This is a genomic window from Paenibacillus sp. P3E (genome assembly GCF_001909045.1).
Classification (GTDB): domain Bacteria; phylum Bacillota; class Bacilli; order Paenibacillales; family Paenibacillaceae; genus Paenibacillus_AQ; species Paenibacillus_AQ helianthi.
In genome coordinates this window covers 1-57,671 of record NZ_LVWH01000081.1, presented here as the reverse complement: position 1 = coordinate 57,671, position 57,671 = coordinate 1, and the positions used below count along the sequence as shown (strand labels likewise).

51 protein-coding genes (1 of these 51 running past the window's edge) are annotated in these 57,671 nt (G+C 49.0%); 5 read left to right on the top strand and 46 right to left on the bottom strand.

Features of this window, described 5'->3' with window-relative positions:
- The 8 genes from spoIIIAG to A3842_RS08530 all read right to left on the bottom strand — a co-directional run.
- A protein-coding gene (gene spoIIIAG, locus A3842_RS08565; protein WP_074085291.1) for a stage III sporulation protein AG crosses the window boundary here: on the bottom strand, window positions 1–328 show its 5' portion. 317 nt of this gene lie to the left of the window's left edge; the window shows 328 of its 645 coding nt (coding positions 1–328); its start codon is at window positions 326–328; the stop codon falls past the left edge of the window.
- Window positions 329–364: 36 nt separating this feature from the next.
- Window positions 365–1,156 (bottom strand): stage III sporulation protein AF, encoded by a 792-nt coding sequence (gene spoIIIAF / locus A3842_RS08560; protein ID WP_074101081.1) that lies wholly within the window; start codon window positions 1,154–1,156, stop codon window positions 365–367.
- A 26-nt stretch (window positions 1,157–1,182) separates the two neighbouring features.
- Entirely contained in the window at window positions 1,183–2,436 is a 1,254-nt protein-coding gene (gene spoIIIAE / locus A3842_RS08555; protein ID WP_074085293.1) for a stage III sporulation protein AE, read from the bottom strand.
- A 50-nt stretch (window positions 2,437–2,486) separates the two neighbouring features.
- Window positions 2,487–2,876, bottom strand: coding sequence for a stage III sporulation protein AD (spoIIIAD, locus tag A3842_RS08550; protein WP_039875230.1), 390 nt, complete (start codon window positions 2,874–2,876; stop codon window positions 2,487–2,489).
- Between the two features lie 9 nt (window positions 2,877–2,885).
- On the bottom strand, window positions 2,886–3,089 hold the full coding sequence (gene spoIIIAC, locus A3842_RS08545; RefSeq protein WP_020426549.1) for a stage III sporulation protein AC: 204 nt from the start codon (window positions 3,087–3,089) through the stop codon (window positions 2,886–2,888).
- Between the two features lie 13 nt (window positions 3,090–3,102).
- Window positions 3,103–3,621, bottom strand: a complete 519-nt coding sequence (gene spoIIIAB, locus A3842_RS08540; RefSeq protein WP_074085294.1) for a stage III sporulation protein SpoIIIAB — start codon at window positions 3,619–3,621, stop codon at window positions 3,103–3,105.
- Window positions 3,614–4,618: a stage III sporulation protein AA gene (gene spoIIIAA / locus A3842_RS08535; protein WP_074085295.1), complete on the bottom strand. Its 1,005-nt coding sequence runs from the start codon at window positions 4,616–4,618 to the stop codon at window positions 3,614–3,616. The genes spoIIIAB and spoIIIAA overlap by 8 nt, the downstream gene beginning before the upstream one ends.
- Window positions 4,619–4,701: 83 nt before the next feature.
- Entirely contained in the window at window positions 4,702–4,965 is a 264-nt protein-coding gene (locus A3842_RS08530) for a YqhV family protein (RefSeq protein ID WP_371915991.1), read from the bottom strand.
- A 276-nt stretch (window positions 4,966–5,241) separates the two neighbouring features.
- On the opposite strand from A3842_RS08530, the gene A3842_RS08525 reads away from it, so the two are divergent.
- Window positions 5,242–6,108: a YitT family protein gene (locus A3842_RS08525; RefSeq protein ID WP_074085296.1), complete on the top strand. Its 867-nt coding sequence runs from the start codon at window positions 5,242–5,244 to the stop codon at window positions 6,106–6,108.
- 54 nt (window positions 6,109–6,162) lie between these two features.
- On the opposite strand, the gene A3842_RS08520 is transcribed toward A3842_RS08525, so the two are convergent.
- From A3842_RS08520 to A3842_RS08505, 4 genes are all read right to left on the bottom strand, one after another.
- Window positions 6,163–7,416, bottom strand: a complete 1,254-nt coding sequence (locus A3842_RS08520) for an aspartate kinase (protein ID WP_074085297.1) — start codon at window positions 7,414–7,416, stop codon at window positions 6,163–6,165.
- 216 nt (window positions 7,417–7,632) lie between these two features.
- On the bottom strand, window positions 7,633–8,190 hold the full coding sequence (gene efp / locus A3842_RS08515; RefSeq protein WP_074085298.1) for an elongation factor P: 558 nt from the start codon (window positions 8,188–8,190) through the stop codon (window positions 7,633–7,635).
- Between the two features lie 45 nt (window positions 8,191–8,235).
- Window positions 8,236–9,303, bottom strand: a complete 1,068-nt coding sequence (locus tag A3842_RS08510; protein ID WP_074085299.1) for a M24 family metallopeptidase — start codon at window positions 9,301–9,303, stop codon at window positions 8,236–8,238.
- Between the two features lie 74 nt (window positions 9,304–9,377).
- Complete coding sequence (locus tag A3842_RS08505) at window positions 9,378–9,869, bottom strand: YqhR family membrane protein (RefSeq protein WP_074101080.1); 492 nt, start codon at window positions 9,867–9,869, stop codon at window positions 9,378–9,380.
- A gap of 207 nt (window positions 9,870–10,076) precedes the next feature.
- Here A3842_RS08505 and A3842_RS08500 point away from each other — a divergent pair, with 207 nt between their 5' ends.
- On the top strand, window positions 10,077–11,024 hold the full coding sequence (locus tag A3842_RS08500) for a DUF1385 domain-containing protein (RefSeq protein WP_143186213.1): 948 nt from the start codon (window positions 10,077–10,079) through the stop codon (window positions 11,022–11,024).
- Window positions 11,025–11,130: 106 nt separating this feature from the next.
- Entirely contained in the window at window positions 11,131–11,373 is a 243-nt protein-coding gene (locus A3842_RS08495) for a hypothetical protein (protein WP_256701596.1), read from the top strand.
- Window positions 11,374–11,464: 91 nt separating this feature from the next.
- Here A3842_RS08495 and A3842_RS08490 read toward each other — a convergent pair whose 3' ends face one another.
- The 3 genes from A3842_RS08490 to mntR all read right to left on the bottom strand — a co-directional run bounded on the left by A3842_RS08490 (window position 11,465) and on the right by mntR (window position 14,747).
- Window positions 11,465–12,412 (bottom strand): patatin-like phospholipase family protein, encoded by a 948-nt coding sequence (locus A3842_RS08490; RefSeq protein ID WP_074085303.1) that lies wholly within the window; start codon window positions 12,410–12,412, stop codon window positions 11,465–11,467.
- 58 nt (window positions 12,413–12,470) lie between these two features.
- On the bottom strand, window positions 12,471–14,138 hold the full coding sequence (locus A3842_RS08485; RefSeq protein ID WP_074101079.1) for a family 10 glycosylhydrolase: 1,668 nt from the start codon (window positions 14,136–14,138) through the stop codon (window positions 12,471–12,473).
- Between the two features lie 183 nt (window positions 14,139–14,321).
- Entirely contained in the window at window positions 14,322–14,747 is a 426-nt protein-coding gene (mntR, locus tag A3842_RS08480; RefSeq protein WP_019909637.1) for a transcriptional regulator MntR, read from the bottom strand.
- A 192-nt stretch (window positions 14,748–14,939) separates the two neighbouring features.
- Between mntR and splB the strand changes: the two genes are divergently transcribed.
- Window positions 14,940–16,016: a spore photoproduct lyase gene (gene splB, locus A3842_RS08475; RefSeq protein ID WP_074101078.1), complete on the top strand. Its 1,077-nt coding sequence runs from the start codon at window positions 14,940–14,942 to the stop codon at window positions 16,014–16,016.
- On the opposite strand, the gene A3842_RS08470 is transcribed toward splB, so the two are convergent.
- From A3842_RS08470 to A3842_RS08350, 25 genes are all read right to left on the bottom strand, one after another.
- A complete protein-coding gene (locus A3842_RS08470; RefSeq protein WP_074085306.1) occupies window positions 16,013–16,726 on the bottom strand; it encodes a cytochrome c biogenesis CcdA family protein in 714 nt (237 codons plus the stop codon). The two genes, splB and A3842_RS08470, sit on opposite strands and share 4 nt — an antisense overlap.
- 63 nt (window positions 16,727–16,789) lie before the next feature.
- Complete coding sequence (locus A3842_RS08465) at window positions 16,790–17,593, bottom strand: metal ABC transporter permease (RefSeq protein ID WP_074101077.1); 804 nt, start codon at window positions 17,591–17,593, stop codon at window positions 16,790–16,792.
- A gap of 393 nt (window positions 17,594–17,986) precedes the next feature.
- The gene (locus A3842_RS08460) at window positions 17,987–18,736 is read right to left on the bottom strand and encodes a metal ABC transporter ATP-binding protein (RefSeq protein WP_074101076.1); all 750 of its coding nucleotides are present in this window, start codon (window positions 18,734–18,736) and stop codon (window positions 17,987–17,989) included.
- A gap of 32 nt (window positions 18,737–18,768) precedes the next feature.
- Window positions 18,769–19,743, bottom strand: a complete 975-nt coding sequence (locus A3842_RS08455) for a metal ABC transporter solute-binding protein, Zn/Mn family (protein ID WP_074101075.1) — start codon at window positions 19,741–19,743, stop codon at window positions 18,769–18,771.
- Window positions 19,744–19,915: 172 nt separating this feature from the next.
- Window positions 19,916–21,940, bottom strand: a complete 2,025-nt coding sequence (gene metG / locus A3842_RS08450; protein WP_074101074.1) for a methionine--tRNA ligase — start codon at window positions 21,938–21,940, stop codon at window positions 19,916–19,918.
- A 440-nt stretch (window positions 21,941–22,380) separates the two neighbouring features.
- Window positions 22,381–22,650, bottom strand: coding sequence for a membrane protein insertion efficiency factor YidD (gene yidD, locus A3842_RS08445; protein WP_074101073.1), 270 nt, complete (start codon window positions 22,648–22,650; stop codon window positions 22,381–22,383).
- A gap of 1 nt (window position 22,651) precedes the next feature.
- A complete protein-coding gene (locus A3842_RS08440) occupies window positions 22,652–23,113 on the bottom strand; it encodes a Fur family transcriptional regulator (RefSeq protein ID WP_074101108.1) in 462 nt (153 codons plus the stop codon).
- 158 nt (window positions 23,114–23,271) lie between these two features.
- Window positions 23,272–25,536 (bottom strand): stalk domain-containing protein, encoded by a 2,265-nt coding sequence (locus A3842_RS08435; RefSeq protein ID WP_074101072.1) that lies wholly within the window; start codon window positions 25,534–25,536, stop codon window positions 23,272–23,274.
- A gap of 319 nt (window positions 25,537–25,855) precedes the next feature.
- Window positions 25,856–26,647: a response regulator transcription factor gene (locus A3842_RS08430; RefSeq protein ID WP_074101071.1), complete on the bottom strand. Its 792-nt coding sequence runs from the start codon at window positions 26,645–26,647 to the stop codon at window positions 25,856–25,858.
- Window positions 26,625–28,487, bottom strand: a complete 1,863-nt coding sequence (locus tag A3842_RS08425; protein ID WP_074101070.1) for a cache domain-containing sensor histidine kinase — start codon at window positions 28,485–28,487, stop codon at window positions 26,625–26,627. The genes A3842_RS08430 and A3842_RS08425 overlap by 23 nt, the downstream gene beginning before the upstream one ends.
- A 28-nt stretch (window positions 28,488–28,515) precedes the next feature.
- The gene (locus tag A3842_RS08420; protein WP_074085315.1) at window positions 28,516–29,346 is read right to left on the bottom strand and encodes a carbohydrate ABC transporter permease; all 831 of its coding nucleotides are present in this window, start codon (window positions 29,344–29,346) and stop codon (window positions 28,516–28,518) included.
- The gene (locus tag A3842_RS08415) at window positions 29,346–30,230 is read right to left on the bottom strand and encodes a carbohydrate ABC transporter permease (RefSeq protein WP_074085316.1); all 885 of its coding nucleotides are present in this window, start codon (window positions 30,228–30,230) and stop codon (window positions 29,346–29,348) included. Before A3842_RS08415 ends, A3842_RS08420 begins: the two co-directional genes overlap by 1 nt.
- A gap of 102 nt (window positions 30,231–30,332) precedes the next feature.
- Window positions 30,333–31,736, bottom strand: coding sequence for an extracellular solute-binding protein (locus A3842_RS08410; RefSeq protein ID WP_178382316.1), 1,404 nt, complete (start codon window positions 31,734–31,736; stop codon window positions 30,333–30,335).
- Window positions 31,737–31,985: 249 nt separating this feature from the next.
- Window positions 31,986–32,723, bottom strand: coding sequence for a pyruvate formate-lyase-activating protein (gene pflA, locus A3842_RS08405; RefSeq protein ID WP_074085318.1), 738 nt, complete (start codon window positions 32,721–32,723; stop codon window positions 31,986–31,988).
- A 130-nt stretch (window positions 32,724–32,853) separates the two neighbouring features.
- Window positions 32,854–35,115 (bottom strand): formate C-acetyltransferase, encoded by a 2,262-nt coding sequence (pflB, locus tag A3842_RS08400; protein WP_074085319.1) that lies wholly within the window; start codon window positions 35,113–35,115, stop codon window positions 32,854–32,856.
- A gap of 263 nt (window positions 35,116–35,378) precedes the next feature.
- The gene (adhE, locus tag A3842_RS08395) at window positions 35,379–38,000 is read right to left on the bottom strand and encodes a bifunctional acetaldehyde-CoA/alcohol dehydrogenase (RefSeq protein ID WP_074085320.1); all 2,622 of its coding nucleotides are present in this window, start codon (window positions 37,998–38,000) and stop codon (window positions 35,379–35,381) included.
- A gap of 345 nt (window positions 38,001–38,345) precedes the next feature.
- The gene (locus tag A3842_RS08390) at window positions 38,346–39,812 is read right to left on the bottom strand and encodes an ABC transporter substrate-binding protein (RefSeq protein WP_074101068.1); all 1,467 of its coding nucleotides are present in this window, start codon (window positions 39,810–39,812) and stop codon (window positions 38,346–38,348) included.
- A gap of 131 nt (window positions 39,813–39,943) precedes the next feature.
- Window positions 39,944–40,816: a carbohydrate ABC transporter permease gene (locus A3842_RS08385; RefSeq protein ID WP_074085322.1), complete on the bottom strand. Its 873-nt coding sequence runs from the start codon at window positions 40,814–40,816 to the stop codon at window positions 39,944–39,946.
- Between the two features lies 1 nt (window position 40,817).
- Window positions 40,818–41,741 (bottom strand): carbohydrate ABC transporter permease, encoded by a 924-nt coding sequence (locus A3842_RS08380; RefSeq protein WP_074101067.1) that lies wholly within the window; start codon window positions 41,739–41,741, stop codon window positions 40,818–40,820.
- Window positions 41,742–41,855: 114 nt separating this feature from the next.
- Window positions 41,856–43,184: a response regulator gene (locus A3842_RS08375; protein WP_074101066.1), complete on the bottom strand. Its 1,329-nt coding sequence runs from the start codon at window positions 43,182–43,184 to the stop codon at window positions 41,856–41,858.
- 15 nt (window positions 43,185–43,199) lie between these two features.
- Complete coding sequence (locus A3842_RS08370; RefSeq protein ID WP_074101065.1) at window positions 43,200–44,993, bottom strand: cache domain-containing sensor histidine kinase; 1,794 nt, start codon at window positions 44,991–44,993, stop codon at window positions 43,200–43,202.
- A gap of 164 nt (window positions 44,994–45,157) precedes the next feature.
- Window positions 45,158–45,343: a hypothetical protein gene (locus A3842_RS08365; RefSeq protein WP_074101064.1), complete on the bottom strand. Its 186-nt coding sequence runs from the start codon at window positions 45,341–45,343 to the stop codon at window positions 45,158–45,160.
- A gap of 148 nt (window positions 45,344–45,491) precedes the next feature.
- Entirely contained in the window at window positions 45,492–46,016 is a 525-nt protein-coding gene (locus tag A3842_RS08360; RefSeq protein ID WP_074101063.1) for an accessory gene regulator ArgB-like protein, read from the bottom strand.
- Window positions 46,017–46,257: 241 nt separating this feature from the next.
- Window positions 46,258–47,055 carry an alpha/beta hydrolase gene (locus A3842_RS08355; protein WP_074101107.1) on the bottom strand — a complete coding sequence of 266 codons (798 nt, stop codon included), beginning with the start codon at window positions 47,053–47,055 and terminating at the stop codon, window positions 46,258–46,260.
- A gap of 181 nt (window positions 47,056–47,236) precedes the next feature.
- A complete protein-coding gene (locus A3842_RS08350) occupies window positions 47,237–49,540 on the bottom strand; it encodes a glycoside hydrolase family 65 protein (RefSeq protein ID WP_074101062.1) in 2,304 nt (767 codons plus the stop codon).
- 449 nt (window positions 49,541–49,989) lie between these two features.
- On the opposite strand from A3842_RS08350, the gene A3842_RS08345 reads away from it, so the two are divergent.
- Window positions 49,990–50,709 carry a Crp/Fnr family transcriptional regulator gene (locus tag A3842_RS08345; RefSeq protein WP_371915990.1) on the top strand — a complete coding sequence of 240 codons (720 nt, stop codon included), beginning with the start codon at window positions 49,990–49,992 and terminating at the stop codon, window positions 50,707–50,709.
- A gap of 107 nt (window positions 50,710–50,816) precedes the next feature.
- On the opposite strand, the gene A3842_RS08340 is transcribed toward A3842_RS08345, so the two are convergent.
- The 6 genes from A3842_RS08340 to ric form a co-directional block, all read right to left on the bottom strand.
- Entirely contained in the window at window positions 50,817–51,308 is a 492-nt protein-coding gene (locus A3842_RS08340) for an NUDIX hydrolase (protein ID WP_074085328.1), read from the bottom strand.
- Window positions 51,309–51,985: 677 nt separating this feature from the next.
- On the bottom strand, window positions 51,986–52,804 hold the full coding sequence (locus tag A3842_RS08330; RefSeq protein WP_074085330.1) for a formate/nitrite transporter family protein: 819 nt from the start codon (window positions 52,802–52,804) through the stop codon (window positions 51,986–51,988).
- A gap of 49 nt (window positions 52,805–52,853) precedes the next feature.
- Window positions 52,854–53,174, bottom strand: a complete 321-nt coding sequence (gene nirD, locus A3842_RS08325) for a nitrite reductase small subunit NirD (protein ID WP_074101060.1) — start codon at window positions 53,172–53,174, stop codon at window positions 52,854–52,856.
- Between the two features lie 30 nt (window positions 53,175–53,204).
- A complete protein-coding gene (gene nirB, locus A3842_RS08320) occupies window positions 53,205–55,637 on the bottom strand; it encodes a nitrite reductase large subunit NirB (protein WP_074101059.1) in 2,433 nt (810 codons plus the stop codon).
- Between the two features lie 210 nt (window positions 55,638–55,847).
- Window positions 55,848–56,603 (bottom strand): hypothetical protein, encoded by a 756-nt coding sequence (locus tag A3842_RS08315; RefSeq protein WP_143186208.1) that lies wholly within the window; start codon window positions 56,601–56,603, stop codon window positions 55,848–55,850.
- A 117-nt stretch (window positions 56,604–56,720) separates the two neighbouring features.
- Window positions 56,721–57,452, bottom strand: a complete 732-nt coding sequence (gene ric / locus A3842_RS08310; RefSeq protein ID WP_143186207.1) for an iron-sulfur cluster repair di-iron protein — start codon at window positions 57,450–57,452, stop codon at window positions 56,721–56,723.
- Window positions 57,453–57,671 lie beyond the last annotated feature (219 nt).

Sequence of the window (57,671 nt, the reverse complement as noted above, 5' to 3'; positions counted from 1 at the left end):
TAACCATGATGTCCACTGTGCCGACGCCGACGATTTTCTCCAGAATCTCTTTGGTGCGGTTCTCCATCGCCTGTTCAATGGTGCCAAAAGAATTAGAGGCTGCTCCATCCCCCTGCTGCAGGGTCGCCTGTGAACTTTCGATTGGCGGTGGCTCACGCCCCGTATTCTCGCTGTCCAGCTTCTTCACATTCACGAAGGAGTTGAACAGCATAATCGCAGCGCCGAGCAGCCCGAGAATGATCAGCCAGCGGAAGGTATGACTCCTCTTCGGACTGCCGGAACCGCCGCCTCCTGCCCATTGCTCCAGTTTTTTCAGCCAGTTGCCCATCTCTTATCCTCCCTGCATTTGCGTGATTGGTCAGGTTTACAGTTTTGCTTCTCCGGCAGTGCTCTTCTGCACCTGAATGACTTCCCGGCTCAGATTCCAGTTCTGCTCCAGCAGCTTGATGATCGACTCGGTTTGGTCTTGGTCCGTCCCTTTTCCAGGTGTGGCACTGCTGCCCTCCGGTATGTCAGGTGAGGATGTTGCGGATGCTGCAGCGGAATCCTCATCGGTATCAGAGCCCAGATTAACCTGTACCGGCTCTACTGGTGTAATAACAATCGGCTCTGAGGGGGAGCCTGTTGTTGTGCCCGCCGCCGGCCCGCTACCGCTGCCTGAGGCAGAGACTGCTGGTGGAAAAGAAACCTTCACCGAAGCTATCACCGGCACTGCTTCACCCTGAGTGGTATCAGAGGCTTTTCCCATCCCCAGTGTCACCGTAACCTTGGCACCCTGCACCCCAGTGATCCCGGCAATCTGGTTACGCATCTGCCCGGCAACCTCTTCAGCAGCTAGCTTCAGGCTCTGCTCCTGCGCTCCTGCCGCCAGCACCCGGCCGTCTGCCAGAATCTTCTCCAGAGAACCGGCTCCTTTCCCTGCTCCCGAGAACACTCCGCCTTTCTTCTCCTGCTGATTCATAGCCAGGCTAAGCTCTCCGGTGACATCCCCCTTCAGCAGGGCCACAATCGGGCTAAGCAGGGTCAGCAGCACCAGAAGGCTAAGCACCAGCCTGGCATACCGCTCCATGGATTTGCTAGGCAGCAGCATTTCCACAAAAGCGGCCAGCAGCACCACCAGAATAAGTTCCCTAAGCCAACCGCCCAACCAGGTCATTGTCTTTCCTCCCTACAGTTTGTGCCTCACCTCATCATGACGGTGACATTTCCGGCGGTCAGCATGATCGTGACGGCCAGGAAGAACATGAGCGATACGGCGGCCAGTGCCGCGAACACGTAGATCATGCTCTTGCCGATCGTCTGCAGACAAGTAACAATCGGCGTCTCGCCCAAGGGCTGCATTACGGCTGCAGCCACGTTGTAGATGAGGGCGAGCACGAGTATTTTAATGGCCGGAAATGCGCAAAGGAACAAAATGATAATGACACCTGAAAGCCCGATGGCGTTCTTCACCAGAAGCGATGCAGAAATCACCGTATCGGTGGCATCCGCGAACATTTTGCCGATGACCGGCACAAAGTTTCCTGTAATATATTTGGCGGCGCGGAGGGTTACTCCATCCGTCACCGAACTGGTAATTCCCCTGACGGAGATGACTCCAAGAAACACGGTCAGCAGTACACCCAGCAGTCCGGCACCGACATTTCGCAGCAGATTGGCGAGCTGGGTTAACTTGTATTTCTCCGACATCGCGCTCACCAGATGCAGCACCGCCGAGAAGAAGAACAGCGGGAAAATCACGGTATGAATGAGCGTGCTCACGGTATGGATCATGAATACAATCAGCGGATGGGTGACGGAGACTGTCACGATATTCCCCATGGATGCCAGCAGCGCGAACAGCAGCGGGATCATGGCCATCATGAAGTCAGACATATGGTCGATGGCATCCTTTGCATATCCTATAGCTACATTAAAACTGTTCACGGCAATGACCAGCACAACCATGTAACAGAGCATATAGGCGATTTTGCTAACCGATTTGCGTTCAAAAGCGGTCTGCAGCGTCTCAAGAATCATGCTGAGCACACTGATCATAACGATCGTTACCAGCAGCTTGCCATTGAATAGCACCTCATGCCACATGTAGGAGGTCAGGCCGGACATTACGCTTTTGAAGCTTAGGCCGTTGTCTCCCGGAAGCAGCATATCCATCAGCGAAGGTGTTTTGCCTTCCGGAAAAAATCCCCCGTAGTCCTTCATCAGCTGATTCCAGTATGACTCTACCTCGCCTGTAGGCAGATTCTGCACCTGCCCCTTCACCCAGTGGTCTACTGCGGAAGAACCTCCCTGAGCTGAGGGCTGCGGTGAAGGTGTAGGTGGTGTAGTGGGGGCTGCAAAGGCCGTTCCTGAGCCCCACAGCAGCAACAAGAGGAAGGGCAGAAGGAGCAGGATTGTTTTTAGTTTTGGTGGCCGAAAAACATTGCGCACGCACATACCCTTTCCCCCGCTCTGCTTCTAACTTCTTCTGCCGTCAAGTGGCTAGCTCATGCCGGCAGAAGCTTCATCACCGTCTCGATAATAATGCTGATAATCGGCACGGCCAGCACCATAATCAGCACCTTGCCGGCCAGCTCTATCTTGGAAGCAATGGATTCCTGCCCGGCATCGCGCACAATCTGCGCTCCAAACTCTGCGATATAGGAAATCCCGATAATTTTGAATACGGTTTTGATGTAGATCATTTCCATTCCCGAGGACTCCGCCACCCGCTCCAGCGTCCCCAGAATCGTTCCGATCTTGCCGATCAGGAACAGGAAGATCAGAATGCCTGCGGCAGTGGTCAGCAGGAAGGCGAACATCGGCTTTTGTTCCTTTAGTACGAGTATCAGGACCGTCGACAAGAGCCCAATTCCCACCACTTGAATGATTTCCATAGCCTTGGCCTATTGAAAAAGAAAAATCGTTTTAATTTCCTGGAGCAGGCCGTCCAGCATGCGGATGACCATAAACAACACGATGATAAAGCCGACAATGGTTACCCAGTGGGCGATGTCTTCCTTGCCCATCTGCTTTAGCACCGTGTGGATCATGGCGATAATGATGCCGATGCCGGCAATTTGGAAGATTGCGTTGACTTCAATATTCATTCCTGGCACCTCGCTAAAAGATCAATATGACGATCAATGCTCCAAGCAGCAGACCCAGGCTTTTGCTCATTTTTTCATATTTGCCCTGATCTTCTCTGGCCACTGTCTCCTCCTGTTTCAACTGCTGCAAAGCCAGCGCGATGTGAGTGCTCTGATTCGATCTGTCGCTTGTGCCCAGCGTGCAGCTGAGCTGACGGAGTATCTCCTTCTCCGTGCCTTTCAACGAAGCCGCCTTCCAGTGCTCCTCCATCGCCTTCGAGATCGCTTCTTCGGCGCTCCGGTCCAGCGGGGGGCTCATCTCCACGGCCGCAGTGGTGAAAAAAGCTTTCAGCGGCTCCTTCGACTGCATCCCGATGCGGCGCAGCGCTTCCGGCAGCGGGGTATAGCCGTACTGAATCTCGGTCTCCAGCCGCTGCAGGGCTGCAATCAGGCCTCTGATATGCCGCGGCCTGTCTGCATACTGTGCAGCCCGCTTGAAGCCGGCCAGCGTGCCTGCCAGGACGATAAGCACCGCTCCGAAGAGCTTAAGCATGGCGTTCACCGCCCAGCGCTTCCCCAGGCGAGACCAGCAACAGGCTGCGCTTCTGCCCGTCCAATATCCGGAAGGTCAATCCCGCTTCTGCCCGGTGCAGGATGACATAGCGCTCGAACATCCGATGCTCCAAGAGTGCGCCCAGGCCGGGCCGCCGGGCCAGCTCGGATACTTCCTTGCCGTGAGCCGAAGCTACGACCGAGATGCCCGCGTGCAGCGCTTCGGTCACCGCTTCGGCATCCTCAAGGCGGCCGATCTCATCGGCGATCAGCACATCGGGCGAGAGCGAACGGATCATCATCATCATGCCTTCGGCTTTGGGGCACCCGTCGAGGATATCTGTCCGGGGTCCGACATCAAAAGCGGGAATGCCGCGGCGGCTGCCGGCGATTTCAGAGCGTTCGTCAACGATGCCGACCTTCAGACCGGGCCGGCTGCCCTCTCGCACGTTCTTTCCACCTGCTGAGATCTGTCTGGCAAGATCGCGCAGCAAAGTGGTTTTGCCATGCTGCGGCGGCGAGAGAATCAGCGTATGCATGATCCGCTGCCGGCCCTTGTCGAGCAGGTAAGGCAGAACGCCGTCGGCAATGCCCGGCACCTCCCGTGCAATTCGCACATTGAAACCGGTAATGTCCCGTAGATGCTCCACGCCCCCGCCGCTCAGCACAGTCCGCCCGGCCAATCCAATCCGGTGCCCCCCGGGGATCGTAATGAACCCCTTGCGAAGCTCCTCTTCCATTGTATAGAGCGAATGATTGCTGATCAGGTCCAGCAGCCGGTGCGCATCTTCCCGGTCCGGCTTGTACGCTTCTTCAGGGTTCAACGTCAGACTTCCACTTGGGCCGAGAAAATGGTATTTGCCCCCGGAATAATTAATTTCCAGCGGACGTCCTTCGCGGACGCGGATCTCTTCCACTTTTTCGAGCAGCGGAGCCGGTAAGCCTCTCAGCAACGCCCTAACTTTTTCAGGAAACAATAGCAGCCATTCATTAGCCATGCAGAGTACCCCCAAGTTGTCCTCTTCTTTAATAGCTTTAATCCATACTTATGCTTGTACGCGTGCTTTATGACTATCATCTATCATTTTTTTAGAATTCCGATTAAGAGAAAGGCTACCCCGCAGCCAATCCAGCCAAGCTTGCCCCATGACAGCTCCTGCGCCATCCCCGTCAGACCGACCGCCGTAGTCAAAATCAGAATAGTCGGTCCTACGAGAGCCAATCCTGAATTAACCGCAAGTGCCTTGTCCACCTGGTTCAGCTTCAACATGATCAGGGCCGCCGCTATTTCCACACTGCCCGAGAGCAACCGCAGCGCTGCCATCCAGCTCACATACTTGTCCAATCCTTTTCACTCCTTTCCAAAAATCTTATCCTAGAATTCTCACGATATTTCGTGCTGTTATCCATAGATATGCGGGATGGGCTCGCTTTAGACAAGAAGAAATGAACGATTATACCAATCAAAGTGTGAAAGAAATCATAGTGCCCCCCTCTATAAAAAAATATCATCAGTATGATAAAATAAATTTTGCACGTTTCAAATAAGTTGATTTGGAAAATATAAGTGTTCGTTGTTGGACAGACTATTTAGACATCGGAAGAAGAGGGGATTCATGTCATGCAAGTTCGCAATGTTGTAGTGCCGCTCGTTTCAGGGCCCGTAGCCAAACAAGTCAAAGAAGTCGCCATCATTATTTTCTCGGCCTTTCTGTTAGCGAGCGGGCTGCGTCTGTTCCTCATTCCGCATCAGCTACTGAGCGGCGGAGTTGCGGGAACGGCATCCGTCATCGGTTATCTAACCCATCCAAAGTACATTTCACTGTATTATTTCGCCATCAATCTGCCCATCCTGATTTGGGGTTTTGTCGCTGTGGGAAAAAAATACATCTGCTATAGTCTGCTGTCGGTCGTATCGACCACATGGTTTCTCAACATTATTCCGTTAATCAAGCTGACCAAAGACCCTATTCTGGCAAGTATCTTTGGCGGAGTTATCATCGCAGGGGGGGTAGGCTTCTCACTTCGTGCCGGAGGATCTTCCGGGGGATTTGATATCCTGGGCTCCATCATTACCCGCAAACGCGATATTCCGATGGGCACAGTACTGTTTGTAATGGATGGACTGGTCATACTGAGCCTGGGCTTCTTCAAAAGCTGGGACTCCGCCCTGTACGCCATGCTCTGTATTTTCGTCAAAAGCCGCGTAGTCGATATGATTCATATCCGCCATATCAAGCTGACCTGCTTCATTGTCACCAAGGAGCGCGAAAAGATGCTGAGCCGTCTTACTTGCCTGCCCCATGGCGTCACTGTAGTCAATGCGGAAGGCGGATACAGCCACGAGGGCAATACCATGCTCATGACCGTAACCACCCGCTACGAACTGGCAGAGCTGCGCAAGACAATCCTTGAGACAGACCCCAAATCGTTCGTCAACGTACTGGAGACTGTGGAGATTGTTGGCCGGTTCAGAAGATTGGGATAAAAAAATGCCCCGAGGCCAATTAAGGCTTCGGGGCATTTCATATGAGTAAGGCTTCTAGCGGCGGTCTTTGGGTCCACCCACAAATGCCTGCTCTTCTGTATCCAGATTGTAGGCGGTGTGAAGCGCCTGGATGATCTTTTGCAGATTGCTGGACTCAATGACACACGACACTTTGATCTCGGAGGTGCTGACCATCTTGATGCTCACACCTTCCTTGGAGATCACTTCGAACATTTGCGCCGCTACACCAGGATGGCTGACCATCCCCGCGCCGACAATGGATACCTTGACCAGATTATCCTCGGAAGTGACTTCGCGGTAAGGAAGCGCGCTATGGAGCCCCTCGATCACTTCTTTGGCATGCGCCAGCTCGCTCAGTGCGACGGTAAAGGAGAAGTCAGCCTTCTCGTTCTGAACACCGCTCTGTACGATAATATCGACGTCAACCCCCTCTTCGGCAAGCTTGCCGAAGACCTGGGCCAGCACACCCGGCTCATCGGGCACGCCCAAAATACTAATCCGCGCCACATTCTTGTCATAAGCAATTCCGCTAACTACTACACCCTGCTCCATGCTTGCTTCCTCCTTCACAACAGTACCTTCATTATGATTAAAGCTCGATCTGACGACCAGCTTCACTTGATATCGCTTCGCATATTCTACAGCCCGTGGATGCAGCACAGCTGCTCCCAGATTAGCCAGCTCCAGCATCTCATCGTAAGAGATTTCCTTCAGCTTGCGCGCTGTCTTTACAATACGCGGATCCGTTGAATAAATGCCGTCCACATCCGTGTAGATTTCACAGACATCCGCTTTGATGGCAGCGGCCAACGCTACTGCTGTGGTATCCGAGCCTCCACGGCCCAGTGTGGTAATCTCACCGTCCAGGGTCATCCCCTGAAAACCGGCCACAATTACAATCTGTTCACGCTCCAGTGACTCTAGGACGCGGCGTGGAACGATTTCATTGATCCGTGCCCGGCCATGTGTCTCGTCCGTCCGAAAGCCTGCCTGCCATCCTGTATAGGATACAGCGCTGCGGCCAATCCCATGCAGGGCAATGGAGAGCAGTGCCACTGAGATTTGTTCTCCGGTGGTCATTAGCATATCCATTTCGCGTGCAGGCGGCTGCCCGTTCAGCTGCTTGGCCTGATCGATCAATTCATCCGTAGTATCTCCCATAGCGGATACAACCACAACACAGCGGTGACCCTCATCCTGCTTGGCTGCGATGCGCCCCGCAACGCGTTTCATTCGTTCAATGTCGCCGACGGAGCTGCCTCCGAATTTCATGACATAAAGTGACAAAGTCCATTTCACTCCCTATTTCGGTCTATGTAACAGCCTAGAATTAATTTCGTGCTTTAAACCAGTATAATACGAAAAACACCTCATGCGTTAATGGTTTCACAAAAATTCTTAACTCAACAGAGTTTCTGGCGAACCTAATAGTACCAAAAAAGCCCCTCCGCATATGCGGGGAGGCTGGTGTAGAAAAAATGGCATCTCTGCTCTGGGAAGTTCCTACGCGCGGGAAATGTATTTACCTTCACGTGTATCAACCAGCAGAACATCGTTTTCATTGATGAACAGCGGAACCTGAACCGTATGGCCTGTTTCCAGTACAGCTGCTTTGGTTGCGCCTTGCGCCGTGTTCCCTTTAACGCCCGGTTCTGTTTCGGTAACCTTCAGTTCAACGCTGGTAGGCAGGTTAATACCTAGGATCTCACCTTTGAAGCTGACGATATTTACGGTCATATTTTCTTTGAGGAAGTTAAGCTCCCATTCCAATTGTTTGGCGGACAGCTCGAATTGATCGTAGGTTTCATTGTCCATGAATACATGCTCCGATCCGCTTGCATACAGATATTGTACTCCACGGTTTTCGATGATGGCGCGGCCAATGGTTTCACCTGCACGGAAGGTACGCTCAACGGTGTTGCCGTTGCGCAGGTTCTTAAGCTTGGAGCGCACGAATGCGGCACCTTTACCTGGCTTCACATGCTGGAAATCGATGACAGTAAAAATATCACCCTCTACTTCTACGGTCAAGCCTGTTTTGAAATCGTTAACTGAAATCACTAAAAATCCCTCCTGGAATCAATAATTTACCTGATTAAAGCAGTCTTACAGTACCAAATAATCCTTTGAAGAATGAGTCAGCAGCGAAATACCGCTCTCGGTGATTACGATATCATCTTCGATCCGCACACCGCCAAGTCCGGACAAGTAAATGCCCGGCTCCACAGTAACGACCATGCCCGGTTGCATAATTTCATCAGCCAGCTTGGACAACCGAGGGTATTCATGAACCTCCATACCCAAACCATGCCCTGTGCTGTGTCCGAAATATTCCCCATAGCCATAGCGGGTGATAATATCACGCGCCAACGCATCGCACTCCCGTCCGGTCATTCCCGGCTTGATATTTGCCAGCGTATGGAGCTGAGCTTCAAGCACAATATCGTAAATTTCTTTCAGCTTGGGGTCCGGAGAACCCAAAGCTATGGTACGAGTTACGTCCGAGCAGTAGCCGTCCAGCAGTGCACCGAAATCGAAGGTTACGAATTCATTGTTCTGAATGACCTTACTGCTTGCCACACCATGCGGCATCGCCGACCGTTCACCGGAAGCGACAATCGTATCAAACGAAGAACAGGTTGCGCCGTGGGTGCGCATGTAGAATTCCATTTCAAGATCCACGTCACGTTCAGTCATGCCGGGCTTGATCACATTCAGGATGTGGCTGAACGTAGCATCCGCCAGATCGGCCGCACGCTGCATAACCGCCAGTTCGTCTTCATCCTTGAACGCCCGCAGATTCTCTACAGCCTTGGAGACCGGCACCAGCACCGCCGGCTGCAATGCAGCCGCATAAGCTGTATAGGCACTGAAAGTCACATCATCCTGCTCGAAGCCGATACGGACATCCGCACCCTGCAGCAGCTCGCGGACAGTGTCAATAAACTTCGAACCATGCTGAACAATCTTCATGCCTGTTACCTGTTCCGCCGCCTGCGTCATATACCTGAAGTCTGTCAGCAGATAGCTGTCATCGCCAGTAACCAGAACATAACCGGAAGAACCGGTGAATCCGCTCAAATAGCGGCGGTTAATGCCGCTGGTTATTAAGATTGCATCCAATCCCTGTTCCTGCAAAACCTTCCGCAGCTTGGAGACACGCTTGTTGCCCATTTTCATTCTCCTCTCGAAATAGCCACATTGTATTTTAACATAGGGTCATGCCCTTGAGAAGTTTTTTCGGGCGTTCAGGCAAGCTTTGTCTGCTGTTCACGTTTTCGTTCATCCGTATACTCGATTGCCGCCGTATATCCAATAAATAATCCCCAGAGTAAAAAGATGCAGAACTCACTGATTACGGAGTTCCACGGCAGCCGAAATGGCCGCTGCTGGAGGAACAGCCATGATCCGGCAAGGAAGATCACCGACCACCACAGCACCCCGTATATCATTCCTGGCCACGGCCCCTTCAGCTTGCGGAAGAGCAGTACATAGAGCAAGGTCGCTATAACCGAACTGGCAATAAAAAATAGATATCCTATAAGATGTCCCGCCGAAGTCTTCAAAAAATCATGTTTAAAAAAAGGCTCGGCCAAAAATCCCGGGAGCACTTTTGTAAAATGCATGGCATACATCAGCCAGCGCGCTCCTCCCCAGATCAGTCCGGCGAAATAACCCAGTTCCAAGGAGAAAGTCCATAGGTTGGTATGCTCCGATTTTTGTGTATAGGGTTTGCTCATTCTGCTACCTCACTTTCAATGGATGGAATGCTTTTGCTGTCTCTCTGCTCCTTGTTCCTAGTATGTACAGCAAAAGGCAATCCAACTAGCAATGTCAGCATAAATTAGTTACAATGTATTATATAAATCACATTAATACACGGGAAGGTGAATTGGTTGTCCCAAGAAACTCCAAGTTACGGCGGGCAGGCCGTCATTGAAGGCGTTATGTTCGGCGGCAAGCATATTAACGTAACAGCCGTAAGAAGGAAGAATCAGGAAATCACATTTTTGGAGGTGCCGAGAAGCGATAAGAGCTGGGTTGTCAAGCTGCGCAAGATTCCGCTTCTCCGCGGCCTTGTCAGTATTATAGATTCCAGCGCCAAAGGCTCCAAACACTTGAATTACTCTGCAGAATCCTATGCAGAGGATTCTGCAGAGCCTGAAGATCTAGCCAAACAGCAGGAGAAAGCCAAGAAGAAGGAAGAGGGCTGGAGCCTGGGGATGATTTTTGGCGTAGCAGTTATGGGTATTTTATCATTCCTCTTCGGCAAGCTGATCTTCACCCTTGTTCCTGTCTTTGTAGAAACTTTTTTGTTTAAGGATGCATTTGATAACTACATTCTGCACAACCTCGTAGAAGGCGGAATTAAGCTGATTCTATTGCTCGTCTATCTCTGGGCTATTTCCCAGACTCCTGTGGTCAAGCGGTTGTTCCAGTACCATGGTGCCGAGCACAAGGTCATCAGCGCTTTTGAAGCCGGTGAAGAGCTCACTGTAGCGAATGTCCAGAAATACAGTCGTCTGCATTACCGCTGCGGAAGCAGCTTCATGATGCTGACGATCATCCTGGGTGTCATCATCTACTCGGTGTTCCCTTGGGATAGCCTGGTGGAACGTGTAGTGCAGCGTATTGTACTGCTGCCGGTCGTAATCGGCATCTCCTTTGAGGTTCTGAAAGGAACCAATGCCGTGAGAGATATTCCGGGACTGAAGTACCTGGGCTATCCCGGACTGTGGCTGCAGTTGCTCACTACCAAAGAACCCAAAGATGAAATGGTAGAGGTCTCCATCGCCTCGTTCAACCGGATGCGGGAGCTGGATGCCGCAATCGAAGCAGGGGCTTATTCGGAAGCAAGTGTGTCAGGCGGAATTTTGGATCCTGCGAAAGGATGAGTGGTCTATGATCAAACATGCTTTGATTTTTTGGATAACAGTATCACTTGCGGTATTGGGTCTAGTATCACAGTTTATGATGTTTGGGTTCCGGGCACTGACGTCTTTGATTATACCGTTACTGCTTTTAGGGATTGTGTTTTATGCTTACCGGTCAGCTAAGACGGGCTATGGACAGGGTTCTGGCAGATCCAAAACCAAAGTAAAACCTTCGCAAAAAACCATGGCTAAGGTCGCCGGTCTTCGCAAGACGCAGCCAGTTACAACGGGGAAACGCAAGACCTATCCGTTTCAGGTGATTGAAGGCAGCAAGGGGAAGAACGACGAGCAGCTTCCCAAATATCATTAGAAGCTTCGCCGTCCTCTAAAAGATAGATTTCAAAAGGCCTTTCCACGTTACAGCTAATGTGGAAAGGCCTTTTTTTATACTAATAAGCCTATTAGAAAATCGTTGGCTTCGGAATCGGCCGCCAATTTTTGAAAAAATCCTCCCCAGCCTTGTACCCTGCGGTATAAAGCTCGTCACTTTTCTCTGTTGAGATATTAAACTGAGTCATCGAGATGCCCAAGGTGGGGATTTTGACCGTACGCACAAATTTCTCAGTTTCAATGTATCGTTCATCATGGGCGGACAGCATGGTGCCTACCATCGCCTGCAGCATGCTGAAAGGCCCTGTAATCCGATGGGGCTGCGGTTCTGTTCTGCCGATCAGCTGATAGCCTACGGTTGGAACTCTGCGTCCAGGGCTCTTGAAGCCTTCTTCTTTCTCATCGAACAGCCACAGCGGAAAATTACTGAGCAGGCCCCCGTCCACCATATAGACAAATTGGTCGGCAAATGGCTTACCCTTGGCTGCCTCTCCGCTCAGCCTCAGCCTCACCGGATCAAAAAAATACGGAATACTGCAGCTCATCCGCACAGCTTTGGATACCTCGAAGCCTTCCGGTGATATACCATACTGCTCCAAGTCATCAGGCAGTACAATAAGACGCCCATTCGTAATATCGGAAGCGATAATGGATAACTTGCCTCGGGGCAAATCCCCAAAGGTGACAAGCCCCCTTTCCTTCAGAATCCCCCGTATCCACGACTCCAGTGCCTCTCCGGAATACAGCCCTTTTTTGATCAACACGCGCACTGCAGGGCCCACATAAGCCGTATTGTAGAGCGCCCCCCGTTTCAGAAAAGAGGAGAAGCTTGTTCCCTTAATGATCCGGCTCATCGCCTCTCCGTCATAACCTGCCGCAAGCAGTGAGGCGATGATGGAGCCTGAAGAGGTTCCCGCCACCCGCTTAAACACCGCCCCCGCCCGCTCTGAAGCCTGAACTGCTCCTGCGAGCGAGATCCCTTTGACACCCCCGCCTTCAAACACGGCATTGATCTCCATAGATAGCAATCCCCCGTTCCATAGATCCTATAGCTTATCTATGAGCACGGGGGAATTTTCATGACTTGAAATAAAAGGTCAGTAAACTGGCTAATCCAAATGGATCACGGGTCACAATATCATTCGCTCTGAACATAATGCTGCCGGCTACCTCATCATATTTCTCATTATATTTCAGCTGGTTGATAATCTGTTCTCCGCTTTGCCATTCGGCACTTTTGTCGGTTCCTACTTTGTAGGTGGCCTGTCCTATGTACAGCTTGACTCCTGTACCCTTCACCTCATTCACCCACCAGTCCACCAGCTTATCATAACGGGCGGCACTGAAGGACAGGCTCCAATAAATTTGCGGTGCAATATAGTCGATCCAGCCGCTGCGTATCCAGGTCCGCGTATCTGCATACATGTCATCATAAGCAGATACACCTGCCGTGGTGTCGGACCCGGTACTGTCGGCTTTCTTGTTGCGCCAGACCCCAAACGGGCTGACACCAAAAGAGACATTGGACTTCACTCCATGAATCGCTTGACCCAGCCGGCTGATGAAATCGTTGATATTATCTCTTCGCCAATCCCCTTTGGAGCTGATCGCTTTGGGATTATAGGCTTTGAATGCCTCATCGTCGGCAAACGATACACCGGATGGATAAAAATAATCATCCAGATGAACGCCATCAATGTCATATCCTTTTACCACTTCCATTACGGTATCGATGATATGCTGACGCGCTTCAGGAATACCTGGATTGATGTAGAGCTTGTTCTCTGCTGAGACGACCCACTCCGGATGGGCTTTCGCCACATGATTACTGGCCAGGCCTGACGTGCTGGCATCTGTAGTCGCACGGAACGGATTGAACCAGGCATGGAACTGCATGCCTCGGTTGTGGGTGGCGCTGACCATATATTCCAGTGGATCATAACCCGGATTCTTACCCTGCGTCCCGGTCAGCACCTTGGACCAGGGAACGAGCACAGAAGGATACAGGCTGTCGCCAGAGGGTCTGACCTGTACGAATACAGCGTTAAATCCGGCACTTTGCAGCTTGTCCAGCAAAGTGTCGAACTCCTTCTTCTGCTTGGTCTCATTGCCTGCTGAAGATGTCGATGGCCAGTCCAGATTGAACACTGTGGAGATCCAGGCACCCTTCATTTCTTTGGACGTTTTCGCCCCAGGAATTGAAGGAACCGTCGGTGTTGGTGGTACCGTCGGTTTCGGCACGGCCGGTGTTGGTACGCTTGGTGTTGGCACTGTAGGCACTGACGGTGTGGAGGGTCCGCCAATCTCGGCGTTAGAATATAGCGCGATATGTTTAGCTGCCTGATTCCATACCACCTGCAGTCCAAGCTGTTCACTCACGAAGCGCAGAGGAACCATCACCCGTCCTTGCACAATTTGTACCGAGGTATCCAGGCCTACTGCGTTATCATTGACAAGTGCAGTCTTTAAGCCGCTGGTCAGTTTAAGCACATTCTCCCCTTTGCTGATCGTCGCCGTCCTGGTGTTCTGATCCCATTCTACTGCTGCACCCAGCCCCTTGCTGACTACACCTGCAGGCACCATAGTTACATTCGATGATGTAATATAAGGCGGCACATCAGGGCTTAGCGTCTCGCCATCCAGCTCAATCGTGATTTGCAGGGCCGCCGCTCTAACGCCAGTCATCCCTAAAGGCAGGCACAACAACAACACCATAACTCCTAGCATCCATTTACGGTAGTTCATATTTCCTCCCCGGTATAATATAAGATTGTTGTATAAACAAAAGAAAACGGCCCTCTCGTCCTTGTTAAAGGGAGACGGCCGTTTCACTTGTCAAACGGAGTCCTGAAAACAAAAAAAGAACGTTACCCGTTATGACGTAAAAAAACTGGAAAGGTTGCGGTATACATACAAAAACTGCATCATTTATGAGTCGCTGACGAGTTCAAGATGAATATCGTATAAGGTCTGCAGGCGCGCTTCATCACGGCGAAAATACTCCACTAGCGTCTCAATACGCGTAATGGAGTCCCAGCTCAAATGATGCTCGATTCCTTCGACATCCTTATAAATATGCTCCTGCTGCACTCCGATGAGGCCGAGAAATTCCTCCAGCAGCTGGTGACGGTCAACGAGACGTTTTCCCACTTTTTTCCCTTTGCTTGTTAGGACAAGCCCACGATATTTCTCATAGATGAGATATTCGTCCTTATCCAGTTTTTGGATCATCTTGGTCACAGAGGAGGGGTGTACTTCCAGTCCCTCGGCAATATCCGAGACCCGCGCATAACCCTTCTCGTCGATGAGCTTGTATATGCGCTCCAAATAATCCTCCATGCTGGGTGTTGGCATTAAACTTTACCTCTTTTCTATAATGAGCGTGGCGCGGGGGCCAACCTTGCTCTAACAATGATACATGTTTCTGCCGCTCCTTGGCAAGTCCTGCGACACAGTTCCCGCATCCATTAGCGATGTTTACCACGGTTTCCGCAGGCCTTTGTTCGGCACAATAACCATATCCTCATTCATAAGGAGCGTGAATTCATGACTTTAGCAGTGCCTGAACGCCCTTCCGCCAAGAAACCAAGAAAGCCCACCGGACTGTTTATTCCAGAACTTGTTTTTTTTGAGCCGGAGGCACTAAAGTTCCCCAAAGGCGCGCGGATTATGGAATGGGTCAAATCACAGAATATCCCATACCGCATGACTACCTCACACAACCGGATCACGAATCTTCCGGGAGATTCGGAGGTCGAGCAATATAAAATTGCTAAACGGACCCTCGTAGTGGGCATCCGCAAAACCTTAACCTTCGACCAGTCCAAGCCCTCTGCCGACTATGCAATTCCTATTGCCACCGGTTGTATGGGGCATTGTCATTACTGCTACCTGCAGACAACGCTGGGTACCAAGCCGTATATCCGTGTCTATGTAAATACAGAGGATATCATCGGCGCTGCCAAAAAGTATATTGAGGAGCGCGCTCCAGAGATTACTTCTTTTGAAGCAGCATGTACCTCAGACCCACTGGGGCTTGAGCATATCACAGGTTCTCTTGCAGAACTAATTAACTTCATGGCAGAAGAGCCGCTGGGAAGATTGCGTTTTGTTACCAAATACCAGCATGTCGAGCCGCTGCTCCATTTGAAGCATAACGGACATACCCGGGTCCGGTTCAGCGTAAACGCTGATTATGTAATTAAAAATTTTGAGCCGGCGACCTCACTCTTCGAGGAACGGATTGAAGCTGCCGGAAAAATCGCCCGTGCAGGGTATCCGCTTGGTTTCATCATCGCTCCGATCATTTGGCATGAGGGCTGGCAGGAAGGCTATGCCGAACTGCTTGAGAAGCTGGCTAAGACGCTGCCGCCGGAGACGGGCAAAGGCCTCACTTTTGAGATGATTCAGCACCGGTTCACCAAGACGGCCAAGACTGTCATCGAGAAGCGTTATCCGAAATCGAAACTGGAAATGGACATCGAGAAACGCAAAAAGAAATGGGGCCGCTGGGGCCAGTATAAATACGTTTATCCCGATGAACAGCAAACCGCCCTGCGGGAATTTATCACAGAGCGGATTTTTGAACATTTTCCGGAAGCGGGGATCGATTATTTCACCTAAAATTTTAACCAGTCAGGTGTGATTCCTTGCAGCCATATGGTGATGCGGAACATCTGATCTGTGAACAGCAATAGTCCCATGAAAATCATGAGTCCACCGCCTGCCTTCATAAGCAGATTGGAATATTTGAGAATCCGCCGGGCTCCCCCGAGGAAGAAGGCCAGTACAAAGAAAGGAAGCGCAAACCCGATGCAATAGGCAGTAATCAGCGTAAACCAGGCCCCCTGATCGCTGGCTGAAAGCGCAATGATCGGCGTCAGGATCGGCCCAATGCACGGAGACCAGCCTGCCGAGAAGCCAATTCCCAGAATGAATGAACCTAAATATCCTGCAGGTTTCCACTTCATATTGAGTTTATGTTCCCGGAGGAGAAACTTCGGCTGAAAGATGCCTAATAGGAACAGCCCCATCAATATCACAAGAATAGCCGATAATTGACGGATCAGGTCGCGCTGTTCCTGGAATACTTCTCCAAACAAACCTGCTCCAAAACCGATCGTATAGAACACCGCAGACAATCCAAGAATAAAAGCCAACGTATGGCTTAAGGTGCGGAACCGGGCCTTCCGGGTATTGCTGCCTGCTTTTAATTCCTGAACGGACAAACCGGTGATATAGGACAGATATGACGGGTATAGCGGCAGACAGCATGGAGATATAAACGACGCAACCCCAGCGGCAAAAGCAATTCCGGCATTCAGGTTGGACAAAGTGGCTTCTCTCCTTCCGGGTTAGGGGTCACTTCGTATGAACGGATACTCCCACAGGCTATTTTACGCCGGCAGCCCTTTTTTACCGATCAGGGTCAGGGTCAGCAGCGCGATCAGCAGCAGGACAATCGTCGCACCAGGTGCAAGATTCCAAATACCCGCAACTACCAGCCCTCCCACAACCGCAATTTCAGCAATGACAACCGACAGCATGACCGAGGACTTGAAGCTCCGCGAGAGCAATAGGCTGATTGCCACGGGAATGGTCAGCAGGGCCGACACCAGCAATGAGCCGACAATTTTGATAGCTGTACTGATGACAAGCGCTGTTAGGACTGTAATCAACATATTAAGCAGCTTTACAGGCAGGCCGCTTACGCTGGCCGCATCCTCTTCAAAGCTAAGCAGGAAAAATTCTTTGAAGAACAGGGTCACCACAACCACAACCGCAACGGTCACAATACCCACTACTACGAGATCGGTGTTATCGAGTGTATAAATGCTGCCGAACAAGTAGCTCATCACATCCGCATTATACCCTTTGCCCAAGGTGAAAAAAAGCGAAGCCAACGCTACACCGCCTGACATAATGATGGCGATCGATAGCTCGGCGTAGCTTTTGTATGCTTTGCGCAGCTTCTCGATGGCGAATGCCGCCATTACCGCAAAGATCAGCCCCGCCCCCAGCGGGTAGAAACCTGTCAAGAACCCGAGCGCAACCCCTGCGATCGTCACATGTGCCAGTGTATCACCGATCATGGACAAGCGGCGCAACACCAGAAACACACCAATGAGCGGGGCGGTAATGCCAATCATGAGCCCGCCTGCAAGCGCCCGCTGAAAAAAATCACTGAATAGAATGTCCAAGATAAGTATCTCCTCTGAATATCAAATACTTAGCGAATCTTTATTTCAAAAAGCGAGTTCAAACCCCTTTTCGATCCCTCCCAAACCCTCCCTTCCAAGGGAGGGCCCCAAGGGCTCTGCCCTCTGGACACCGGGCTAAGTGCAACAGGCGTAAGTGAACAGTTAGATGGTGCTTGGAGACGTGAGAGGAAGGATCGCTTTTCGTCCCTGAACGGGACACGCTATACCCATACGGGATCTAGGTCCGAGTAAAGACTAAGAGCTTCAAGAATAGAGCTTAAAGATTAGAGCTTAAAGATTTGAATTAAAGATTAAGAACGTAAATCCAAAAGACTAGAGCAAAGACCAGGTCGTCCTATGTTGTACTATGGACGACCTGAGCCAAGCAATAGTCTAGGAAAGTGTATGCTGCAGGTTATCTACTGCGCAATCCTGTGCGTCATGAGAGTGACGGCAGTAGAAATTGATTTTGCCGTTTTTTTGCACAGGGTCCTTACCCAGATAATTCTTGATCATGTCTATGTCATGCGACACCATCAGGAATGTCATGTGGTGATGCGCATGCATATGCATAATCAATTCGAAGAATCCGGCCTGAGTTTCGGCGTCAATGCCGACCGTAGGTTCGTCCAGAATCAGCAGATCGGGATGATTGATCAGCGCTCGGGCCAAAAAGACGCGCTGCTGCTGGCCGCCGGACAACTGACCGACTCTTTTCTCCGCGATGTCCTGGATCCGCATCACTTCCAGCGCATCGTCGCATTTCTGCTGCTGCGCCTTGGATATTCTGCGGATCAGGTTTTTGTTATTATATAGTCCGGACAACACAACCTCCCGCACCGTCGCAGGGAACAGAGGATTGAATGCATTCTTCTGCGGCACATAGCCGATCCGTTCCCAATCCTTGAATTTTCTGACCGGCTGTCCGAACAACTTAATTTCACCGCTTGTTGCAGGGAGCAGGCCGACAATCATTTTCAGAAGCGTGGTTTTACCGGCGCCGTTCGAACCAATAATGCCCAGGAAATCCCGTTCCTTCACGGTATAATTGAGGTCTGTAATTACCTTCTGCTCTCCATAGGAAAAGGATAAATCCTGTATTTCGATCATATGCTGATGGCAGTCCAGGGATACCGATTGCATGTGAGTACCGCCTTTCACTTATACTTTCCTTTTTATTGTAAGGCCAGAATGAGATTTTGCAAATTTTTCTCCATCAATGTAAAGTAGTTGTCCCCATTCTTCTCTTGCGCCTCTGTCAGTCCCTCAACCGGATTGAGCACCATCGTGGATACCCCGGCTTCCCCTGCGAGGGTTTTCGCCAGTTTGTCAGACACCAGCTCCTCGAAAAAAATGTAGCGGATGCCCTTCTTCTTCACCAAATCAGCAAGCTTAAGCAAGTCCTGACTTCGCGGCTCTGCATCAGCCGACAGCCCCATTATGGCATGCTGTGTCAAACCGTAGTCACGGGCCAGATAAGCAAAGGCCTGATGGGAAACCACAATCTCATGATTGGGCAGCTTCGTCAGCTCCAAGGTGAATTTACGATCCAGCGTCTCTAAACGTTCGGCAAGCTTGTTATAACGTTCTTCATAACCATCCTTATGTGAGGGGTCCACGGACTGAAGACTTTCTTTTATATTCTTAGCCATAATCAGCGCTGACTTCGGACTTACCCAAGTATGAGGGTCAGTATGCAGAGTATCCGTACTTACTTCTCCCCCTGCTTCACCTTCTCCTCCATGATCATGCCCGTCTTCCTCATCGGACATAATATAATCAACACCCTTGCTGACCTGGGTTGCTTGGACCTTGCTGTCACTATCCAGACTCTTGAGGAAATTTGGCACCCAGCCTTCCAGCCCGGCACCATTATACAGGAAGAGCTGAGCTTTGGAGGTATTGATAATATCCTGGCTGCGCGGTGTCCAATCATGCGGCTCTACGCCCACTGGCAGCAGGTTGATGGCATTAATATCATCCCCGCCAATCTCACTGGCAAATTCATATATGGGATAAAAAGTAGTAATCACATTCACTTTACCTTTGACGATACTTCCGCTGCTCTTCGGACCACAAGCTGCAAGCAGCAAAAATACCAGCAAAGTCAGCGTAAGCAGCACGCCCCTGTGCAGGCTCTTGAATAACATTTGATTGATCGACTCCTCAAATCGTAAATTTTACTATTTGAATTATAATAGTAATCGTTACGATAAGTCAATAAGTTCACTACGATCATATCCATAAAAAAGGAACACCCGCCGGTACTCGCGGCAGGTGTTCCTTGATTCAAACCATAAATTCAGGCTGGATCAGTTCAGCCTATTTCACAATCGCGCCGTTCGGCATACTGTCCGGTACAGTAGCAATGGTCAGCTGATCGCCCTTGGAGGCTGCCAGGATCATGCCTTGAGACAGCTCACCCCGCAGTTTCACCGGCTTCAGGTTAACGATACAGATTACCTTGCGTCCCACCAGTTCCTCCGGTGTATAGAACTTGGCAATGCCGGAGACGACCTGGCGCTGCTCATACCCGAGATCCAGTTGCAGCTTCAGAAGTTTGTCCGCCTTCTTAACCGGCTCAGCGGCAATAACCTGCGCCACACGCAGTTCAGCTTTGGCGAAATCATCAATACCGATTTCTTCCTTGTGCTCCTCTTCCGGCTCATCCGCTACAGCTGAAACAGCTCCCGCATCAGCAACAGGGGCAGCTTCTGCTTCTGCCGGTTTGCCTGAGCCCATCGCCTCGGCGATGTAGGCCACTTCCTGTGCCACATCCAGACGCGGGAAAATGGGATCACCCTTGGCCAGCTTGGTTCCGGCTGGAATAAGTCCAAAGGATTTGCCGCTGTCCCAGGTCGTCAGCTCGCCCTTATCAATGCCTAGCTGCTGCCAGATCTTGGCCGGTGCTTCCGTCAGGAACGGCTGCAGCAGGATCGAAGCTGTGCGCAGTCCTTCCACTAGATGTCTCATCACGGAAGCCAGCTCGCCGTTTCTGCTCTCATCCTTCGCGAGCACCCAGGGCTGGGTCTCGTCGATGTATTTATTCGTCCGGCTGATGAACGCCCCAATGGCTGTAAGCGCCACGGAAAACTCCATTTTTTCCATAGCTTCTTCCACTTTGGCATAAGTGCTCTGCGCCGCAGCTTCAAGCTCACCATCAAACGCCGTCACATTGCCTGCATAGGCTGGAAGCACACCAGCGAAATACTTCTCCACCATTGCTCCCGTGCGGTTCAGCAGGTTGCCAAGGTCATTCGCCAGGTCATAATTGACGCGGTCGACGAAGCTCTCTGGAGTAAACGTGCCATCCGATCCGAACGGAACCTCACGCAGCAGGTAGTAGCGCAGTGCGTCCAGACCGTAGCGGTCGATCAGCGTCACAGGGTCCACCACATTGCCCTTGGATTTGGACATTTTACCGTCCTTCATCAGCAGCCAGCCATGCGCAAATACCTTTTTCGGCAGCGGCTCGCCGAGCGCCATCAGAATGATTGGCCAATAGATCGTATGGAAACGCACAATTTCCTTACTCATGATATGAACATCCGCCGGCCAGAATTGATCATACAAACTGCGGTCCTCGGAGCCATATCCCAGAGCTGTTATATAATTCGTAAGCGCATCTATCCATACATAGACCACATGCTTTTCGTCGCCTTTGACCTTAACGCCCCAATCAAAAGTGGTACGTGATACGGCAAGATCCTCCAGACCAGGCTTGATAAAATTGTTGATCATCTCATTCTTGCGCGATTCTGGCTGAATAAAATCCGGGTTTTCCTCGTAATACTGCAACAACCGGTCCACATATTTACTCATCCGGAAGAAATAACTTTCTTCCTTGACCAGTTCAACGGGATGTCCGCTGTCCGGACTTTTGCCTCCAGTGATATTTCCTTCCGCATCACGCTCGATATCCACCAGTTGAGTCTCAGTGTAAAAAGTCTCGTCCGAGATGCAGTACCAGCCCTCGTATTCCCCTTTGTAAATATCACCCTGCTTCAGCAGCCGGTCAAAAATATCCGCCACTACTTTTTTATGGCGTTCTTCAGTTGTACGGATGAAATCATCATTCGAGATGTCTAGCTTGCGCCACAGGTCTTTGATGCCAGCAACGATCCCGTCAACGAACTCCTGAGGTGTCTTGCCGGCCTTTGCAGCCTTCTCTTCAATCTTCTGTCCATGCTCATCCGTACCGGTCAGGTAACGTACCGCATAGCCGCGCAGCCGCTTGTAGCGCGCCATTACATCTCCGGCCACTGTCGAATATGCATGACCGATATGCAGCTTGTCACTCGGATAATAGATCGGGGTTGTCAGATAAAATGTTTTCTTGTCGCTCATTTCTTGTCATCCTTTCGTCTTGGCAAGTGGAAACGGCTTTGCCGTCCTATTCAGGACGGGATCCGCTTCAGTGAGAAATATAAGAATTTATATCGTAAAACATATAAATCCTTATATTTCAAACACAAAAAACTCCCGCCCCAATATGGGGCGAGAGGATTACTCACGCGATACCACCCAAAATTCCCCGGCTCCTTGCAGAGCACAGGCTTCGCCAGTTCCCGAAGTGGGAACTGTCCATTAACGCTGGAACACGCCGTGACCTAACGCAGCCTTCTAACACGGCCTGCCGCTCGCCCACAGTTCCTCCCGGACCATCTTCAACCTTCTTACCATACCGGCTTTCAGCACATTCCCGGCTCTCTGTCATGGTTGTCCCGATTTACTTATCCGTTCCTTGGAATTCATCGTATTATCCAAAATATACCCATGCCTGGCCACTATGTCAAGTTGCCTTTGCCGATTCTCCCCCCCGGTGGGGGTTCTTCCCGTGGAGGCACAGGATCAAGTCCTCCCGGATGGAAGGGATGACATCTGGCAATCCGCTTAGCTGCCAGCCACGAGCCCTTCACCGGACCATGGACTTCAATAGCTTCCAATGCATAGGCTGAGCAGGTAGGATAGAAGCGGCAGGTTGCCGGTTTGATCGGTGAGATGAACTTGCGGTACACACGGATTGGTGCCTGGATCGTCTTGCGTCCTATATCCATGTCAGCGGCCTTCTTTGCCATGAGCCGCAAGGGCAATCTCTTCTTCACGGTTCTGTTCACAATCCTTGCAGTATCCGAACACCTCAAATTTATGCTTGACCACCCGGAATTGGTCAGGTGTATCCGTTAGATTCATCGGGCAGAAATTGATCGGGTAAGTCTTCATGCATTGAAGGCAAATCATATGGTGATGGTGATGATCCTGATTGCAGCTGCCCTTGAACTTGACACCCTCCTCAAACACCACCTGCTCCAGTACCCCAAGCTCCTCCATGATCCGCAGATTGCGGTACACCGTATCGAAGCTGAGCCCGCTGTATTTACGGCCCATATGCTCATATACATCCTTCGCGGATAAATATCCCGTATTCTCGCCGAATAGCTTGGCAAGCGTTTTACGCTGATCGGTGATTCGCAGTCCCTGCCCCGACATGGCTTCCAGTATTTGATCTGTCGACAGCATTTGCTCATCTCCCATAACATGTTCTTTGTTTTGCACTCTCTTAATAATGCCCCAAAACAAAAGCCCCGTCAATAAAGCCTCGCGGCTCCTGCAGCAAAAGGCCTGTCAGCCGTTCCCATATGGGAATGCTGACAGGCCTTTTGACGAAACTGCCTGATTTATTTTTTGGCCAGAATGGGTGTAAAGACCAGGTTTACCGGAAGATTGCTGCCGGAAGCCACCGAGAATACGATATCCACCGGACCTGTATATTCGCCGGATCGATAGAGCACAGCGTTCATGTCGGAGCTGGATAAGTTCCCTTTGTTCGGCAGATTAATAATCGATCCGTTGACCATTATAGACCCCAGATAATTGCCTCCGCGCGGATTGAATGTAATCAGTGTATTCTTGGCGACACTCTCGAGTCTGATTTTGTATAGAACCCCGAAGTTGCCTGAGTTCGAAGCGGCTGTTCCGCTCATCGGATCAACACCGACCAGATTCAGGTCTTTGCTGTTATCACCAAGCACAAGCTTCGACTGTGTGGCGCCAACCTCATCGAAGACACTGATTATACGTGTAGACTCATCGTAGGTTCCCCGGTTGTGTACACCATCACGGTCCAGAAGGGGCAGAGTTGGCAACAATGCCACCGGATCTTTAGTCTGCTCAACCATTACAACGTTATACTGCACTGCCAAATCACTGGACAGGTCAGCACTTAGTGAGAGCACTTCACCAGGTTTCATGGCGACTTTACTGATATCCGTCATGATAGGCATACTTTGCCCCGGTTGAAGAGTAATCGTTCCATAACTTGAGTTGTTAAGCATGGATTGGTAATACTTTTGGATCGAAATTTTACCTGTGTATTCCGGTGATGTGGCCGGACCCGCAATTCCCAAATATTGGGTAGTAATTGTAGTTGGGTACAAGTTGTTGTTCGTTGCGATTACATACAGCTTCTGTCTAGTGGACATATTGTTCATGTGGTGAACCAGGAAACGGGTTAATCCAACCGATGTTTCGCGGTACAGCACACCCTCCGAATTGACCGTTTCCGGGCTGTTGCTGCGAATCAGCTTATATCCCTCGGAAGACAAATTGTACTGCAGGTTTGGCAATCCTGGAATCGAACCGCCGTCCATCGAGATAATATCACCAGGAACTGTGAACAATTTGGCTACTTCATCCTGGGTATACAACTGCTCACTTGTAATATTAATGGTTTTCTCGAACGTACTGCTCAGTCCGTGTTTGTCAGTTACTTTGAGCTGGATCGAAACAGGTCCCGGATTAAAAAAGGCCAGTGCGCGGTTCGTCCACTCAACCGTCAGTTCTTCACCTTCAGGATCATAACTCAGGTCGGTAAGGGTCACCGGCTCACCCATTTTGTATTCCTCTTTATCGGAAGTGAAATTGGCAACAGGCGGCTGGTTCGGCTGGAGGACTTGAAAGGTCACTGAATAAGGATCACTCGTCTGTCCGGAAGCGTCCGTTACCGAATAGGTTACCGTATAAAATCCCGGCTGATCATAAATATCCATTTTGTTGCCGCCCCACTGTTCAGTTACAATTGCAGTGCCATTGGGCGATGAATTCTTGGTTACATAATTCACAGTCGTTTGTCCGGCGTAAATTACAGTCGGCTGTACAGTAAAAGAAGCCGTAGGCTTCATGTTCAGTGATAGAATGACACGTTTCCCCACGTTATCAACACTATAAGGGATGGATAGAGCACCTGTAATCGAGGTCAAAGGAATCATGAATGTTCCCTTGAACTGGTAGGCAGGCCCTTTCATAGGCACCTTGTTGCCATTTACCGTATAGATCTTGCTGTCTGTTTTAAAACGCATGATGCTGTCGCCTTTGGTTACAATAACTTCCTTTGTTTTTGTATCATAGGTATATTTTACGCCAACCATTTCCACCATGGCACGAATCGATACATAGGATACGCCATACTTAACTGCCATTGGCTGATTGGCCAAATACGGGGTGCCATTCTTATACATTTTATTACTGTTCATCATAAGAATGAGTTGGTTCGCTCCAGCAGTCGGGATAATTTGTCCCCCTGTGGTCCCACTTGGTGTGATCGTGCCAGGTGTAGCTGTAGGTATTGCTGATTGTGCGGGTACGGGTGTGGCTGAAGGCACTACCGTTGCAGCAGGAATGGCTGATGCAGAAGGCATCGCTGATGGTGTCGATATTGGTGTTGGTGTCGCTGTTGGTGTTGCTGTCCCCGGTGAAACCAGCGGAGGCAGTGGGTCAGTAGCAGCAGGCTCTGGCGCCATCACAGGAGTAGGGGTAGCCTCGGCTGCTTGAACTACTGTTCCAGTTGTAGTGGTGGTGCTTACAGGGACGGCAAACGCCGGCACTGCCGCTGCAACCTGCGATATAGCCAGGACTGCAACTAACGAAATTTTTTTCAAATTCATGGTATGACTCCTTCTGCTCCTATTAGTAGTATATAAGGAAAGTAAATCTCTCTCTGCAATCCTTATAATCCCTGCAAAAACGCAATCGTCCGTAAGGGACGAGACTGTGATTTTTGCCACGTTCATTTACAAAACATAGTATTAGACGCAGGAGTCCTTAAAAAGTTTCATTAAATGTAAAGAAAAGATTAAAAATTATTACCATTTATTATCACCAGAACCCCATTGTCATTCTAACAGGCTTCACTTTGCACTACAAAAAAGAGACGCTAACCTTGTGGACAAGGTCGTCGCCTCTTCAGGTGTATCAATCCTATGCTTACCGAGTCTCCGGCATTCGATGCTGGTCCCGGTATTCCTTGGGGGTCATTCCTGTCTGTTTCTGGAACACTTTTGTAAAATAACGGCGCTCCTGATAACCTACCCCTGCGCTGATCGCAGTAATGCTCTTGTCACTGCTTGCCAGCATGAACTTCGCTGCTTCCATACGCTGTTGCGTTACATACTCCACAAAGGTCATGGCAAAGCGGTTCTTGAACAGAAGACAAAAATAACTGCTGCTGATGCCAATTCTATTCGCCACTTCCTCAATACCCAGATCATAATTCAGCCGCTCCGAAATATATTGGGCAGCTAGATTCATCAGCTGTTCCGGTGTTTTTTTGGCAGAATCCTCTGCCGGAGGTTGCTCCTGAAACAGCGGAATACTGTTGTACAGCTTATCCTTGTATTGTTTGCTGCGGATTCGCGTGCCCATTTCCCGCACCTTGTTGCCCAGCTCTTCATAATGAATCGGCTTGCAGATATACTCCTTCACCCCAAGCCGGATGGCTTCCCGCGCATAATCAAATTCCTGATAACCGCTTAGCAGTAGAACCTCGCTGTCCAGTCCCATCTCGCGCAGCTTGCCGATGAACGTTAATCCATCCATGACGGGCATACGGATGTCGCAGAGTACAAGGTCCGGGGCTTGTTCCTCAGCAATGCGGAGCGCCTCCATTCCACTGCGGGCCATTCCGGTGATCTCCATCCCCATTTCCTGCCATGGCAGCACACGACGCAGATTGCCAAGTATAGGGGCTTCATCGTCAACCAATAATACCTTTAGCATAATGATCTTCTCCCTGCCCGTATTTTGGGATGACGCATTGGATGATGGTACCTTCTCCCGGACTTGCGCAGATAAATATCCCATATCTGTCTCCATATTCAATACGGATACGGTCAGCTACACTGCGTACACCAAGCCCGCGCCGCTCCAGATGAATGCCATGCTCCGGCTTGTTCCCGGTGATGGATTCGGCAGCCTCTCCTGATTCACTCACCATATACTGGAACAAGGAGAGCTGGGCTGAACTCATCCCAATTCCGTTATCCTTAATCTGCAGAATCAGATTCCCCCGCTCTTCCCAGCCTTTTACACTAACCATCCCCTTGTATTCGATCCCTTCGAACCCGTGCTGGATGCTGTTTTCGACAAGCGGCTGCAGGGTAAGCTTGAGGACGCCACAGCCTAACAGCTCCTGGGGAATATCAATTTCATAATCGAAGATATCCTCAAAGCGGAATTTCTGAATATCCAAATAATTGCGCAGGTGCGTGACTTCCTCATCCAGTGTAATTTCATCCCTGTCCTGAATGCTGATGCGAAGGATACTGGCCAGCCTGTAGACCATCTCGCTGACCTTCCGGCCTTCATTCTGAACAGCGAGCACATTGATGGATTCCAGCGTATTGAACAGAAAATGTGGCTTGATCTGTGCCTGAAGTACCCGCATTTCAGCCTGATTTTTCCGATGCTGCTCCACATGCACCCTATTGAATAAACTATTAATTTTATCCATCAGATCATTGAAGCCACGCGCAAGCAGTGTCATTTCATCGCTGCCCTTCTCCTCCACACGTGTAGTGAGATCTCCATCCTCTACCCGCCGCATAAACCGGACTATAACAGCAATACCGCCCGTAATCCGGTTCATGAAAAACAGATTAAAAATGACTGCACCCAGCAGGCACAAGAAGATTACAACCACAAACCATCGGGCGAACACTGTTACTTCTCGGGACAGAGAATCCCAGGAGGTAATGGAGACAAGACTCCAGGGATAATCCTTAAGATGATAGACCGAGAGTATGCTTTTCTCCCCATCGAACTCTGTTCTGAAGCTTTGAAAGCCTTTTTGAAAAGCGAAGTTCTTCGCTGTAAAGGAATGGAAATCCTGGCCATCCAGCTTGCGGTCCGGATCAAACAGAATCATGCCATCATCGTTCACAAGCATAAAGGAAACTTTCTGGTCACTATCCCCGATTTTGAGATTGCGGAAGATCGATTCGAACTCCCAATTCTTGATCTGCACCACCAGAATACCGATATTCTGAAAAAAGCTTAGTTCCTTCACCAGCCGGATCTGCGTAAATACAGGCTCCGTTCCGGTCAGTTCCGGATATTCGTGAGGTGCAATCCATTTGGGCACTCCGTTCAGCTTCATGACCTCCTGATACAGCTCACTTCCCTTGAACTTGTCATAGGGGAGTGTACGGAAATTCTCCTTGTTGAAGATCGAGACAATCTCCGAGCTGCCTTTCCCGTTAAAATTGTAGAGAAAAGCATAGCTGATCGATGGATGATTGTACAAAAGACTGCGGAAGTTGCGCTGGCTGGCATTCAGGCTAAGCTGCTCGGCATCGGTCAAATCCTGTGTGGACGGGTCCTCTGCACTAAGTGCCATATGAAATACCGAGGTGGCAATTCCGTTATCAGTAACGTTGTCCATGTCCTTGAAGACACTGGATATGCTGTAGCTGATGGCTTTGAGCGAATACTCGGATTGCTGGCTGTACTTCTTCTCAATTGAATTATAAGTCACAAAAAACATAATCATGCCAAGAATAAACAGAGGAATGATAATCAGGCCCAAAAACGCCGTAAATAACTTATAGCGCAAATTCATCGGCTAGTGCCCCTGACTGTGAATAGGATTATCCTTTTACGCTGCCCGCTGTAACCCCTTCAATAATCTTCTCCTGCAAAATGGCGTAAATAATTACGACCGGCAGCACACTGTAGACAATGCCTGCGGACATCTGCGCATAGTTCATCTGATACTGATCACGGAATTGGACCATCCCCACCGGAAGTGTGCGCAGCTCGTCATTCGAAAGAAAATAGTTGGCCAGCAAAAACTCATTCCAATTTCCCAGGAAATTAACAATGAATACTGTAACCATGGCGGGAACCGTCAAAGGTACAATAATTCTAGCAAAGATACCCGGGGCCTTCAAGCCGTCCATAACAGCAGCTTCCTCTATTTCACTGGGCAAAGAGCGCATAAATGCCGCCAAAATAATAATCGTGAATGGAATCGCGTTGGCGATATAGGGAATAATCAGTGCCCAGTGGGTGTTCAGAATATGGAGCTTGCGTACAATCGTATAAATCGGCAGCATCAGCGCATTATTCGGAATCAGCATCCCTATCAGCACCAGCGAGAACAGGATTTGGTTCCACTTGCCCTGACGCATCCGCGTAACCGCAAAAGCGAACATGGAAGCCAGCAGAATAGATACTACAGATGACAATATAGAAATGTATAAGCTGTTAAAAAAGTACGTGCTGATCTTGGCATTTACCCAAGCCTCGACATAATTGTTAAACACAAACTCCTTTGGAATTCCAAAAGGATTCAGCGCTATGGCATTATTATCCTTCTTCACCGAAGAGAATAATACAAACAGAAACGGAAACAAAACAACTACAAGATAACCCAGCAATGCGATATGAGGTATGCTCTTTTTCAAGGTTCGCGCCATTAGTATTCAATCCTTTCATTACGCCGGGCGAACAGCAGCTGATAAAGTGCTGTAACCACAAGCGTGAACATAAAGATCAGAACGGCTATGGCGTTCCCGTACCCATATTTGAAGTTAGTGATGGCATATTTGATCATGTAGGTAGCCATTACCTCGGTTGAACCTGCCGGTCCGCCTTTCGTCATAACGATGACGATATCCGCTGCCTTCATGGCCCCCGCAATGGATAGCATGATAACAACAGAAATGATCGGAACGATTAAAGGCAAGGTTATGCGTGTAGCCCGCTGGAAGCCCGTTGCACCGTCTATCGCCGCGGCCTCATCCAGTTCTCCCGGAATGGATAGAATCGCTGCCAGCACCATTACAATGTAGAATCCGGTCCACTGCCAAGCATTGGTGATCAGTATGGACAGCATGGCGAACCGTTCATCCGACAGCCAGTATAATGGTTCAATTCCGATAACCCCCAGCAATTTGTTGAACAGCCCGATATTGGGCTCATAGATGAACCCCCACAGGATACCAATAACCGCCGTAGACATAATGGAAGGCATAAACACTGCCGTCTTGTAGAGTCCCTTCAGCTTTTTGACATTGGCAATTAGCAGGGAGAACAGAATAATGAGGGGAACCTGAATGAATACAGAAAACAAAATAAACCAGCCGTTGTTTTTGACAGATACCCAGAAGCGCTCATCGCCCAGGGCTTTTTCAAAATTACTCATTCCTGTGTACTTTACGGTGTCTGAAACGCCGTTCCAGCTGGTAAGGCTGTAGTAAAGGGAGCTGAATATCGGATAAATGAAGAACATTAAAAACAAAATTAACGCAGGTAAAATAAACAAGGTGAACACCAGCGGATTTTTGAGTGATTTATTCATGATTTTCCTCCGATTGCATGAGAATCAAGGAGCTCTGTGCCTTATACTTTTATAAAAATGCACCCTGGAGCAAGCACCAGGGCACATCCTGTTCACCGAACCTTATTCGACTGCTGCATTGGCTTCCTCTTGAATTTTTTGCAGAGCCTCGCCCATTTTCTCAGGTGTTGTCTGACCGCCGATCAGCTTTTGAATTTGAATATTGCTGATTTCCGTAGTGACATCTGCCTGTACCAGAGAGTCGAAGGCCGGGAATGAGGACTCGGAGTTATTCAGAACAGCTACAATTTCACTCATTAGATCATCCGTGATATTTTTAGTTAACACTGCCTGATCAATCTTCATGGCCGGCAGTACACCGTCTTCAACCAATCCACGCAGCTGCATTTCCTCATTGTACATATTTTTGATGAAAGACTTCACTGCTGCCAGCTGCCGTTCGTCCTTAGCCGCAGAAGCAGAAAAGCCATAACCGTTATTCACATCACGCATCAATGCTGTCTGATCGCCAACTCCACCTTCCACAGCTGGAATATTGAAGAAGCCAACCTTACCAATCAAGCCTTCACCGGATTGCCCTGCCTTGAATACGGAGGATTTCCATGTACCATCGTACATCAGAATCGCTTCACCACTGGTGAACTGGGTAGTGTATTCAGCATATTCGAAACCAAGCTCGCCTTTTTTGAAATAGCCTTTATCTTCCCATTCCTTATACTTGGCAAAACCCTTAACTACATTGGGATCACTCCATTTGGCTTCACCGGTAGCGAACTTAGCCGTAACATCCGGTCCTGCATACCGCGACCAGAGATGGTTCGCAAGCATTAGTGGAACCCAACCCGCTTTGGAAGCACCCGCCAGCGGTACTTTTCCGTCGGCTTTGATGGCAGCCAGCTGCTGTTCTAATTCAGCGAAAGTTGTAGGAGCCTTCCAGCCCTTACTCGCATAGTATTCTTTATTATAGAAGAAGCCTTCGCCGGAGCCGCCGATCGGCAGCCCGTATATCTTACCTTCGTACGTAAATGGATCGAGATTCGAGAATTTATCTTTGATACCCAGTTCTTCTAGAATCGGTGTGAGATCGAGCAATTTACCTTCTTTGGCATATATTTTAGAGTCAGGACTGCCGAAGAGATCAAAAATCTCAGGCGGATTCCCCGCCGCCATTTCACCCCGCAGCTTCTCCTTGCGGTTCACATCAGAGTCCACACCATCCAGCTTAAAAGTGAGACCCGGCACTTCTGCCTGTACTTTTCCTACAACATCCTCCAAGATAGCCAAGCGTTTCTGTTTGTCGGCACCTACTTGCGTATGACGAATGGTCATTTCAAAAGGTTCGCTGCTGGCCGGTTTCTCGGTAGCAGGTGACTCCGTAGCATTCGCAGCATTCGTTGCTGCCGCCTCACCTTGGTTACCAGCGGAATTGTTGTTGTTACCGCAGCCCGCCATGATCGCAGAGCTTACAAACAGCAGAGACAATAGCAATGTTACACTTTTCTTCATTATGGGTGACCCTCCCTATGTTGATTTCCCTTACATTTCTTATTATAGAAAACAAGGTTTGGAACCGTAAGGTTAAGATTCATCCACTCCAGGGATAAAATTCTCTAATGTAAGCGAAACCATTTTTATCATCTACCAAACAACGTTATGTAAACTGACTTATTGAGTGAACATTCCCAAGTCCATTCTACACAAAAAAGCCACCCAACAGTAATTACACTATTGGATCGGCTTTGGTGTGGCGAATGATTATACTAATGCGGTTTGCTTGCGGCCTTCTTCAATTAACCGGTAGGCACGCTGAACTTCTTCTTCCGTTGGTGAAGGCACTCCCTCAAGCTCATAAGGTCTTCCAAGTACTTCCCATTTATAGATACCCATTTGATGATAGGGGAGAATTTCGAATTTTTCGACACCATTCAATGTTCCAATGAAGCGTCCCAAATTGATTAAGTCTTCTTCACGGTCATGAATACCCGGCACATACACATGGCGGATCCACATCTTACGGTCATGGTCAGACAGCCAACGAGCCAGCTTCAGGGTACGTTCATTGGACTTACCGGTAAGTTTGATATGTGCTTCATCATCAATGTGCTTCAGATCAAGCAAGACAAGATCCGTTTGTTCAAGCAGATCATTAATCTTATCACCTTCATTGTAACCGTTAGTATCAAGTGTAGTATGCAAATTCCAGCGCTTCTTCACTTCGGTGAACAGCTGTTTCACAAAATGCGCCTGTAAAGTCGGTTCGCCACCCGAGACGGTCAAACCGCCGCCGGAGGAGCGGTAATAATTCAGGTAAGGCTCAATTTCAGCCAGTACCTCATCAATACTCATTTCTCTGCCTTCATTCAAACCCCATGTGTCGGGATTATGGCAGTATTGGCATTTCAAGAGGCAGCCCTGCATGAACAAGACAAAACGAATACCTGGCCCGTCAACGGTTCCAAAGGTTTCTAAGGAGTGTATATGTCCATTAGCCATATGATGTCATCCTTTCGAAAATTTAAAATTTTAATCAATCTTAAACAAGATAGTACCGCCCTTGAGACAAGGGCGGTACACCTTGCAACTATTTCACTGTATACCTAAAACTCAAGCAAATGATTGTATATTACATTGCACCATGGAATGTGCGGTTGATAACATCCATTTGTTGTTCGCGAGTCAACTTGATGAAGTTAACAGCATAGCCGGATACGCGGATAGTCAATTGTGGGTAGTTCTCTGGGTGCTCCATAGCATCCAGCAATTGTTCGCGGGCAAATACGTTAACATTCAGGTGATGACCCTTGCTTGCGAAATATCCATCAAGCATCGATACCAGATTGGATTTACGTCCTTCTTCTTCTTTACCCAGTGCTTTTGGCACGATGGAGAAGGTGTTGGAGATACCATCCAAGCTATCTTCGTACGGCAGTTTAGCTACGGAGCTCAGGGAAGCCAAAGCGCCTTTCTTATCACGTCCGTGCATTGGGTTGGCACCTGGAGCGAATGGTTCGCCTTTTTTACGTCCATCAGGAGTAGTACCAGTTTTCTTACCATACACAACGTTGGAAGTAATCGTCAGGATCGATTGAGTTGGCAGAGCATCACGGTAAGCGTGGTGTTTGCGGATCATCGTCATGAATGATTCAACCAGTTCTACAGCAATGTTATCAACGGAATCGTCGTTGTTACCGTAGCAAGGGAATTCACCTTCGATTTCAAAGTCGATGGCAATACCTTCTTCATTGCGGATAGGTTTAACTTTAGCATATTTAATGGCGCTCAGGGAGTCAGTCGCAACGGACAGACCAGCAATACCACAAGCCATAGTCCGCAGGATATCGCGGTCATGCAGAGCCATTTCAATACGTTCATAAGAATATTTATCATGCATGTAATGGATGACATTCAGTGTGTTCATGTAAGTCTTAGCCAACCACTCCATCATTGGTTTGAAGCGTTTCATTACTTCTTGATAATCCAATACATCGGAAGTGATGCGAGGCAGTTCAGGTCCTACCTGTACGCCGGACTTTTCATCCACACCACCGTTGATAGCATACAGCAAAGCTTTTGCCAGGTTGGCACGAGCTCCGAAGAACTGCATTTGCTTACCGATACGCATTGCGGATACGCAGCAAGCAATACCGTAGTCATCACCGTAGATTGGACGCATCAAATCGTCATTTTCATATTGAATCGAGCTGGTTTCGATGGAAACCTTAGCACAGAATTTTTTGAAGCCTTCTGGCAATTTTTCAGACCACAGTACAGTCAGGTTCGGCTCTGGAGCTGGTCCCAGATTGTAAAGGGTGTGCAGGAAACGGAAGCTATTCTTGGTTACACGTGTAGTTCCGTCTACAGACATACCGCCAATGGATTCAGTAACCCAAGTTGGGTCTCCACTGAACAGTTCATTGTAATCAGGAGTACGCAAGAACTTAACGATACGCAGTTTCATGATGAAATGATCTGTCAGTTCCTGTGCTTGTTCTTCGGTCAGTGTTCCTTCTGCAAGGTCACGTTCTACATAGATATCAAGGAAAGAGGATACGCGTCCCAGGGACATAGCAGCACCGTTCTGTTCTTTGATAGCAGCCAGGTAACCGAAGTACACCCATTGGAAAGCTTCTTTAGCATTATTTGCAGGTTTGGAGATATCCATTCCATGCATTTCAGCCATTTTCTTCAATTCGCCAAGTGCACGAATCTGCTCGGAAATTTCTTCACGGAGACGAATAACATTTTCGGTCATGGAATCAACTTCAAGGTTGTTAAGGTCTTGTTTCTTTTCTTTAATCAGGAAATCAATGCCGTAAAGAGCTACACGACGGTAGTCACCGATAATACGGCCACGGCCGTAAGCATCAGGAAGACCAGTGATAATACCTGCTTTACGAACAGCTCTCATTTCAGAGGTATATGCATCAAATACGCCTTGGTTATGCGTTTTGCGGATGTTCGTGAACATTTCAACAATGTTTTGCGGAAGTTCGAAGCCGTAAGCCTTGGTAGCATCGATCATCATCTTGATTCCGCCGAAAGGTTGAATGGAACGTTTGAAAGGTGCATCTGTTTGAACGCCGACAATTTGTTCTTTGTCTTTGTCAATATAACCAGGGTTGTGAGATACGATAGTGGATACAGTATTAACATCCACATCCAGCACACCGCCATTAGCAATTTCCTGCTTGGTCATTTCAGATACAATTTTCCAAAGTTCAGTAGTATTGTAAGTAGGGCCTGCAAGGAAATCTTCCTTGCCAAGATAAGGCTTGATGTTCTTTTCAATAAAATCATTAACGTTTACTTTTCTGGACCATTTGCCTTTTGCAAAACCGCGCCATCCAGACTTAACCTCTTGTACATCTTTTTCAATCACCGACATGCTAAATCCCTCCATTTATATTTAGTATATTTGTAGAGATCGCGGGCTTGAAGGTTAATCCCGTGTCTCGTGATCCCAAAAAAGATCTAGTTGTTATAAAATTCACAATTGCTTCTTCATAAACGGGACCGTTGTCTATATAAACATTTTAGTTTATTTTCTGAAAAAGGACTGTGACAAATATCACTCTTTCGGTGATATTTGTCACTTCCATCCAGTCCCATATTAGCCTATAAACTCATTTTTTGCTAAACAACCGTTAATTAGTTATCGAATCTGCCATAGAAAGCATTCCGATATACATCAGCAAGTTCAGAAACCAGTGGCAGCTTAGGATTGGCAGTTGTGCATTGGTCTTCAAATGCACGGTCAGCCAAGTAGTCTACACGGGATTCGAAATCCTTAGGATCGAAGCCAAGCGCTTGGAACGACTCTTCAATACCGAGTTTTTTGTTCATGTCGCGGATCGCGTTGATCAGGCTTGTTACACCTTCTTCAGTAGTGCGTGCTGGCAATCCCAGAATACGTGCGATTTCGGCATAACGTTCGTCAGCTACAAAGTGCGAATATTTAGGGAACGAAGCGAACTTTGTAGGTTTTTTAGCGTTGTAGCGGATAACGTGTGGCATCAAAATTGCATTGGTACGGCCGTGAGCGGTGTGATACTGTCCGCCCCATTTGTGGGCCAAGCTGTGGTTGATACCCAGGAATGCGTTGGCAAATGCCATACCAGCCAGCGTAGATGCGTTGTGCATTTTTTCGCGGGCAAGCTTGTCGCCTTGCAATGCCGATTTTTCAAGGTATTGGAATACCAATTGGATAGCTTTGATAGCCAAACCGTCCGAGTAGTCACTTGCCATTACGGAAACGTAAGCTTCGATGGCATGAGTCAATACGTCCATACCTGTATCAGCTACAGCTGTTTTTGGCAAGCTGTATACAAACTCAGGATCAATGATAGCTACGTCTGGAGTCAGCTCATAATCAGCCAATGGGTATTTAGTGTTGTTGGCAGTTGTTTTGTCAGTAATAACCGCGAAAGAAGTTACTTCCGAACCAGTACCCGAAGTAGTTGGAATCGCTACGAATTTCGCTTTGTTTCCAAGCTTAGGGAATTTGTATACGCGTTTGCGGATATCCATGAATTTCTGTTTCAGGCCGTTAAAGTCAGCGTCTGGGTGTTCGTAGAACAACCACATGCCTTTGGCAGCATCCATAGGGGAACCGCCACCGAGTGCGATGATGCAGTCTGGTTGGAATCTGTTCATCATTGCAGTACCTTTTTCTACAGTAGTAGTCGATGGATCTGGTTCAACTTCAGAGAACACTTCGATCGCTACTGGAGTCTGGCGTTGACGCAGGTAGTGCTCAACTCTTTCTACATAGCCCAGTTTAACCATCATTGGGTCAGTGATGATAGCTACCCGTGTGATGTCAGGCATTTTAGCCAGGTATTGAGTGGATCCCTTTTCGAAGTAAATTTTGTCAGGTACTTTAAACCATTGCATATTCACGGTACGACGGTTCACCCTTTTCACGTTGATCAGATTGATGGCAGTTACGTTCTGCGATACAGAGTTGCGGCCGTAAGATCCGCAGCCCAGAGTCAGTGAAGGGATATTCGTATTGTAGATATCGCCGATTGCGCCATGTGTGGAAGGCGAATTGACAAGAATACGTCCTGTTTTCAGACGGTGCGAGAACTTCATGATCACTTCTTCGTTGTTGGAGTGGATGGCCGAGCTGTGGCCCATACCGCCAAATTCAACAATCTGTGCTGCGCGTTCGATACCCTGGTCTGCATTTTTAACTTTGTAGCAAGCAAGAACCGGGCTCAATTTTTCAGCGGACAGCGGATATTTGGTGCCTACGCCTTCAAGCTCAGCTACCAGAATCTTCGTGCCTGCAGGAACTTGAATTCCGCACATTTCAGCAATTTTCACTGCGGATTGACCTACAATTGCAGGGTTTACTGCGCATTTTTCTACGTTCATTGCGCCGCTTGTCAGCTTGGCAGCTTCTTCTTTATTTACAAAGTAGCAACCGTTAGCGATCATTTTCTTCTTCACTTGGTCAAAGATTGCTTCTTCAATGATAACTGCTTGTTCGGAAGCGCAGATCATACCATTGTCGAATGTTTTGGAAAGGATAAGGTCGGTTACTGCCTGATCGATATCAGCACTCTTTTCAATGAAGGCAGGCACGTTACCAGGACCTACGCCAAGAGCCGGTTTACCGCAGCTGTAAGCTGCTTTTACCATTGCTGAACCGCCTGTTGCCAGGATCAGTGCAACGTCCGGATTGTTCATCAGTGCGTTTGTTTTGTCCATCGTAGGAAGCTCAATCCACTGAATGCAGTTCTCAGGAGCACCAGCTTTTACAGCTGCGTCATGGAGAATTTTGGCTGCTGCGGCGCTACACTCTTGCGCAGATGGATGGAAACCGAATATAATAGGGTTACGTGTCTTAGCGGCGATCAATGCTTTAAACATCGTAGTGGATGTTGGGTTGGTTACCGGTGTGATCCCCATAACGATCCCGACTGGTTCAGCAATCTTCTGGAAACTTTCGTATTGATTGTCTTCTACTACACCTACTGTTTTGTCATACTTAATGCCGTGCCAGATATATTCTGTTGCGAAGATGTTCTTCGTGATTTTGTCTTCATATACGCCGCGGCCTGTTTCTTCTACAGCCAGCTTTGCCAAGTACATATGCTTGTCGAGTCCTGCCAACGCCATTGCATGAACGATTGTGTTAACCTGCTCTTGATCCAGCTCCATGTAAGCTTCTTGAGCTTTCTTTGCTTTATCCACCAAAGTCTGAATATACTCTTCAGCGGTGGTTTGTTTCACTTGGGCGGCGACTTCGTTCTTAACTGCCATCTCCCTCGTCCTCCTGTCAATTTTTAGGTTGTTTTTCTCTACACACTTATCTTATCACATTCTGCCACGGGTTGTATAGTGAAATCTTTCACAAAGTATAAAGTTTTTTTTGATTTGTTTTCAAAGCGCTTTCATTCGATCATATTCCGGAATATATCCCATTTTATGTTTAAATACCGCTTAATTTTTGTCGTTTATGAGAACGTGAATTTTTTCACTTGACATGCTTCACTATAAAAAACTTTTCTGATACTTTGCCTCTATTAGAATAACAAAAAAGACCAGGAAGTCTCCCGGCCTTTTAGTGACAGTACTATTTACATATATCCCCTTATCCCCCCTGCGCTACTCTACCTTAATCGTATCAAAGAATTTCTCCTGTACGGTCTTGGCTGCAGCGTCAAGCTGGGTTTTGGAATCTGTGCCTTTTTTGGAGAAGAGCTCCTGGATCACATTGGACATGGTTGCATAATAGTCCTGCGTATTATATTGCGCTTCAGGCTTTCCATCCAGCAATACCATAATATCCGGGTTATATTGATAGACAATATCGTACTTGTCATAGACTGCTTTGGTTTTTTTGCCAAATTCAGAATCAGCGGCATAGTAGTCCAGAAGCGGCGGGATAAAGTATTTGCCGTCAGCTTTGCGTTGTTGCAGAATGGCATCCAGTGCCTCAAGACCTTTGTCAGAGAAGTAATCGAAAGTAATGTAGCGGAAAGCCATCTCCTGCTCATCTTTGGTAGCGTTCGGGTTGATGACCAGATAGTCGCCGCCGAGCACGCCCGTATGCTTGCCGCCCTTTTCCGCAGCAGGCATTGGATAAGTAAGCACATCCTCCGGTTTCAACCCTCCCTGGTTCAGGGCTTGCTCAATCACACCGTCCGAACCGGCCATAACCATCGCTGTGCGTCCCTGCTGAAATGCGCCAACAGCGTCACCCCAGCCCAGTGCCCAGTCCTGAGGAATAGCGTTTGCTTCCCATCTCAGCTTCTTATAGAAGTCCAGCGCCTTCACACCTGCATCAGAGTTAAAGGTAGCCACAACCTTGCCACCGTCAATCTTCTGGATTTCTCCGCCGGCTTCGAACAGGAAGTTGGTCCAGTTCCAGCCTGCTTCATTGCCTTTGCCCATTGGAGCAATACCAGAGATGCCTTTTTTAGGGTCAGCCACTCCTTTGGCGGTATTCAGCATGTCATCCCAGGTCCAGTCCATGGCCGGAACAGCCACGCCCTTGCCGTCGAGCATCTTCTTATTGATCATCGTAGTGGTGACATAGCCTTTCTGGGTGATGCCGTAGACCTTGCCGTCAATAATGAACTGGTTCTGCAGCACGGGATTGATCTGATCTTTGTACTCGTATTTATTCCAGAGATCGGTTATGTCTGCAACCCAGCCCTTTTCAACCAGAAATTTGGCTTCTGTTGCATACGTATTGAAGAAGGTCGGAGCTTCGTTCGCTGCCATTTTCACCCCGATTTCGCTTACATTGTACTGCCAGTCGTCCTTGACGATCTCTACATTCGGATATTCCGCCTGGAACCTCTTGATCTTGTCATCCTCCTGGGCCCGTACCTCTGTCAAGTCCGGTGTAGGATAGTGGATCTTAATGGTTACTTTTCGCTGGGTAATATCATCTGCCGGTGCGTTGGTAGCTGCGCTGCTGTTGTCTGCGGCTTTGTCTGTTGCCGCTGGTGATGCTTCTCCACCATTGGTTCCCTTGGTGCTATTGTTGTTATTATTGCCTCCACAGGCGGATAACAACGATCCTGTCACAAGCAGACAGGCCAGGACGCTGGAAAATTTACGCATTGAAACTCCCCTTTTCCACTCATAGTTAGCTTACAGATTTATCTTAAGAGAGAATTCGTTACCAAACGAGGTGTATTTATATTCCTTTCAGGTGCAGGTATACGATCTAAGCAGCTAGGCCCCGTTCTCTCCTACCCCTTGACTGCCGACAAAGACACACCGCGCATAATGAATTTCTGGAACACCAGGAACACGAGAATCGGCGGTAGAGAGACCAGAAAAAGAATTGCGAACTTGATATTGGTATTGAGCGCCTTAACGGCGATAACATATTTATAAATCGCTGTGGCGAGTGTGTATTTATCTTCAGAGTGCATGACAAGGGATGGCCAGAACCAGTCATTCCAGGCGGTAGAGAAGATGAAGATCGCCAGTGTGGCAAATATGGGAATGGACAGCGGGACCGCAATCGAAAAAAAGCTGCGGGGCTCCGAGGCCCCGTCTATCCGCGCAGCTTCAAAAATCTCCGGATGAATTCCGTCAAAAAAGTTCTTCAGGAGCAGAAAGTAGAACGTGTTAGCCCCCGCTGGCAACCAGAACGCCGCATATTGGTTCAGCAGTCCAAGCTCCTTGAGATTCACAAAGTTCGGAATCATGTAGCTGGTCGCCGGGATAAACAAAGTCATCAGGAAGAAGAAGTAGAAGACCTTGCGGTACGGTACGTTCATCCGTGAAATGCTGAAGGACGCCAGGCCCAGCACAATCAGCGTCACGACCATATTCCCCACGAAAATATACAATGTGTTCCTGAGGAACATCAGCAGATCAATATAATTCAACGCATCCTTCAAATTGCTGAAATGCCACTCCTGCGGAAAAAAATGCGGCGGGAATGAATTGACCTCAGCGTTGGATTTTAGCCCATTGAACATCGTCATCAGGATCGGATAGAGCATGGTGAAGACCATGACCAGGATGAAGAAGACCATAATTCCGTAGACGAATTTATTGCTTGTTTTTTTCAAATCATGTTCGGAGAGGATGCCTCTGTCCGCGCTCTTCATGCTAGTTGTCCTCCTTGTTCAGCCTGAACTGCAGAATGCCCAAACCGCCCAGGACCACAAACATCAGCATGCCGAGCGCCGTCGCCGTTCCATAATCGAGCCGGGTAAAAGCATACTTCACAATCAGCAGCGCATAGGTCAGTGTCGTATTGTTCGGCCCTCCATCAAGCAAAGCAAGCTGAGACTGGTATCCTTGCGAGGTGGCAATAATCTGCAGGATCAGCATTAGGATAATGAGGTTACGCAAAGACGGCAATGTAATATGACGGATACGTGCCCACACGCCAGCACCGTCAATTTCAGCAGCTTCATACCAGTCACGAGGAATACTAAGCACAGCGGCCAGATAGATCAGCATCCCCGACCCGAACTGCTGCCAGGTTTCCATAAAGACAAGTGAGATCATGGACCACCTGCTGTCCGTCAGAAACGGGATTTGATCCGCTCCTATCGTGCCCAGTAAAGCGTTAATCGGTCCGACCGGATCATACAGCCATCTCCACAGGCCATACAGTACTACAGCCGGCAATACAAATGGCAGATAAGCAGCCACGCGCACCATGCCGCCGAACTTCCGCAGCTCGGAAATAGCGACCGCAAAGGCAATCGGTACCCAAAAACCGATCACGAGACAGAGCACCATGTAATAGAGGGTGTTCTTCAAGGCAATCAGCACATCCGGGTCCGTAAGCGCTCTGGAATAATTGTCGAAGCCAACAAAGGTATTGCCCTTCACGAAGTCCACGGAATAGAAGCTGTACATAAAGCCTTTAAATATGGGAACCCACATGAACAAAATAAAAATAACGATGGCAGGCACAAGAAACATATATCCCCAAAAATTTTTTTTCCACCGGTTCTGTTTGTACGGTTTACGCTCAGGCTTCACCGGTATCGTCTCGCGGATTGCAGCAGTGTGGTTCATCTGGCTCCCTCATTCCTTTCGTCTGTCAGCACTTCATCAAGTACTGTCTACATTAATTGTAAAAAAGGAGCCGGAGACTGAACATGTCTATATCTACCGCAATCGTAAGCGTTCTTACTTCTTCAGTTCGCTGGGACTGATACCATAATATTTTTTGAAAATCTTGCTGAAATGCTCCGGCGATTCATACCCGACCCGCTCCGCGATCTCGTAACGGCGCAAATCCGTACTCAGAATCATCTCCCGGCTCTCCTCCATCCGCAGCTTGATCACGTATTCCCATAGGTTATGGCCTGTGTTTTTTTTGAAAAGATAGCTTAGGTAGTTGGGGCTTACGTGGTTTTTTTTGGCCACCTCATGGATCGTTAAGCCTTTCTGGGCATAATTCTCGTCGATATACGCCTTGGCCTTCTGCACAATCAGGTTACTGTGCGTATAGATGTCCTCGGGTGACGGGTCGGCGGCATAGCTGCTCCAGTTGAAATCTCCATAATAAAATACAAAATGATCCGAGTGTTCCTTGTTCCACTGAATAGCCTTTGCGGCCTGACGGTTCAGCACATCCATAAATGACAGCCCTTTGAGGATCTGGCTGATGCCGATCACGGCGTTCAGGTACAGATACTTGTGGATATTCAAATGCAGACTGCGCCCAAGCACATCCAGCCGGTTGATCTGGCCTGTTGCCGACTCCTCATAATTTTTCTCATCCCACTGGATAACGACGGTGATCTCTTCCTCAGGAGAATAAAAGGCTACGGTGCTCCATTCCTGATCAAGCAGCTCCTTGGCAATATTAAGTGCGGCATAACGCAGTAGCTCCCGGTCGCGGGAGGTGTACTGCTGCATTTTATTCTCCTCTGGCAGTGGCAGCTTAATCTTGATTACGGAGAAAAAAGGACCCCGCAGCTTCAGTTCATCCAGCTTCCGCAGCGTCTCCTCATCGTCTAGCACTGAGCTTGGCTCTTGAATCAGCGTATTCAGCAGCTTGCTGTATTCAGGCAGCGGCTCCTCCAAACGAAAACTCTTCCCGATTCCGGCCATGAAGATCGCAAGCTCCGGCGAAGGCTTATCCATTTTGAGTAGCACACTCCGAACGGAATCCAGAAAATGCTCGCTGTTCAGCGGCTTGATCAAATAATCCTTCGCCCCCAGGCGGACAGCCATCTGAGCATATTGAAACGTCTCATGCGCAGAAATGATGATCGTCTGCACCCACGGTTTGGCCAGCTTCGCATGCTGCATCAGCTCAATCCCGCTCATTGCTCCCATCTGGATATCGGTCACCAGCAGATCCACCTCCTCCATGCGGATACAGTCCAGCGCTTCAAAACCGCTGTTCGCGGTATAAATACGATCGATCTCCAGCCCCGAGGAGGCCAGCAGACTGCTGAGCCCTTTGCAAATCAACGGTTCATCGTCTACAACCAAAATATTGAACATATAGGAGGCCACCTTTCATTCTTGATTCTCCGATTTCGGAAGTTTAACCGTTACGACGGTCCCTCCACACTTGCGAGGCGCATAGCTGATCCCATAATGCGGGCCAAAATGCAGATGCACACGCTGATTGATGTTACGGATGCCGTATCCGCTGACCGGATGGGGGCTCTCATCATTCAGCACTTGCTCAATGGCCTTGTAATCCACCTGTTTGTAGCCATTATCTTCTATAGTAATTAGAATGGTATCCTCTTGTAGAATCGAGGTGATGATGATCTCTCCGTCCTCATCCATATTTTTGACTCCGTGGATGATCGCATTTTCGATGAGGGGCTGAAGGGTGATTTTGGGAATGAGATTGACCTTGGTCTCCGGGGCAATGTTCCAGATGACGGTGAACACATAATCATACCGGTGCTGCTGCAGCTTGATGTAGGCGCTGGCATGCTCCCGCTCCTCCTCCAGCGTAATCAGTTCCCGGCCCCGGCTTAAGCTGATCTTCATCAGCTTGGACAGCTCCTTGATCATTTCCGCGGATTCCACATTGCCTTCCAGCGAGCTTTTCCAATAGATGCTCTCCAGAGTGTTATACAGCAAATGCGGATTGATCTGCTGATAAAGCAGCTGCAGCTGTGATTCCTTCTGCTTCAGCTCCATCTGGTATTTGTACATAATAAGACTGTTCAGCCTGCGGGCCATATCATAGGTGGAAGCAATGAGCACACTGACTTCATCATTCGTCCCTCTTTGCGGCGTCTCCGGCACACGGTTGCCCGGCTCGTATTTGCGCACAAAAAAAGCCAGCTTCTGAAGAGGAGTCATTAGAGAGCGCCAGAAATAAGTGATGATAATCAATCCGAAGAGCGCGTAGGCAACCGTTATGTATTGAATCACCCGCTTCATTTCCTTCTGCTGCTGGAGCAGCGCTTGTACCGGGACCTTGTAGATCAGCTTCTGGGCGAAGGCATGATTGTTGTTCACCACATAGATAAAGTCATCCGTGATCATATCCTCGGTTCCTTCGGGATCACCGGGATCAGCCCCCTCCGGCAGGCCGATAACTTCCCCTGTGGCATTGGTGGTAGAAGCCAGCACACGGTTGTTCATATCGGTTAAATAGATTTCACCTTCGGGCAATGAAATGGATTTCAGGGACTCGCCGATTTTGGATTCCATCTTAGTGACAACCAGCACGCCGACGGTACCCGCCCCCCTGTAAATGTTATTGACCGCACGGACGTAAGTCAGCGTCTTCAGATTCTCTGCCTGCGGACTCAGCTTCTCCGTGAACATTAAATAGCCCTGACCCTTCTGCTGAACCACCTGGTCAAACCAGTATGGCTTCTCTCCCTTGGAGAAAAAATAGACCCCCGCCTTCTTCACCTGTGGAAAATTAGGGGCGAAAAAATAATAATTATCGGGGTCATACACGTACAGCGAGTAATAAATTCCATCGCCGCGTTCAGCTCCCTGCGAATAGCTGCCGAGCAGCTTTTCTATCGTTTCATAGCGCTCCACCCGGTCCAGTACAGGTTCGTCGCCGCTTACATGCAGCTGCTGCAGAATCGGATTCTGGATGATCGTGGTGGTGATTTTGTTCACTGTATCTATATCTCTGTTAATAATCGCAAAATTCTGTTTGTTCAGCTCCACATAAGCATTCGTCACATGACGCTTCAGGATTTCCTCAGCCTTGTAATTACCGTAGCTGTTAAGGATCAGGATGGGCGAGATCATAATTAGAAACAGCAGGATCAGCTGCTGCTTGACGTTAAGCCTAACGATTGGCTTGATAAAAGCAGACAACATCTGGATACACCTCCAGTTTCAATAATATATCAAACAGATAAGCGCTTACACAGGTTTATTTCAAAGGAAATGATGTTCATTTATATGCAATTTTCCCGGTTTGCAGGGGGAAGCAGTGGTGATAGGGGCGACGCTGCGCGGAGCGTTTGGGCTTACGATCGCTGTTATCCCTCGATTCCCTGATTGAAACTACACCACTGGTTGTAGAAATCCGGGGATAAAGGCGACCACTGGCGTTTCTCCAGCTCCAAACCTCCACTCCGCGTCTTCATCGCCACAGTTCCCAAACCCAGAAAACCGAAAAATTTGTAGGGTTTAGCGCGGCAGGGAAACAAAAAAGGAACTGTCATCAGACAGTCCCCTTGCATGATCATCTGGCAACGATGATGTTTGGATCTATTCGGGTCAGTTCTTGTTCAACAAGTCTGTAACGATGATAGGCAATCGTGCAGTTATCCGTTACCGAAACCGTTGACGGATCTACATTTGCAGCCAGATTTATGATCTCACTACTTTTCCCAGCACCAGTGTAATGCTCTGGGCCAAAAAGCTTAATGCCAGGGCCGGAGACAAAAATAGAAAGTTGGAGGCGACAAGCAGCATCGCAGCCAGTTTCATGTAAGGATAATATTTGGAGGGAATTGTTGACTGCTGACTAATACCGACCGGAGCTATAAAAAAGATGATAAGGACAGCTGCCATTGTTGCCGTAATGATCCACATCTGTCCCACCGCAATCAGGGAAATGCCTGTAAAAAGAATGGTGGATACTACTACGCATTGCAGATTGGATTTCAGATGCAAGCCTCCGGTCAACTGGCGAAGAAGTGCGAACGAGATCAGAATAGTGGCTATCTCTCCAGTCCGTCCGGTATGCAGAGATATACCCAGTGTCGCGGCGACAATAAAAAACAGATTGAGCATCATGGAAATGGCAAATGTAAAAACTTCAACAGATGATGGATGATCCGGTACAGAGCGTTTTAGCGATCCAGCTATTCTTGCAGCAAGCATTTCAATCATTCATTTTCTCCTTTCTAATGGAGTAGTACAATCTCATTATTGATACATGAGGATAGAACACAGCAGCAAAAAAGGCAAAATAAACCCTGTCAAATCCGTCCGTCATTTGCAAACTATCTTTTCCCATTATATTGAATCTTCTTCCAGCGGTATAGTTGATTTCTGTTAATTAATAGGGAGATGTAGAAACAGAAGAAGCCTCCCATAGAACCGAACGGCTCATGAAAGGCTTCTTATCCTGCTACTTGCAATATCCATTCAAGGCAAGCCAAGAGGCGCATGCCTCTGTCCAACCTCGGGTATGAGACTCATCGTCAGCCAGGCCAAGTCCATGCTCGCCATGTGCGTATACATGAAGATCAAACGGAATATGATGGCGGCTTAACGCAGCGGCGAATTGCAGGCTGTTCTCCACCGGCACTGCCCCATCATCCGAGGTATGCCACAGAAAGGCAGGCGGTGTTGCTGCCGTTACCTGAAGCTCACTGCTGAGCCGTTCAGCCAGCTCCGGATCCGGATTACTTCCCAGCTGATTTTCTTTTGAGCCCTGGTGGGTCACACCTTCTGCCATGGATATTACCGGATAACAGAGGATTAGCAGATCCGGGCGGCTGGACTGGCGGTCCAGAGGCTCTGAAGCAGCTTCATCCCCGGCATCGAATAGAACACCGGCAGCAGAAGCTAAGTGTCCGCCTGCCGAAAATCCCAGGATACCTAATCTGCCGGGATCAATTCCAAACTCATCTGCACGGTAACGGATCGTGCGGAGCGCACGCTGAGCATCATGCAGTGCATGGGGATAACCATAAGGCGCTACCCGGTAACGCAGCACAAAGGCTGATATTCCCAGGGTGTTCAGCCATTCTGCAACCGGTCCGCCTTCATGATCCGCCCGCATGGCGTAGGCGCCGCCCGGACAGACGATCACAGCGGCATTCTCTTTACCCTCCACCAGATAAGGTGTAATTCCCGGACAATCCTCATCACTTGTTCCCAGTGCTCCGGGTGCCCCCTCCGGCCATAACAATAATGTTTCCATCTTCATCCCTCAAGCTTTCTTTCAATAGGATAGATTCATTCAGGAAATCGCTTTCTTTCCCTTCAACAAGTCTATCAAGGTCTTACAGTTCATGCAATCCTGTCACGATGAAATCAGCAGATTCAGCAAATTCGGGATGATCCGGGCCTTACCGAAGCTCAATAGGAAGCCGTCCAGTTCATCATGTCATCATTCCCCCGCCTAGCGGAAGCTTCGTTCCTGTAGCATCTACTATGATTTGCTGTCCATAAACCATGATGTTTGCTCTTCCACCGCGTAGCGCTGTGAAGCATACATGATTTCTGTCCACTTCAATTCTCAGCAGCACACCCGCATACTTTACCCGGAAGTGATAAGAGGTCCAGCGCTTCGGTAAGGTTGGCCGGAAAGAAAGACATTCCCCGTCCGACCGCATGCCACCAAAACCATACACAATATTCATCCAGGCTGCGGCAATGGAAGTGGTGTGCAGACCTTCCCGTGTATTCCGGTTATAGTTGTCCAGATCCAGCCGGGTTGCGAACTCAAAGAAATGATAGGCTTCCTCATATTTGCCGATCTCGCTGGCCAGAATGGAGTGTATCGAAGGTGATAGCGAGGATTCATGGATGCATCTCGGCTCATAATATTCGTAATTGGCCAGCTTGGCTTCCCGGGAGAACTCCCCATTATATAAGAACATAAACATCAGCACGTCTGGCTGCTTAATCATGTCATAGCGGTACAACCGGTCATAGGACCAGTTCGAATACAGCGGAAAATCGGTTACCGGAATCGAATGAATATCGATGTACGGCATATCAAAATACCCGTCATGCTCCTCATACACTCCCGTGACTTGGTCATGAGGTATCCTCATATGTCCGGCCTTGTTTCCCCAATCGGCTAATTCCTCCGGTATGAGTCCCGTTTTCTTCAATAGTGCAGTATAGGCGTCCGGCACCAGTGTCTCCATTTCGGCAATCGTCTCCAGCGTAAACTCGAATAATTTCTTCGCCATGAGATTAATGTAGCAGTTATTATTTACCATCAGCTGGAATTCATCAGGCCCCATCACGCCAAAATAGCCATATTCCCCACTGCGCTGCCCCCACTGTCCGCGCGTAGCATAGAAACGGCTGATCTGAATCAGCATTTCAGCGCCTTTACTGTACAAAAATGCTCTGTCACCTGTATTCTTCACATAATGCCAAATACCGTAGGAAACAGCCGTACCAACATGAAGCTGGAGGTTGGAATGCTGCCACAGGTCGCAGCTTTCCGTCCCATTGATCGTGGCAATCGGATAAAAGGCCCCTTCACAATCGACCTCCCGCGCGCGGTCCATTGCTTCCGGAAGTGTTTTGTAGCGGAATTCCAGCAGGCTTTTGGCCGCCTTAGGGTTGTTGAATATATAGAATGGTAGGCAGTACGACTCCGTATCCCAGAAAGCCAGCCCCCGGTAGGCTTCGCCTGTCAGCCCTTTGGCTCCGATATTATAACCGGGATGATCGCCATGATACGTCTGATACAGCTGAAAAATACAGAAGCGGATCCCCTGCTGGTTCTCCGGATCACCTTCAATCAGGATGTCACTGGTCTCCCATATTTCAGTCCAGTAAGCGGATTGAGCAGCAAATATCTCTGCTTCATTTAGTTCCGAGGCACCCGCTGCCAGCCTGAGCCCTTCGCGCCAGAGTTCGTCTTCCTTACGGGAAGCATCAATATCTATACAATGGACAGCAAGCTTCGTATAAGAAGCCATTCCCCCTTGTGTTAATTGCAGCTTAAACGCCTGCCCGATATAGCGGTCACGTTCTACCTTTTCAGTGTGCAGTTCTTGGGAAGAGTGCAGGACAAAGCCGGAAAACAGCTTATTGCCCGTGTTCAAGGTACTGGCCATAATTGCACTCACATTACCTTCTACTCCGCTGCGCAGACTTCTCCACATACTCTGACCGCGTTCCTCATGGATGATGCCAAAATCAAGCCCGGTACAAATCTCCACATCACCCGAGAAATTCAGCGGCTCAAACCTAACCTGCTGGAGGCCCAGATGAGCATGCGTCATACTAACCAATCTGATAAACGTAAGCCGTAATCTCTTGCCGCTATCCAGCAGCCAGATCAACTCCCGGCGATAAGTACCTGTGCGAAAATCCAGCCTGCGGCTGTAGTCCGTAATTTTGCTGCGGGCCAGATCCAGCTGTTCACCATCTACCATAAGGCGCGTATGCAGCCAGTCCACCGCATTTACCATATAGCGCAACGAACGGATCATTCCCTTGTAATGATTACCAATCTCCTGCTGCTCATGCAGGCCGCTGAAATAACTGCCCAGCAGGGAATCCCCGCTATAGCCCTCCTCGGCGTAACCGCGTACCCCCATATACTCGTTCCCTACCGAAAAAATCGACTCCGAGGTCCGGTTCCGCTGCGGGTCGAAGCCTTCCTCGATGACGGCCCATGGGTCGACCTTCAGATATTTGTCTGCTACCTTTGCCATTGTTTGAATTCTCCTTCTCCGGGTTGTGTCCACCAGTTCCGTGAAGAAACCGCCAGACCCTCACATCCAGCGTAGCTCTGAGGGGAAGAAAGGCCAATGTCAGCCGATAACAGAGTTATGTGCATTATTACGGAGTTGAAAAAAACCTGCAGATTGCGTTATGATCAGAAAAGCTGAAAAAATCAACCTTGCAAAAAAAGAAAAATAGCAGCTTCTCCCATTATCTGTGCATAATAGGGGACCGCTGCTATAATATAGTGCTTATTTAAGACTTCAATTCCTTGTTCAGGTTAAAATCATATTAAATCTCACACCTTTGAAGTGAAAATTATCACAATGTTAAAAATTCGACACTTTTTCACGAAAATTTCCACCCATAAAGAGGGATTTCAATGTATAATTAATTTAAAATTTACTGAAAAACTGAGGGAATAAAGGGGATGTCGATTATGATAAAGGAACATTATAATGTTATCGAAGCCCACGGCAATACAAACTGTTTCTCCGAACAGAACTTTAACCGGCTTCTGGTTACAATGAAAGAGCGTATGGTACCTGAGGGCTCTCATTTGTTCTGGGAAGGCGACTTCTCGGATAAATTGTTTTATATCAAACGTGGACGTGTGAAACTAACCAAATCAACTGACGAAGGCAAAGAACTTATTCTGTATATGTATCAGGCCGGCGACATGGTAGGTCAGGCTGATCCCTTCTTCAGCACCAAGCACAGCTTCACTGCCGAAGTGATTGAAGAAAGTGAAGTTGGCGTTATCGAGCAGAAGGATCTGGAGATTCTGATCTGCCAGCATTGTGATTTTGCCATCGACTTTATGAAATGGATGGGTATCCACCACCGTCTCACACAGACGAAATTCCGTGATCTGATGATGTACGGCAAGCCTGGTGCTCTCTGCTCCACGCTGATTCGACTGGGCAATACTTACGGTGAGAAGACCGGGGACAGCATTCTGATCAACAAAAAAATTACGCATACGGATCTCTCCAACATGATAGGCGCAACCCGTGAGAGCGTCAACCGGATGCTGAGCGATCTGCGTAAAAAAGATGCAGTGGAATATGAGAATGGCATGATCGTCATCAAGGATCTTACGATGCTTCAAGACATCTGCCACTGTGAATTGTGTCCTAACGAAATTTGCCGCATTTAATTTCCTAATACTAATACCCTCTATTCACCTCAATGAAACATATATGACCCGGAAATGCTGCATCAATTAATAGAGTGGTCAAAGGCGCCTTGTCCGGCGTCTTTTTTTCATGTTGAAGGCAGACTTTTCACCTCCCAGTCATCAAAAAATCCAACCTCCGTTGGCAAACAGCCTTCTCTCACCCATGCAGCCGCCGCTACCGTCACTGGCGAAGCCGAATTCAGTGTAATTGCCGGCAACTCCACCCACTCCGTTCCCAGCGAATCCTGTTCAGCAAACTCCTTAATCCCTGAAGCTACTGCATCACTGGCAATTCCTACGGTATAGAGAGCGGCTATATGGTGCATGTGGGTATAGGTATCCTCCTGATAGCGGACAAACCAATCCAACGTCCCCAGATTGTGTTCCACCGTCACTGTAAGCCCAGTCTCCTCCATAAACTCCCTTACCAATCCTCCCAGCAGGGACTCATTCTCCTCCAGTCTGCCCCCAGGCAAATCAAACCTTCCGGTATAAGGGCCTCTTCCTTTACGTATGACCAGCAGTTTCCCGTCATTCACACAAATTCCGTATACCCCAAAATGATTAAAGCTCTTCATCACGGATTCACTCCCAGGTTCTTTTCAATTTCACAGCTTAACATAAGACTGCACCCGGCATCAGTGATCTATCTACTTCTTGCGTATCACGATATACGTATTGTTTCTTTAAGGTATCAACATTCCCTGAGCAAAAAAAAGCGTCATACCCAAGCTTCTTAAAGAACAAGAGAATGCCCTTAGGCGTAATTATTCCATCATATAACTTTCTAGGGTAATCTTTATAGAGCTTGTTGCCATCCGACTCCATCCCAGAATGTCTCATGATGTATGCGCTTGATAATGCAGCGCATTCATAATTATGCTGAATGTCCATCCTATTCGAGGATTGGATAACATACGAATTCGGAATTTCATTGGTCGAAATGAAGTCCTTACTCGGGAGAACAAAATAATATAAAACTAAACCAGCCAGGCATATACCTATTGCTATTAGCGAAATAAGAATAAACCCCATTGTATTCCTCCTATAAATTTCTATATTTGATTTATTCGTAAAGTTAAGCGTATATTCCTTCAAGGATTAGCGTATTCTGCCCATTTGCAACAAGGCAACCGTACAAAGGTGGTTTGGCACCTCCTTTGGTTGGACTTTCACCATATAAATAATGCGTGCCTCTGGGCACGCATTATGCAAAAAAGCCCTGCAGTCAATTGACCACAGGGCTCTGCAAGGACTAGCTGACTTGCTTTTTCGTCTTATTGATAACACCAGTCCGTGCTGCCCGCACCGGGGAGATCATCCAGTACGCCATGCCAACAAACACGCCACCGCCGATAATATTGCCTAAGGTGACCGGAATCATGTTGTGCAGCCATCCGGCTATAGTAACCGTCTCAGGATGGTTTGGCAGCAGCACCGCTACGCTTAGCAGCGTCATATTCGCTACACTGTGCTCATAGCCGCTCGCGATGAAGGCGAACAGACACCACCAGATCAGCACCAGCTTGGCAGTCTCGCTTTTGGCGCGGGAGGACATCCACAGTGCCAGGCAGACCAGCCAGTTACAGAGAATACCGCGGAAGAACAGCTCAGAGAACGGCAGGCTCATTTTTTTGGCGGCTGCGGTAAAAATCAGATGTTCTGCCGGAGCCGCTGTAAACAATCCTGTGCCCCGGATCAGCAATGCCAGAACCACTGCACCGGCAACATTTCCGATAAATACGAGGACCCAATTCTTCGCTGTATCCCATACGCTGGTTCTTCCCGCAAGTGTACTTACGGTAAAAAACATATTGTTCCCGGTGAACAGCTCCGAGCCGGCGAAGACTACCAGCGTCAGGGCAATCCCGAAGGACATCCCCATAATCAGCGGCTGAAAAGGAGATTTAACCGCCGCCAGTGGCGCCCCGAGTGAAAAGATCAGAATAATACCAATACCTACATAGGCTCCGGCCAGCAGTGCGGCAAGAAAGTATTTCGGCAGACTTTCATTCATCTTGTCACGTTTGGCCACTGCTGTCTCCACGATGTTCTCTACACTTTGCGTAAACACACGTCCACCCCGCCATTCTCCTTTAAAATTGTTTATTCATCCAGACTTTCTACAGGCTGACCTTTACCATACCGCCGTCCAGTATAACCGGATAGACCTTTACCTTCCCGTGGTCCGGGGACTGAACTTCGCCGCTGCGCAGATCGATTTTCCAGTCGTACAGCGGATCGTACAGATAGTAGCCGGAGACGATCCCCTCAGCCAGCGGACCGCCTTTGGGATGCGGACTGCGATTCTCCAGGGCATAGACGGCCCCATCCGAGGTACGGAAAATGGCTAGTTCAGTCTCACCGGTGGTGACAACCCGGCCAATCTGCAGCAGGAATTCTTCCACCGTGCCTACAGCATATTCTTGTGTAGTGGTTTGCATTGAGCTCTCTCCTCTCATAGTCGGTATAGGTTAGACTTTTGCCTGCTCAAACAGTGCGGTACGTGTCTCTTGGTCATCCAGCATTTTTTTCCATGGATCAGAAACCTGTGCCAGGGCAAAATCAATCCGTGCAGCAAGCTCCTTGCGTTGCTCATCGTTCTCCAGAATCACCTGCTGAATCTGCTCAAGTCCCATGCGTTCCACCCACTCGGAGGTCCGTTCCAGGTAGTTCCCTGTTTCACGGTAATACTGCATAACTGCGGAGCAGACCTCAATCAGTTCTTCATCGGTTTTCACCTTGCAGAAGGCATCCGCGATCCGCGGCTTGATCCCGCCGTTACCGCCAATGAAAATCTCCCAGCCGCCGTCATTGCCGACGATGCCAATATCTTTTGTGCAGGATTCCGCACAGTTGCGCGGGCAGCCGTTGACTGCCATTTTGAACTTGGCCGGAAAATCAAGCCGCTCGTATTTGCGTTCAAGCAGCGCTCCCATACCCATGGAGTCCTGTGTGCCAAAACGGCAGAACTGCGAACCTACACAGGTCTTCACAGTGCGCAGTGATTTCGCGTAGGCATAGCCGGATGGCATATCCAGCTCCTCCCACACCTTAGGCACATCTTCTTTCCGGATACCGATCAGGTCCAGACGCTGCCCGCCGGTCACCTTTACAACCTTAACATCATATTTCAAGGAGACGTCGGCGATCCGTTTCAAATCCTCCGGTGTCGTGACTCCGCCATACATACGAGGTACAACCGTAAAAGTACCATCCTTCTGAATATTCGCACTCATCCGTTCGTTGACGAAGCGCGACTCCTTCTCATCCTCATGAGTGTCCGGATAGATCATACCGAGATAATAGTTCACCGCCGGACGACATTTGGAGCAGCCCTCAGCTTGTTTCCAGTCCAGGACATTCATGACCTCTTTGGTCGTTTTCAGACCTTTGGAGGTAATTTCCGCTACGATCTCATCTCTGCTTAGAGTGGTGCAGTTGCAGATCCCCTGCTTGGCGCTTTGCTGGAAGCTGTCCCCAAGGACAAATTGCAGGATCTGCTCCACGACCGGCTTACAGCCCCCGCAAGAACGGGTAGCCCCGGTGCAGGCTTTGATCTCATCTACGGTGGTGAAGCCATTCTCCGTAACGGCATCAACAATGGCTTTCTTGGTCACACCGTTGCAGCCGCAGACAATTTCTTCATCGGCCATCGTTTCCACCGATAAGCTTTTTTTCGCTCCGCCTCCGCCACAGCAGCCCGTGCCCATAACTTCGCTATAAATCTCCTCGGTCATTTCCGCACCCTGCTTCACCAGCTTCTGCAGACTGGCCGATTCCGTGACATCGCCGAAGAGGACTGCCCCGACAATAATATTATTATTAAGCAGAATCTTCTTGTAGGTCCGCTTCCATTCATCTTTGGCTGAGATGACGGTGTGCTCTGAGGTTTCTGTGAACTCACCGGCAGAGAAGACATCTACTCCAGAGATTTTTAGCTTGGTGGCTACAACCGAACCTTCATAAGGCTGAGTCGGCACGTTGCACAAATGTTTGGCAAGCACCATTCCTTGCTCGAACAATGGTGCAACCAGACCATAGCAAGTTCCTCTGTGTTCTGTACATTCACCTACGGAATATACATCTGGCATCGAGGTTTGCAGATAGTCATCGACAACAATCCCGCGGTTTACCGCAATGCCGCTTTCTCTGGCGAGCTGTATATTCGGCTTAATTCCCACAGCCATCACTACAAAATCCGCCGCCAGCTCCGATCCGTCACTGAAACGAAGTCCGTTCACACGTTCATCCCCGGTCAGCTCAACGGTCTGCTTGCCCATGGCAAACTTCACGCCCTGGCGGGCCAGTTCTGCCTGAAGCATGGAGGAAGCTGTATGATCCAGCTGGCGCTCCATCAGATCTTCCAGCAGATGCACAACCGTAACGTCCATGCCGAGATTCACAAGTCCTTTGGCCGCTTCCAGTCCCAGGAGTCCGCCCCCGATAACTGCTGCCGTGCGGTACTGCTTGGCTGCTGCAAGCATGGCATCACAATCTGCGATATCACGGAAGCCAACTACCCCCTCCTTGTCGCTTCCCGGTACTGGCAGAATGAACGATTTCGAGCCTGTAGCAATGATCGCTTTGTCATAGGCAACCGACAGCCCATTATCTGTGATGATCTGCCGAGATGCTTCATCAATACGGATAACTGTGGTTCCTGTATGCAAAGTAATATGATGATCCGCATACCACTGGCGGTCATTGAGGATAATGTCTTCGATTGTTTTGCTGCCTTCCAGAACGTAGGACAGCATAATGCGATTGTAATTGGGATGCGGCTCACTTCCGAACACAGTAATATCATAAGCGCCGCCAAGCTTCAAAATCTGCTCAATTGTGCCTACTCCTGCCATTCCGTTACCTATGAGTACTAGCTTTTCTCTCTCCACTGTCACTGTCATGACCCTCCTTCATGCGTCTGAACTTCAACACAACATGATCTGATAGTGAAATTATACTGTTAAAATTTAAAGCGGATTTGTGATTGCAGTCACACCAATTGTGAAGCATTTCACATAATTTTAATCACGCTTCCTTAACTCTTTTGGGACACAAAAAAACGCCATATTCCTTGACGTAAGCCTAAGGAATGTGGCGAAATAGTACTTCATTTAGAGCAACACAAGCACAACCTCCAGAGTATCCTGTGGTCTAAGCTTCATATCGATCCCGGTGTCCAGCAGTTGCTTGCCATTGACCTTCAGCATCCATGCCTCATTACTGAGCGGCTTGTAATCCATTATACTGATTATCGTCTTATTATCCTCGGAGAGTTGCACCATTCCGCTGGTCTTCAATACACCCCGTACGGACAGGTCCTCGGTATACGGCAGTACGTAAGAATGCGTCATTTGCGGCTGCTCACTACCCCCGTTAACAGTGAAAATGACCGGCTGCAGTTCTGCCCCGCTTGCTGCTGGTACGGCTTCAGCCACGATAGTGTCCCCGCGGTCAACGCGGCTGTTCCAATCCGTATTTTTTTTGCCATTCAATTGAATCTCCCAACTCCACTCGGGACTCAAAGATACTTTGTTGACTGCCAGGATCTTGTACCCGTCATCCGCAAACGTGGCTACGCCACTGTTCTTGAGCAACTCGATGAGCGTCACCCCATCTGTATAGGCTTCACTTAGCTGCCTGCCCGCGCTTCCAGCGAGCTCGCTGTCACCGACCCGAACCGAAAAGCCCGGTCCGGCATTTCCAGCCGCGGCATCGTTCCCATCTGTTGGAGTGCCAAGCACCGATGAGCAGCCGCTTAAGGTTGCAATTATCATTATTCCCAGTAAAATACGCCACACCCACTTCGCGGACATTCCCGGCACCGCCTTCTCCCGCCTGACTCCAGCCTTCCGCTGCTGTTCAGACATGTCTTGATTATGTACATTGTCTTTTTTAAGAATAACGTAAACGGGTGCCGTTCTCAAATACTCCTTGTCCCAGCATAAAAAAAGTCCCCGAAGGGACTTGTGAAAACCGCTAATCTTCTATTGGTAACGCAGGAAAAGGATGTTGTTCTCCAGATGGACATGCTCAAAGGTCATGCCTTCCAGTTCTTCAAGACGGGCATAGGTCAGACGGTAAGTGGTGCAAGCATGCTCAGGCGGGGTGAAATCCCCTGTAACTCTCCGCAGCTCGCGTAAAATATCTCCTGCCCCGTCATGCTCCTCCTCCAGCGTACTTAGCAGTCCGCGCAGCTCAGCCAACCCTTCAGCGGTTGGATTTTTATCATAAGCCAGCATTTTGGGGAATTCACTTTCTTCTTCCTTGGCCGTGTGCTCCAGCAATTCCTCACGCAGCGTATGGAACAAGCGGTACACTTCAGCCAAGTGCGGAGAATCCTCACCATGGACGCGGAAGACCTTCGTTACATTCTGGGCGATGAGCGGCAGCTCTTCGCGCAAATAGTTGTGATGCTTGTTGATAATGTAATCAACCAGCTCTTCTGACGACGCTTCGTTCCAGGCCGTATCTTCTTCCAGCACCGGATGGTCGGCATACAGCTTGTTCAGATCCTGAAGTACTGCCTCTGTATCAAGCCCTTTTTCGGCTACCGCCTCTGCCAAAGGCTTCGCGCCTCCGCAGCAAAAGTCAATCCGCTGTGCCTTGAAGTAATCTGCTGCTTTGGGGAATTGAAGGACGATATCTCTTACCATTGCTTCACCGGTGAATTGAGCGGATGTATCCGTCATTGTATTGTTCAATTGTTTGGCCGTCATGCTGGGCCCTCCCTTGGGTTGTTGTTGGTCTAGGTTTCTTTTACCTCTATACCTTAACGCCAGTAACATTTATCGTACCGAAGGGAACTGTATCTCCACAAATTAAAACGACTGTTGTCACCAATGATCCATCAACCTTGGTTGCACCGATAGCCGGAGCCAGCAAAGTGGGGAAAGTCACTTATTCCTACCAGGTGGAAGGTATCACCCAGGTTCAGG

What these genes read in the sequence shown, in the direction of transcription:
- pflA (WP_074085318.1), bottom strand. Translation starts at nt 32,723, where the DNA reads ATGGCTAATGGACATATACACTCCTTAGAAACCTTTGGAACCGTTGAC.
- A3842_RS08380 (WP_074101067.1), bottom strand. Translation starts at nt 41,741, where the DNA reads ATGAACCACACTGCTGCAATCCGCGAGACGATACCGGTGAAGCCTGAG.
- A3842_RS08370 (WP_074101065.1), bottom strand. Translation starts at nt 44,993, where the DNA reads ATGTTGTCTGCTTTTATCAAGCCAATCGTTAGGCTTAACGTCAAGCAG.
- A3842_RS08410 (WP_178382316.1), bottom strand. Translation starts at nt 31,736, where the DNA reads ATGAAGAAAAGTGTAACATTGCTATTGTCTCTGCTGTTTGTAAGCTCT.
- spoIIIAB (WP_074085294.1), bottom strand. Translation starts at nt 3,621, where the DNA reads ATGCTTAAGCTCTTCGGAGCGGTGCTTATCGTCCTGGCAGGCACGCTG.
- A3842_RS08460 (WP_074101076.1), bottom strand. Translation starts at nt 18,736, where the DNA reads ATGCAATCGGTATCCCTGGACTGCCATCAGCATATGATCGAAATACAG.
- spoIIIAA (WP_074085295.1), bottom strand. Translation starts at nt 4,618, where the DNA reads ATGGCTAATGAATGGCTGCTATTGTTTCCTGAAAAAGTTAGGGCGTTG.
- A3842_RS08315 (WP_143186208.1), bottom strand. Translation starts at nt 56,603, where the DNA reads ATGTCTGAACAGCAGCGGAAGGCTGGAGTCAGGCGGGAGAAGGCGGTG.
- A3842_RS08500 (WP_143186213.1), top strand. Translation starts at nt 10,077, where the DNA reads ATGTTCGGCGGCAAGCATATTAACGTAACAGCCGTAAGAAGGAAGAAT.
- metG (WP_074101074.1), bottom strand. Translation starts at nt 21,940, where the DNA reads ATGAGCGACAAGAAAACATTTTATCTGACAACCCCGATCTATTATCCG.
- A3842_RS08385 (WP_074085322.1), bottom strand. Translation starts at nt 40,816, where the DNA reads ATGAAGAGCGCGGACAGAGGCATCCTCTCCGAACATGATTTGAAAAAA.
- A3842_RS08390 (WP_074101068.1), bottom strand. Translation starts at nt 39,812, where the DNA reads ATGCGTAAATTTTCCAGCGTCCTGGCCTGTCTGCTTGTGACAGGATCG.
- A3842_RS08440 (WP_074101108.1), bottom strand. Translation starts at nt 23,113, where the DNA reads ATGCTGTCGACAGATCAAATACTGGAAGCCATGTCGGGGCAGGGACTG.
- spoIIIAC (WP_020426549.1), bottom strand. Translation starts at nt 3,089, where the DNA reads ATGAATATTGAAGTCAACGCAATCTTCCAAATTGCCGGCATCGGCATC.
- A3842_RS08525 (WP_074085296.1), top strand. Translation starts at nt 5,242, where the DNA reads ATGCAAGTTCGCAATGTTGTAGTGCCGCTCGTTTCAGGGCCCGTAGCC.
- spoIIIAF (WP_074101081.1), bottom strand. Translation starts at nt 1,156, where the DNA reads ATGACCTGGTTGGGCGGTTGGCTTAGGGAACTTATTCTGGTGGTGCTG.
- A3842_RS08340 (WP_074085328.1), bottom strand. Translation starts at nt 51,308, where the DNA reads ATGAAGAGCTTTAATCATTTTGGGGTATACGGAATTTGTGTGAATGAC.
- A3842_RS08455 (WP_074101075.1), bottom strand. Translation starts at nt 19,743, where the DNA reads ATGTTATTCAAGAGCCTGCACAGGGGCGTGCTGCTTACGCTGACTTTG.
- A3842_RS08490 (WP_074085303.1), bottom strand. Translation starts at nt 12,412, where the DNA reads ATGGAGATCAATGCCGTGTTTGAAGGCGGGGGTGTCAAAGGGATCTCG.
- A3842_RS08360 (WP_074101063.1), bottom strand. Translation starts at nt 46,016, where the DNA reads ATGATTGAAATGCTTGCTGCAAGAATAGCTGGATCGCTAAAACGCTCT.
- spoIIIAE (WP_074085293.1), bottom strand. Translation starts at nt 2,436, where the DNA reads ATGTGCGTGCGCAATGTTTTTCGGCCACCAAAACTAAAAACAATCCTG.
- A3842_RS08425 (WP_074101070.1), bottom strand. Translation starts at nt 28,487, where the DNA reads ATGAATTTGCGCTATAAGTTATTTACGGCGTTTTTGGGCCTGATTATC.
- mntR (WP_019909637.1), bottom strand. Translation starts at nt 14,747, where the DNA reads ATGCCAACACCCAGCATGGAGGATTATTTGGAGCGCATATACAAGCTC.
- pflB (WP_074085319.1), bottom strand. Translation starts at nt 35,115, where the DNA reads ATGTCGGTGATTGAAAAAGATGTACAAGAGGTTAAGTCTGGATGGCGC.
- splB (WP_074101078.1), top strand. Translation starts at nt 14,940, where the DNA reads ATGACTTTAGCAGTGCCTGAACGCCCTTCCGCCAAGAAACCAAGAAAG.
- spoIIIAD (WP_039875230.1), bottom strand. Translation starts at nt 2,876, where the DNA reads ATGGAAATCATTCAAGTGGTGGGAATTGGGCTCTTGTCGACGGTCCTG.
- yidD (WP_074101073.1), bottom strand. Translation starts at nt 22,650, where the DNA reads ATGGATATAGGACGCAAGACGATCCAGGCACCAATCCGTGTGTACCGC.
- nirB (WP_074101059.1), bottom strand. Translation starts at nt 55,637, where the DNA reads ATGACAGTGACAGTGGAGAGAGAAAAGCTAGTACTCATAGGTAACGGA.
- A3842_RS08375 (WP_074101066.1), bottom strand. Translation starts at nt 43,184, where the DNA reads ATGTTCAATATTTTGGTTGTAGACGATGAACCGTTGATTTGCAAAGGG.
- A3842_RS08510 (WP_074085299.1), bottom strand. Translation starts at nt 9,303, where the DNA reads ATGGGCAACAAGCGTGTCTCCAAGCTGCGGAAGGTTTTGCAGGAACAG.
- A3842_RS08365 (WP_074101064.1), bottom strand. Translation starts at nt 45,343, where the DNA reads ATGACAGTTCCTTTTTTGTTTCCCTGCCGCGCTAAACCCTACAAATTT.
- A3842_RS08430 (WP_074101071.1), bottom strand. Translation starts at nt 26,647, where the DNA reads ATGCTAAAGGTATTATTGGTTGACGATGAAGCCCCTATACTTGGCAAT.
- A3842_RS08355 (WP_074101107.1), bottom strand. Translation starts at nt 47,055, where the DNA reads ATGGAAACATTATTGTTATGGCCGGAGGGGGCACCCGGAGCACTGGGA.
- ric (WP_143186207.1), bottom strand. Translation starts at nt 57,452, where the DNA reads ATGACGGCCAAACAATTGAACAATACAATGACGGATACATCCGCTCAA.
- adhE (WP_074085320.1), bottom strand. Translation starts at nt 38,000, where the DNA reads ATGGCAGTTAAGAACGAAGTCGCCGCCCAAGTGAAACAAACCACCGCT.
- A3842_RS08435 (WP_074101072.1), bottom strand. Translation starts at nt 25,536, where the DNA reads ATGAATTTGAAAAAAATTTCGTTAGTTGCAGTCCTGGCTATATCGCAG.
- A3842_RS08505 (WP_074101080.1), bottom strand. Translation starts at nt 9,869, where the DNA reads ATGAGCAAACCCTATACACAAAAATCGGAGCATACCAACCTATGGACT.
- A3842_RS08345 (WP_371915990.1), top strand. Translation starts at nt 49,990, where the DNA reads ATGATAAAGGAACATTATAATGTTATCGAAGCCCACGGCAATACAAAC.
- nirD (WP_074101060.1), bottom strand. Translation starts at nt 53,174, where the DNA reads ATGCAAACCACTACACAAGAATATGCTGTAGGCACGGTGGAAGAATTC.
- A3842_RS08420 (WP_074085315.1), bottom strand. Translation starts at nt 29,346, where the DNA reads ATGGCGCGAACCTTGAAAAAGAGCATACCTCATATCGCATTGCTGGGT.
- A3842_RS08350 (WP_074101062.1), bottom strand. Translation starts at nt 49,540, where the DNA reads ATGGCAAAGGTAGCAGACAAATATCTGAAGGTCGACCCATGGGCCGTC.
- A3842_RS08485 (WP_074101079.1), bottom strand. Translation starts at nt 14,138, where the DNA reads ATGAACTACCGTAAATGGATGCTAGGAGTTATGGTGTTGTTGTTGTGC.
- A3842_RS08415 (WP_074085316.1), bottom strand. Translation starts at nt 30,230, where the DNA reads ATGAATAAATCACTCAAAAATCCGCTGGTGTTCACCTTGTTTATTTTA.